The following is a 48,530-nucleotide window of genomic DNA, read 5'->3' on the forward strand; positions in this document are numbered from 1 at the left end:
AAAAATTTTTACAAGAAAAAGCCGGCATCCGACATCCTAAGATGTCTGGTGGGCTCGTAGATTTGAATAAGAGACAGGGCCTGATGGACGGTTTCGCCGGGCTCGCCCCTTACTGGTGGTGGCTGATCGCGGCTCTGGCGCTGGCCACCGCCGAAATCGTCGCGCCCGGCGTCTTCCTGATCTGGCTGGGCGCCGCCGCCGCCGTGGCGGGCATCCTCACCGCCCTGCTGGGGCTGCCGCTGCTCGGTCAGGTGATCGTGTTCGCGGTCGCGTCGGTCGCCGGCGTCTATGCCGCGCGCCGCTGGTTCCAGCGCAACCCCGGCATCTCGCCCGATCCGCTGCTGAACGATCGCGCCGGCCAATTGATCGGCATGCTGGTGACGGTAGTGGAGCCGATCGCGGCGGATCGCGGCCGGGTGCGCGTGGGCGACGGCGTGTGGAATGCGGCCGGCATCGATGCGGTGCCCGGCGAAACCGTCCGCGTGATCGGCGCGCACGGCACGACTTTGCTGGTGGAGCGCATCTAGGGTTTCGCGCGCCGCGCTCCTACCGCTGGCTGCATTTCAGATCGATCGTGCGCCGGTCGAGTTCGGTCAGCGGCGTTCCCAACCGGGCGGTTTCCGCATCCCAGCACCGTTGACGCGGCGTGCGATCGTCCTTCGGCCCGACCGGCAGGACATAGACCGGATAGGCCAGACCGGGCACGTTCACCGCCACCGGGGGCGTCGGGTTTCGGGGACGCGATGTATCGCCGTCCCGCGCCTCTGCGGCGGCCGGGGCCAGCGCCACCACCAGCGCGGCGACGGCGCCGAGGGCGACGCGCCTGCGCCACGGGATCGGGTGATGATCGCGACGCGGCGTGCGACCCTCCCGTCCCGTCGCCAGACGCCGCGCCCGCATCGTCAGAACCCCATCAGGCTCAGCACTTCCTTGCGGCTGCGCTCGTCTTCGCGGAACACGCCCATCATGCGGCTTGTCTTCATCGAGACGCCGGTGGTGCGGACGCCGCGCGCAGACATGCAGGCGTGGCTCGCCTCGATCACCACCGCCACGCCCTGCGGCTTCAGGTGGCGCCACACGCAATCGGCGACCTCGGCGGTCAGGCGCTCCTGCACCTGCAACCGGCGGGCGAAGCCGTGGAGCACGCGCGCCAGCTTGGAGATGCCGACGACGCGATCGGTCGGCAGATAGGCGATGTGCGCCTTGCCGATGATCGGTGCCATGTGGTGCTCGCAATGCGACTGGAACGGGATGTCCTTGAGCAGCACGATCTCGTCGTAGCCGCCCACCTCCTCGAAGGTGCGGCTGAGATAGTCGGCCGGATCGGACTCATACCCCTGGCAATATTCCTTCCACGCGCGCGCCACGCGCTTGGGTGTGTCGAGCAACCCTTCGCGATCGGGATCGTCGCCGGACCAGCGGATCAGCGTGCGGATCGCCTCGGCCACATCGTCCGGCACCGGCAATTTGGCCTGTTCCAGTCTGTCGACGCCATCCCCGGCGCCCCCGGTTTCACTCATCGCACGTCTCTCCTCTGGCACCCTGCATATCACCGCCGCCCGCCACTGCCACCCCTGCGCACGATCCGCCACCGGCGCGATATCGGGCGGGGCAGGCACTAATCGAGATCAGGCTCGTTCAACCGCCGAACATATCCATGCCGCCTGAGGTGGCCGACAGGAACCGTAACCGGCCCATCATGACGACCGACCTCCCCTCGCCGCCCGCAATGCCGCTTGCCGAAGCGGGCTGGGACGAAGCCGCGCGGATGGCAGCGCTGCACCGCTATGCCATCCTCGATACGCCGCCCGAGCCGGATTTCGACGACATCGCCCGCCTCCTCGCCGACAGTTTCGAGGCACCGATCGCGATCGTCAATCTCGTCGCCAGCGATCGCCAGTGGTTCAAGGCGGAAATCGGCCTCGGCCTGCGGGAAACCTCGCTCGATGTCTCGATCTGCGCCCATGCCCTGCTCCGCCAGGGGGTGATGGTAGTGCCGGATACCCGCGACGATCCACGCTTCGCCAGCAACCCGCTGGTCGCGGCAGAGGGTGGCCTGAGGTTCTACGCGGGCGCGGTCCTCTCCACCGTGGCGGGGCTGCCGATCGGCACCTTGTGCGTGCTCGATCGCAAACCCAGGCCCGAGGGGATCACCCCGCGCCAGCACTTTCTGCTGGAGGTGCTGGCACGGCAGGTGATGAGCCAGCTGGAACTGCGCCGCGCCATCACCCGTCGCGACATGCGGACCGAGGCGTTGCGCGCGGAGACGCGCGAACGGGAGCAGGCCGAGGCGGCGCTGAAGGAAAGCCAGCGACGCTATCAATCCCTGTTCGATTCGATCGATGCCGGCTTCTGCGTGATCCAGCTGGAATATGACGCCGACGGCACCGCGCATGATTATCGCTTTCTCGAAACAAACCCCGCATTCGCCGAGCAGACCGGCCTCCACGACGCCATCGGCCATCCCTTGCGCGAGCTTGCCCCGGACACCGCCCGCTACTGGATCGACGTCTTCGGGGGCGCCCCCAGCACCGGCCTGACGATCCGGCTGGAAGAACCCACGCCGACCGCCGATGGCAACTGGTACGAGATCCACGCCTTCCGCATCGGCGCGCCCGAGGACCGGCAGGTAGCGGTCCTCTCCAACCAGATCACCGCGCGACGCCGTTCCGAACTGGCGCTGCGCGAGTTGAACGCCACGCTGGATGCGCGCGTGACCGAGGCCATGGCCGCGCGCGAGGCGGCGCATGAGGCGTTGCGCCAGTCGCAGAAGCTGGAGGCGATCGGCCAGCTCACCGGCGGCGTCGCCCATGATTTCAACAATCTGCTTACCGTCATTCGCGGATCGGTCGACCTGCTGCGCCGCCCCGATCTCCCGCCGGACAAGCGCATGCGGTATATCGACGCGATCGGCGACACCGCCGACCGCGCGGCCAAGGTGACCGGCCAGCTGCTCGCCTTCGCCCGGCGGCAGGCGCTGACGCCCATATTGTTCGACGTGGGCCGCAGCCTGAGCGAAACCGCCGACATGCTCGGCACGCTTTCGGGCGCCTGCATCGAAACCGAGGCGCGCGTGCCCGACGAGGCCTTCCACATCCTGGCCGATCGCGCACAGTTCGACACCGCGATCATCAACATCGGCATCAACGCGCGCGATGCGATGAAGGGCGAGGGCCGGCTGGTCATCGTGGCGGAAGCCGTCACCGAAATCCCCGCGCGGCGCGCCCACGGGCCGGTGGCGGGCGATTTCATCGCCGTCAGCATCACCGACACCGGCCCGGGCATCGCCGAAGCGGATATCGACCGGATCTTCGAGCCGTTCTTCACTACCAAGGGTGTGGGCGAAGGCACCGGGCTGGGCCTGTCGCAGGTGATCGGTTTCGCCAAGCAGTCTGGCGGGGATGTGCGGGTGGAAAGCGTAGCCAGCCAAGGCACCACCTTCACCCTCTACCTGCCGCGCGCCGCGCGCCCCACCGACGGGGTCAGCGAGCCGGACGGGCTGGATACCACCCCCGTCGACGGCGATGGCGCCTGCGTGCTGGTGGTGGAGGACAACGAACAGGTCGGTGCGTTCGCCACGCAGGCCCTGCGCGAACTGGGCTATGACAGCGTGATGGCACCGGATGCCTCGCATGCGATGGCGGAGCTGGCCAAGGACAGCACCCGCTTCCACATCGTCTTCTCGGATGTGGTGATGCCGGGCATGAACGGGCTGGAACTCGGCACGGAAATCCGCCGCCGCTATCCCGATCTGCCGGTAATCCTCGCCAGCGGTTACAGCCACGTTCTTGCGCGGCACGGCCAGCAGGGGTTCGAGCTGCTGCACAAGCCCTATTCGGTCGACCAGCTTTCCCGCGTGCTGCACAAGGCGATCGGTGGCCGCGCACGGAAACCGATCGACATTCCCTGAGCGTCTGTCCGGCGCCCGGCCCTCCCCGGCAATCTTTTGAAATCTTCGGCTGTGGCGCAAGTCACAGCGGGCGTTCAGGCAGGACGGCATACACGCTCCATCGAAGGAGACGGTGATGCACCTGCCCAGCCCCGACAGCTTCTGTCGCCACGAGATCGTTCCGGCCACCCGCCACCTCACCACGCTGGAAGAGCGCGTGGTGATGCTGGCGCGGCGCGATGCGGATCGCGGGGCGTTCGAGCCGAGCCGGTCGGGTTTCGCGCGCCTCCTCACCCTGTTGACCGGCGTCGAGGGGCCGCAGCCGCTCGCCGACGACCGGCTCGAGACGCTCCGCCGCTTCGCCTGCTTCGAACGGCGGGGCGACCGGCGGGCGCAGGCGGCGGCGGCCGACCTGATCGGCTTCGGCTTTTCGCCCGAGGCACTGGCAGGCGCGGCGGTGATCGCGCGCGCCTGAGGGCGATACGGTTTCGTACGAGTAGCGTTGCGTACGCCGTCTGTTGAACGGCTATCGAAGGCGGCGGCGGGCACATGTATGCGCCCCCGCCGCCTTACCTGTTCCTGCTCGCGTCAGACGCCGCTGGATCGATCCGGCCTGATGCCTCGTACCGGGCGCGCGGCGACCGCTGCCGCCGTCGCCCAAGCTTCGGTCGGGGCATGCGAGCAGACCTCGTCTTAAGCGCTGGAAGTGGATCGCCACGTCGGAGAACCGGTGCCCCTATCTGCGCGGTCCGCTCCGGAGTGCGATCGCCCCTGTATCACTTGGTTCGGTCGCCTTGCGTCGCCCGATCCGGTCGGGCGGGGGGCTTCACAGCCCGTGCCTGGCGGAATGCCGCCTTCCCAGTCCCGCCAGCCCGCCACCATGGCAGGCCGTCACGACAGGACCGTTTCGCCTCGACCGGCTCGCAAGTCGAACGGTCGCCACCGTCGTCGCGCGGGATGCGGCGGACCGACACCCGTGCGGAACGCCAGCGTAGCGCGTCGGTAACAGCCCCGACGCGCGGGCAGCGGGTGCAGCGCGCGTGTCCGAGGCTTCGCACGAGCGCGGCCGAACAACCCGCGCGCCCGCGCGCTACTTCTTCGCCAGCGCCGCCTGTGCCGCCGCCAGCCGCGCGATCGGCACGCGATAGGGCGAGGCCGAGACGTAATCGAGGCCGATCGTCTCGCAGAAGGCGATCGAGGCGGTGTCGCCGCCATGTTCGCCGCAGATACCCAGCTTGATCCCCGGCCGCGTCTTGCGCCCGCGCTCGGCGGCGATCTCGATCAGTTCGCCCACACCCTCCACGTCGAGGCTGACGAACGGATCCTTCGCGTAGATCCCCTTCTCGACATAGGCCGAGAGGAAGCGCGCCGCATCGTCGCGGCTCACGCCCAGCGTCGTCTGGGTCAGGTCGTTGGTGCCGAAGGAGAAGAACTCGCCCACCTCGGCGATCTCGCCCGCCTTCAGCGCCGCGCGCGGCAGCTCGATCATCGTGCCGACGAGATACTCGATCCGCCGGCCCTTGTCGGCGAACACCGCCTCCGCCGCCTTGTCGATCACGATCTTCATCAGCTCCAGCTCGCGCCGGGTGCCGACCAGCGGAACCATCACCTCGGGGATCGGCGCCGCGCCCGATTTCTCGGCCACGTCCACCGCCGCCTCGAAGATGGCGCGCGCCTGCATCTCGTAGATCTCGGGATAGGTCACGCCCAGCCGGCAGCCGCGATGGCCCAGCATCGGGTTGAACTCGTGCAGCTCGGCCGCGCGCCGCTTCAGCACGTCGACCGACACGTCGGCGGCCTTCGCCACTTCGGCGAACTCGGCCTCCTCGTGCGGCAGGAACTCGTGCAGCGGCGGATCGAGCAGGCGGATGGTGACGGGCAGACCGGCCATGATCTCGAAGATCTGGGTAAAGTCGGCGCGCTGCTCGGGCAGCAGTTTCGCCAGCGCCACGCGGCGGCCCTTCTCGTCCTCCGCCAGGATCATCTGGCGCACGGCAGTGATCCGCGCGGCATCGAAGAACATGTGCTCGGTGCGGCACAGCCCCACGCCTTCCGCGCCGAAGCCGCGCGCCACCCGGCAATCCTCGGGCGTCTCCGCATTGGCGCGCACCTTCAGGCGGCGCACCTTGTCGGCCCACTCCATCAGCGTGCCGAAATCGCCCGCCAGCTCCGGCTCCACCGTCGCGACCGCGCCCAGCATCACCTCGCCGGTCGCCCCGTCGATGGTGATGATGTCGCCCTCGCGCACCTCGCGCCCGCCCACGCGGAAGCTGCGCGCCTTCGCGTCGATCGAAAGCGTGCCGACGCCCGACACGCACGGCCGCCCCATGCCGCGCGCCACCACGGCGGCGTGGCTGGTCATGCCGCCGCGCGCGGTGAGGATGCCCTTGGCCGCGTGCATCCCGTGAATGTCCTCGGGGCTCGTCTCGGTGCGCACGAGGATCACCGAATCACCCATCTCGGTCCGCTTCTCGGCGGTGTCGCTGTCGAACACGGCGATTCCGCTGGCGGCGCCGGGCGAGGCGGGCAGCCCCTTGGCGATCACGTCGCGCGGCGCCTTGGGGTCGAGCGTGGGGTGGAGCAACTGGTCGAGCGCCGACGGATCGACCCGCGCGACCGCCTCGGCCTCGGTAATCAGCCCCTCGGCCGCCATGTCCACCGCGATCTTCAGCGCGGCCTTGGCGGTGCGCTTGCCCGAGCGGGTCTGGAGCATCCAGAGCTTGCCCTGCTGCACGGTGAACTCGATATCCTGCATGTCGCGGTAATGCGTTTCCAGCAGGTCGAACACCTTGGCCAGCTCGCCGTACACTTCCGGCAGCGCCTCTTCCATCGACAGCGGCTTCGCGCTCGCCCCCTCGCGCGCGGCCTTCGTCAGATATTGCGGGGTGCGGATGCCGGCGACGACATCTTCCCCTTGAGCATTGATGAGGAACTCGCCGTAATAAGCGCGATCGCCCTTGGCCGGATCGCGGGTGAAGGCCACCCCCGTCGCCGAGGTATCGCCCATGTTGCCGAACACCATCGCCTGCACGTTGACGGCGGTGCCCCATGCGGCGGGGATGTCGTTCAGCCGGCGATACACCTTCGCCCGCTCCGACTGCCAGGAGCCGAACACCGCGCCGACAGCACCCCACAATTGCTCGTGCACGTCCTGCGGGAACGGCTTGTTCCACTGGTCCTCGACGATCGCCTTGTAGCGGGCGACGAGCGCGCGCAGATCGTCGGCGGAAAGATCGGTGTCGAGGGTGAAACCCTTGTCTTCCTTGGCGATCTCCAGCGCTTCCTCGAACTCGCCGTGGTCCAGCTCCAGCACCACGTCCGAATACATCTGGATGAAGCGGCGGTAGCTGTCCCACGCGAAGCGCGCGTCACCCGATTTCTCGGCCAGCCCCACGACCGTCTCGTCGTTGAGGCCGAGGTTGAGGACCGTGTCCATCATCCCCGGCATCGAGGCGCGCGCGCCCGAGCGGACCGACACCAGCAGCGGATCGGCCGCGACGCCGAACCGCTTGCCCGTCACGCCTTCGATATGGGCGATGCCGTTCGCGACTTCGGTCCGCAGGCTCTCGGGGAATTGCTCGCCCTCGTCGTAATAGACGGCGCACATGTCGGTGGAGATGGTGAAGCCCGGGGGCACCGGCAGGCCGATCGAGGCCATTTCGGCCAGGTTCGCGCCCTTGCCGCCGAGCAGGTTCTTGTCACCCTTGCCACCATCGGACACGCCGCCGCCGAAGCGATAGACGTACTGGGGCGCAGCGGCGGTATCGGGGTTTGCGCTGGCCATCATCTATCCTTCGATCCTGGAAAAGTCCGCGACATTGTGCATCGCAGCACGAATGCGATCAAGCAAGGCGAGCCGGCTGGCGCGCTTGTCCTGATCCGGGTCGTTTACGATTACGGCCGTAAAGAAAGCGTCGATCGGCCCGCGCAACGTGGCGAGCGCCGCCATCGCGCCCGCGAAGTTCTCACGCTCCACCGCCGCCGCCGCGTCCGGCCCGGCGCGATCGAGCGCGGCGATCAGCGCGGCTTCGGCCGGCTCGGGGGTGTAGGCGGGGGCATCGGCGGCCGCATCCAGCGCCGCGATCGTGGCGGCGACATCCGCATCCTCGACTTGGCTGAGCGGGTCTTCCTCACCGGTCTGCGCGATGCCCTGTTCGGCCGGGCCGGAAAGGATCGCGGGCGTGCCCGTCCACCCTTCCTTCCTCAGGATGTTGGCGGCGCGCTTGTACCCGGCAAGCAGGTTCGCCCCGTCCTCGGTCGCAACGAACGCTTGCAACGCATGAACACGGGCGAGCAGGCGGACGAGATCATCCTCGCCGCCGAGCGCGAACACCGCGTCGATCAGATCGTGACGGACGCCGGCCTCGCGCTGCTGGACCTTGAGGCGGTCGGCGAAGAAGTCGAGTGCCTTCGGAGGTGCTTCCCGAATGCGTTCGCCACCGGTCTGCAAAAACTCAAACACCCGATCGGTTTCGGGTTTCATAACGACCGTGAATTCACCCAAGGCCTCAGCCATTATCGACATTCGACGATTGAATTCTGCTTCAGGCAAATTCCGGTCAGGCTGCACCTCCAGAATTTTTTGCAAGTACAGTGCATAATTGGTGTCGTTTAAAGCCGTACGACTCATTACACTATCGATAACAAGCGCTGCTGCTCGCCTAATCAAGGAGGCAAGCCGTATCCGCAGTCCGTTTTGCTGAATCGATAGCAAGATACCGAGAGCAGCACGTCTCAGGGCGTAAGGATCGCGTGAGCCTGAAGGAAACTCTCGCGCGGTAAAAAACGCGGCAAGCGTATCCAGCTTGTCCGCCAAACTCACCGCCACCGTCACCGGCGCGGTCGGCACCTCGTCGCCCTGCCCCACGGGCGTGTAGTGATCGCGGATCGCGTCGGCCACCGCATCGGGCAGCCCCTCGGCGCGGGCGTAATAGCCGCCCATCACGCCCTGCAACTCGGGGAACTCGCCGACCATGCCGGTGACGAGATCTGCCTTGCACAGCCGCGCGGCATCTTCCGCCATCTGCGCGAGCGTGGCGCGGTCATCCCCTTCCCCGAGCGAAGTCGAGGGGCCGGCGGCGTCGGGCGAAGACGGGACGCGGGGCTTCTCGGCTGCGCTCGAAGGCGTGTCTCGACTGCGCTCGACATAAGGGGGCGTGGTCGCGCCGACGATCCCCTCCTCCACCAGCCAGCGCGCCAGCTTCGCCACGCGCGCCACCTTGTCGGCCACGGTGCCGAGCTTTTCGTGGAACACGATCCGATCCAGCTTGCCCGCCCATTCGGCGAGCGGCACCTTCAGATCCTGCTCCCAGAAGAACTTCGCGTCGGATAGTCGCGCCGCCAGCACCTTGCGGTTGCCCGCCACGATGCCCGCGCCGCCGTCGTTCGCCTCGATGTTGGCGGTGCAGATGAACGCGGGGGCCAGCGCGCCGCCCGCATCGGTCAGCGCGAAATATTTCTGGTTGGTCCGCATCGTCAGCTGGATCACCTCGCGCGGCACGGCGAGGAAGGCGGGGTCGAAGGTGCCCAGCAGCGGCACGGGCCATTCGGTCAGCCCGGCATTCTCCGCCACCAGCCCCTCGTCCGGCACCACCGTCAGCCCCGCCGCCGCAGCCGCCTTGGCAGCACCCCCGGCGATGATCGCACGCCGCTCGGCCGCGTCGAGGATCACGTGGGCGGCGCGCAGCTTGAAGGCATAGTCGTCGGCGTTGCCGATCGTGATCGGGCCGGGGTGGTGGAAACGGTGGCCGAGCGTGGCGGTGCCGCTGGAGATGCCGTCGATCTCGAACGGGACCAGATCGTCGCCCAGCAGCGCCACGATGCCCTGCAACGGCCGCACCCAGCGCAGGGACGCGGTGCTGGCCGAGGCCGTGCCCCAGCGCATCGACTTGGGCCACGGGAAGGCGCGCACGATGGCGGGCACGGCGGCGGCCAGCACCTCGGCGGTGGCGCGGCCGGGGCGGCTCGTCACCGCGAACAGGATCATGTTGCCCTTGGCATCGGGGCGCTCGACCAGCTGCTCGCGGGTCAGCCCGGTCTTGCCGAGGAAGCCGGCGAGCGCCTGCGCCGGCGCATCGGCGCGCGGCCCCTTAACCTCCTCGGAAACGGCCTCGGTCGCCAGCGGCAGCCCCCGCGCGATCAGCGCGAGGCGGCGCGGGGTGGCGTGGCTCTCGAGGCCGGTAGCGACGAGGCCGGCCTTCGCGATCTCGGCGGCGAAAAGACGGGCGAGGTCGGCGGCCGCCTTCTCCTGCATCCGCGCGGGGATTTCCTCGGAGAGCAGTTCGAGCAGGAAGTCGGCCATCGTCAGGCCTCCCAGCCGTTGTGCGTCATCCATGCGGCGCAGGCGCCCTTCGCCAGCTCGCGCACGCGACCGATATAGGCCTGCCGCTCCGCCACCGAGATCACGCCCCGCGCCTGCAACGTGTTGAAGACGTGGCTCGCCTTGATCGCCTGGTCGTAGGCCGGCAGCGGCAGCGGCTTTTCGCGATCGAGCAGGGCGCGGCACTCGTCGGCTGCCATGGCGAACTGTTTGAACAGCGTGTCGGTATTGGCGGCCTCGAAATTATACGCACTGAACTGGCGCTCGTTTTCGAGGAACACGTCGCCGTAGGTCACGCCCGCGTCGTTGAAGGCGAGGTCGTACACCCGGTCCACGCCCTGGATGTACATCGCCAGCCGCTCCAGCCCGTAGGTCAGTTCGCCCGCCACCGGCTTGCAGTCGAACCCGCCGACCTGCTGGAAATAGGTGAACTGCGTCACCTCCATGCCGTCGCACCACACCTCCCAGCCCAGGCCCCAGGCGCCCAGCGTCGGGCTTTCCCAGTCGTCCTCGACGAAGCGGATGTCGTGTTGCAGCGGATCGATGCCGATCGCCGCCAGCGAACCGAGGTAGAGGTTCTGGATATCGGTCGGGGCGGGCTTCAGGATCACCTGATACTGGTAATAATGGCCGAGCCGGTTGGGGTTCTCGCCATAGCGGCCGTCGGTGGGCCGGCGGCTGGGCTGGACGTAGGCGGCCTTCCACGGCTGCGGCCCCAGCGCGCGCAGGGTGGTGGCCGGGTGGAAGGTGCCGGCGCCCATCTCCATGTCGTAGGGCTGGAGGATCACGCAGCCTTGCGCGCTCCAGTAATCGTGCAGCGTGAGGATCAGCTTCTGGAAGCTGAGCGGCTTTTCGGCGCCCAAGACGATAGACCCTTCGCAAATGCAGCGGAACGCGCCCGCGTTAGGCGCAACCCCGCGATCCGGTCAAGCCGAACGCCCTTTCGCAGGGCGAGCCGAGCGGGTAGCAGCGGGGGATGCGCCGCTTCCCTCTGCTCACTGGCCCCCTGCTCGCCGCCCTGTTGCTCGCCGCCTGCGCGCCCGCCCCGGCCCCGCCGCCGCAAGCGGCCGCCGTGGCACGCCCGGCGGTGTGGAAGCTGGCGGATGCGGACACGACGATTTACCTGTTCGGCACCATCCATGTGCTGCCCACCGGCTATGCGTGGCAGAACGGCCCGGTGCGCGACGCGGTCGGGCAGGCGCAGGGGCTGGTGCTGGAAACGCTGGTCGGCCCCGATCCCGCCGCCGTCTCCCGCACGATGCTGGCGATGGGCCGCGCGCCCGGCTTGCCGCCGCTGCTGGACCGCGTGCCGGCGGACAAGCGCGCCGCCATCGCAGCGCTGATCGCGCGCAGCGGCCTGCCGCTTTCGCTGCTGGACGGAATGAAGACATGGGCGGCGGCGCTGCTGCTCGTCGGCACCACGCTCACCGACATGAAGCTGGTGGCGGGCGAAGGCGTGGAGCCGCAGCTCGAGGCGGCGTTCCGCGCCCGGTCATTGCCGGTGGAGGGGCTGGAGACGCCGGCCGAACAGCTCGGCTTCTTCGATACGCTGCCGGAAACCGCGCAGCGCGATTTCCTCGCCACGCTGGCGGACGACGGCGCGACCGCGCGCAAGGATTACGACGCGATGCTGGCGGCATGGAGCCGGGGCGACGCCAAGGCCATCGCCGCCACCTTCGACGAAGAGCTGAAGGAGAGCGCCGCGTTGCGCGAAACCCTGCTGGTGCGCCGCAACGCCCGCTGGGCGAAATGGCTGGAGGCGCGGCTGGCCCGCCCCGGCACTGTGCTGGTGGCGATGGGCGCCGGCCACCTGACGGGGCGGGATTCGGTGCAGGACGTACTGAAGAAGGACGGGTTGAAGGTGGTGCGGCTGCGCTGACGGGGGCGGATCAGCGCGCGGCGATCGCCGCAGGCGCCGGTTCACGCAGCAGCGGCACGAGCAGATCGTTCAGGTCGTCGAGCGTGAACGCGGCGGCCCTGGCGTATCGCAGGATGCCGTTGCGATCGATGATGTAGTTGGTCGGCACCGCGCCCAGGATGGCGTACGGCCCCTTCAGCCGGCGTACCATCGGGAAGCTCACGGCGGCGGCCAGCGGTTTCAGCCTGCTCACGGGGGCCGAATCCTCGGTCGTCACCGCGATCACGCTCAGGCCGGCATCCTTTTGCAGACGGTGGTAGCCGTCGAGCAACGGCAGCTCCACCTTGCACGGCCCGCACCACGTCGCCCAGAAATTGAGGAGCACGACCCGGCCGCGCAGGCTGGCAAGCGAAATGGTGGCACCGTCGAACGTCTGCACGCTGAAATCGGGCGCCGGCTCGCCGATGCGCGGCTTCGCGTTCAGGACGGTCGGCGTGGCGCAGGCGATCAGCATCGCTGCGATGGCGATCATGGCTGGCTTCATGGTCCGGTCCCCCCGGGACGAGGGGATGGCCACCACCGTCGCCCAGCGTCAACCTGCTTTGACTTTCTTTGACTTGGCTACCTCCTTCCGTTAAGGGCGCCGGCTCGCGCTCCGGTCATCCCTGGAGGCGGTGCGCGTGTTTCAACCAAGCGAACTGGAGACATGATATGAGCGACGTGCTCACCCTGTCGGCCGAGACGCGCGAACGGGCAGGCAAGGGAGCCTCCCGTGCCATGCGTCGTGAAGGCCGCGTCCCCGCCGTAATCTACGGCAACAAGCAGGAACCGCTCTCGATTCACCTCGAGGAAAAGGTGCTGATGAAGATGCTCCTGACCGGGCATTTCATGAACAGCGTCGTGATGATCGACGCAAACGGCCAATCCTTGCGGACCCTGCCCAAGGACGTCCAGTTCCACCCCGTCACCGATCGCCCGCTGCATGTGGATTTCCTGCGCATCGGCGAGCACAGCAAGGTGCACGTCAACGTGCCCGTGGTGTTCACCGACGAGGAGGCCTCGCCCGGAATCAAGCGCGGCGCGGTGCTCAACATCGTGCAGCATGAGCTGGAACTGATCGTCGACGCCGCCGAGATTCCCGAGCAGATCGAGATCTCGCTGGCCGGGCTGGATGTGGGCGCCACCGTCCACATCTCCGACGTCGCGCTGCCCAAGGGCGCCGAGGCCGCGATCACCGACCGCGATTTCACGATCGCCACGATCGTCGCACCGTCCGCGCTGCTGAGCGCTGCCGACGCGGCCGAAGATGCCGCGGCCGAAGCCGCCGCTTCCGAAAGCTGATGACCCTGCCCGCCGCCCCGGTTTCGGCCGGGGCGGCGGTGCGGCCAATGTACCATGCAGATCTGGGTCGGCCTCGGTAATCCCGGCGCGCAATATGCGCTCAACCGGCACAATGTCGGCTTCATGGCGGTGGACGCCATCGCCGAGATCCATGGCTTCGATCCGTGGAAGAAGGCGTTCCAGGGATGGAGCGCGATGGGCCGGATCGGCCCCCAGCGGATATTGCTGCTGAAACCCGCCACCTTCATGAACGAGAGCGGCCGCGCCGTCGGAGATGCGCTGCGTTTCTACAAAGGCGATGTCGGCGACGTCACGGCCTTCCACGACGAACTCGACCTGGCGCCGTTCAAGGTGAAGGTGAAGACGGGCGGCGGCACCGCCGGTCACAACGGCCTGCGTTCGACCGAGGCCCATGTCGGCAACGCCTACCGCCGCGTCCGGCTCGGCATCGGCCATCCCGGTCACAAGGACCGGGTGACCGGCCATGTGCTGGGCAACTATGCCAAATCCGAGATGGACCCGCTGGCCGACATGCTTGGCGGGGTCGCTGCCGAAGCGGAGCGGCTGGCGGCTGGCGACGACGCGCGCTTCATGAACGAGGTGGCATTGCGCCAGCAGCCATAAGGCTCAATCAGGTCACGGTCGGCTGTCTCGACTATGATGCGTCATGCGCCTTCTACACCGCGCTCGGCCTGCGGCGCATCGTCGACAGCCCGCCCCGCTATGCGCGTTTCGAGACGCCGACCGGCAAAACCTTCTCGATCCACACGGTCGAGCGGGTCGTGTCCTCGACCCTGATCTATTTCGAATGCGACGATCTCGACGATCGGGTGGCCGCACTGAAACAAGCCGGCATCACATTCACGCACGACGTCCGGAACGAACGTTGGCTATGGCGCGAGGCCCGGCTGGTCGACCCGCCGGGAACGAGATCTGCCTGTATCATGCAGGCGAAAACCGCCGCTTCCCCCTTTGGCGGGTGGAAAGCGGCGGCTCGACGATCTGACCTAGCTGAAGTTCTTCGGCAGCCCGAAATCGACCTGACCGCCCTGCGCCCCGGCGCCGCCCTGATGGCTCGCATCGCCGTCATCGGTGGCCAGCTGGCGGGCCTTGCGGCGGGCGGCCTCCTCGGGGGTGAGCGGCGTGGTGCGGCCCAGTTCTGCTTCCTGATCGGTATCGCCGCCGGGTTGGGTGGTCATGCTGGCTCTCCTTCGGGTGTGGGGATTGAACGAAGCCCCGTCCACCCCGTTCCCTGACCCGACCCGACCCGCTGGCGTCCCGTCGCTCCCCGGCCTATCGCGCGGACGCCCGCTTATGCCGTCGCCGAGGATGAAGATGCCCAGCCGCTCCCTGTTCGCCACACGCCTGTACGAGGACCGGATCGACGATCCCGCCTTCCTCGCCGAACTGGAGGAGGCCTGCCGCGACATCGCCGCCGAGGATCGCGCGGGGCGCGCATGGTCCAGGCAGCACGGCTATCGCGGCTACACCAGCTATGCCTCGCTGGCCGATCTGCCACAGCGCGATCCGCGCTTCGCCGAACTGGTCCGCCGGCTTGGCGCGCACGTCGCCCGCTTCGTGGTCGATTGCGCGTTCGATCTGGGCGGGCGCAAGCCGAAGCTGGACAGCCTGTGGGTGAACCTGCTGAAACCGGGTGGTGCCCATTCGGGGCATATCCACCCGCACAGCATCGTTTCCGGCACGTTTTACGTGGCGATCCCGCCGGGCGCGGGGGCGTTGCGGGTGGAGGACCCCCGCCTGCCGCTGATGATGGCCGCCCCCAAGCTGCGCGCCGATGCCCCGGCCGACCAGCAGCGCTTCGTCAGCGTCGCGCCGCAGCCGGGCACCGTGCTGCTGTGGGAAAGCTGGCTGCGCCACGAGGTGATCGCGGGCGCCGGCAGGGAGGAGCGGATCAGCGTGAGCTTCAACTACCGCTGAGTTACCTGCCGGTTGCCTTGCCGCCGGGTGCCTTGTCGCCGCCTGCCGGCTTCGCGCCCCCCTGCTTTGCGTCCCCCTGCTTTGCACCCTCCTGCTTTGACTTGTGCGCGGCGATCTGTTCGTCGATCTCGCGGATGCGCTGGCGCTGCGGCGTATCGTGCGGCAGCCCCTTCAGCCGCGCCTCGGCCCACAGCTTCGTCCGCTCCGATTGCAGCGCCTTGAGGTAAAGGTCGGCCATGTCGTCTCCCTGTCTGGCCGCCTGCCCTATCGCCTGACGTGGCCCTGCGCCACCGGCGCGTGCGGCTGGCATCGCGGCGGCTTTCGGCCTATCGGGGCCGATCTATCAGATCACGGGATTTACAAGCGATGGGTTTCCGCTGCGGTATCGTCGGGCTGCCGAACGTCGGCAAGTCGACCCTGTTCAACGCGCTGACCGAGACGGCGGCGGCACAGGCCGCCAACTATCCGTTCTGCACGATCGAGCCGAACGTCGGCCAGGTGGCGGTGCCCGATCCCCGGCTGGACGAGATCGCCAGGGTCGCCGGTTCCGCCAAGATCATCGAGACGCAGCTTGCCTTCGTCGACATCGCCGGGCTGGTGCGCGGCGCGTCGAAGGGCGAAGGGCTGGGCAACCAGTTCCTCGCCAACATCCGCGAGGTGGATGCGATCGTCCACGTGCTGCGCTGCTTCGAGGGCGGCGACGTGACGCATGTGGAGGGCAAGGTCGATCCGATCGCCGATGCCGAGACGGTGGAGACCGAACTGATGCTCTCCGACCTCGAATCGCTGGAAAAGCGCGTGCCCGCCTTCCAGAAGAAGGCGACGCAAGGCGACAAGGAGGCCAAGGCTGCCGCCTCCGTGCTCGGCAAGGCGCTCGACCTGCTGCGCGAGGGCAAGCCCGCCCGGCTGACCAAGCCCGCCGACGAGGACGAGCAGCGCATCTTCAGCCAGGCGCAGCTGCTCACCGCCAAGCCGGTGCTGTACGTGTGCAACGTGGACGAGGGATCGGCGGCCGGGGGCAATGCCCTGTCCGCCCGCGTGTTCGAGAAGGCGGCGTCGGAAGGCGCCAAGGCCGTCGTCGTCTCCGCCGCGATCGAGGCGGAGATCGTCACGCTCGACCCCGCCGACCGCGCGGAGTTCCTCTCCGATCTGGGGCTGGCCGAAACCGGCCTCGCCCGCGTGATCCGCGCCGGCTACGAACTGCTCGATCTCATCACCTTCTTCACCGCGGGCCCCAAGGAGACGCGGGCGTGGACGGTGGATCGCGGCAGCAAGGCACCGCAGGCGGCAGGCGTGATCCACACCGATTTCGAGCGCGGTTTCATCCGCGCCGAGACGATTGCCTACCCCGATTACGTCGCGTTCAAGGGCGAGGCCGGCGCGCGCGAGGCGGGCAAGCTGCGCTCGGAAGGCAAGGAGTATGTGACGCAGGACGGCGACATCATGCTGTTCCGCTTCAACGTCTGACGCCATGACGGTGTGGTTCGAAGATTTCACGGTGGGTGCCGTCGCCCGCTATGGCTGCTATGCCGTCACCCGCGAGGCCGTGCTGGCTTTCGCCACCGCCTACGATCCCCAGCCGTTCCACCTCAGCGACGAGGCCGCCGCCGCCAACCCGATCTTCGGGCGGCTGGCGGCGAGCGGCTGGCATACCGCGGCGATGACGATGCGGATGACCGTGGAACGCTGGGCCGCCATGGGTGGCGCGTCGCTCGGATCGCCCGGGATCGACGAGCTGCGTTTCCTCAAACCCGTTTATCCCGGCGACACGCTGACGGTGGAGGCCGAGGTGCTGGCCGCCCGCCCGCTCGCCAGCCGCCCCGATCGCGGGGTGGTAAAGACATCCACGCGCACGCTTAACCAGCACGGCGAGGCGGTGCTGTCGTTCACCGGCAACACCTTCTGGCCACGCCGCCCGTAAGACCGCCTTCCTCGAATGGAACCGCGCCTCGGCCACGAGGGTTGCGCGGACACCATTACGAAAGGCCATGACATGTCCGACACGCCCAACACCACCGGCCCGCTGACCGACGGCGAGGCCACCAGCCTGCTGTTCGCCTCCAATAAGGTCGACGGCACCAAGGTGAAGAGCCGTGACGGCGACACGCTCGGTTCGGTCTATTCGCTGATGATCAACAAGCGGTCCGGCAACACGACCTATGCCGTACTCAGCCTTGGCGGCTTCCTCGGCATGGGCAAGAGCTATTACCCGCTGCCGTTCCAGCTGCTCACCTACGATCACGTCGCCGACGGCTATATCGTGACGATCGATCGCCGTTTGCTGGAAGGCGGCCCGAGCTGGGCGAGCAATTCGCCGGAATTCAACCAGGCCTATGCCGACCGCGTCTCCAACTACTACGGCGTCACCCCGGTGGATCTGACGCTGAGCTGAGTTTTCCCGCCCCGCCGCCGGGCGGGGCGTCACCATGCTCATCGGCGGTTCAGCCGCGCCGGCGATAGAACCGTCTCGTCGCGGCACCAGCGGCGATGCGATGGAGATACGGCGATGAAGACCCACCTGCTCGCTCTTGCCCTGGCGACGCTGCCCGCCCTCGCCACGCCGGTGCTCGCGCAAAGCGCCAGCGACGAACAGCGGTGGGAGCAGGCGCAGGCTCGGTATCGGGCGGAGACGGACCGCTATTACACCGAGCGCGATCTCTACTACGACACCCGCGCGCGCCGCCCCGGCGACCGTTACGGTGCTGCCCCCTCGCCCGGCGGCTACGACGACCGCTTCGCCACCGATTACGACGCCGCCCGCGACTATCGGGACGATCCGCGCTATCGCGAACGCCAGCTTTCGACGGACGATCAGGTCTATCGCGGGTCGGACGGGCGCTATTACTGCAAGCGGAACGACGGCACGACCGGCCTCATCCTCGGCGCGGCGGGCGGCGGCATCCTCGGCAACGTGATCGACGGTGGCCGCCGTCGCACCGGCGGCACGCTGATCGGTGGCGCGCTCGGCGCCCTGCTCGGCCGCTCGGTGGACCAGAACGGCGGCGCGCAGTCGCAGGACGTGCGCTGCCGCTGAGGTGGCGTTCCCCGCCCGGCCGCGACCGGGCGGGCATTCTACCCCAGCCGGCCCTCGTGCAACCGCACCACGCGGTCCATCTTCGCCGCCAGCCGTTCGTTGTGCGTGGCGACCAGCGCGGCGCTGCCCTCGCCGCGTACCAGCCGGAGGAATTCGGCGAGCACCACGTCCGCCGTCGCCTCGTCGAGATTGCCGGTCGGTTCGTCCGCCAGCACCAGCTTCGGCGCGTTGGCGAGCGCGCGGGCGACCGCCACGCGCTGCTGCTCGCCACCAGAAAGCTGCGCCGGGCGGTGGGTGAGGCGGTGTCCCAGCCCCAGCGCGCCCAGCAACGAGGTTGCCCGCGCCTCCGCCGCCGGACGAGCGGTGCCGTGGATCAGCTGCGGCAGCACCACATTCTCCGCCGCCGAGAAATCCGGCAACAGGTGGTGGAACTGATAGACGAAGCCGAGCGCCTCCCGGCGCACGCGCGTTCGCCCGTCATTGTCGAGCTTCGCGGCTTCCTCGCCGGCGATGCGGATCGATCCCTCGAACCCGCCCTCCAGCAGCCCCACCGCCTGCAACATGGTGGACTTGCCCGAGCCGGAAGGACCAAGCAGCGCGACGATCTCGCCCGCGCCGACGTGCAGGTCCACGCCGCGCAGCACCTCGATCACCACCTCGCCCTGCCGGAAGCTGCGCTTCAGGCCGGTGACGGTCAGGGCGTCGCCGCCGGTCTCACTCATAACGCAGCACCTGCACCGGATCGGTATTCGCCGCCTTGAACGCGGGATAGAGCGTGAACAGGAAGGCCGAGCCGATCGCCAGCGCCACAATCGCCAGCACCTCGACCGGATCGGTCTTGCTCGGCAGCTCGGTGAGGAAGCGGATCGAGGGATCCCACAGGTTCTGCCCGGTCACGAACTGGATCGCGTTCACCACCGCCTGGCGGAAATAGAGGAAGATGAAGCCCAGGATCACGCCCGCACCTGTGCCCAGCGTGCCGATGGTGACGCCCACCGTCATGAACACGCGCACCATCGCCCCGCGCGAGGCGCCCATCGTCCGCAGGATCGCGATGTCGCGCGTCTTGGCGCGCACCAGCATGATGAGCGACGACAGGATGTTGAACACCGCCACAAGGATGATGAGCGACAGCACCACGAACATCGCCACCCGCTCCACCGCCAGCGCCTCGAACAGACTGGCGTTCATCGATCGCCAGTCGCTTACCACGCCCTGCCGGCCAACGCGGTCGGCCAGCGGCGCGAGAATGGTGGCCACCTTGTCGGCATCCACCGTCTCGATCTCCACCATGCCGACCGAATCGCCCAGCATCAGCAGCGTCTGCGCGTCGGCGATCGGCATGATGACGAAGGCCTTGTCGTAATCGTACACCCCCACCTCGAAGATGGCGGCCACCGTGTAGCTGACGATGCGCGGCACCGTGCCGAACGGCGTCGTCTGCCCCTGCGGGCTGATGAGGCTGATCTGCCCGCCCACGTTGGCGCCCAGCGCTTCGGCCAGCCGCGCGCCGATCGCCACGTTGCCGCTGCCCGGCGTCACCCGCATCATGCTGCCTGCGACGACCTTCTGCTGGATCACGGTGTTGGTGCGGATATCCTCGGGCAGCATCCCGCGCACCAGCACGCCTTCCACCCGCCCCTCGTAACTGGCCATCAGCGGCTGCTGGATCAGCGGGGTCGCCTGGGTGATGCCGGGGGTGGTGCGCGCCTGTTTCACGATATCCCGCCAGTCCGGCAGGCGACCGCCATAGCCCTGCACCACGGCGTGGCCGTTCAGCCCGATGATCTTGTCGAACAGTTCGGCGCGAAAGCCGTTCATCACGGACATGACGATGATGAGCGCGGCGACCCCCAGCATCACCGCGACGAGACTGATCGAGGCGACGACGAAGATGAACCCCTCGCCCTTGCCCGGCAACAGATAGCGCCGGGCGATCATCCGTTCGTAGCTGGTCAGGATCACGAGCCGCTGCTCATGCGGACAGCCTTGCCAGCGCCGCGTCCGGCGACAGCTCGGTCTTCTCGCCGGTCGCGCGGTTCTTCAACTCCACCACGCCGTTCGCCAGCCCCTTGGGGCCGATCACCAGCTGCCACGGCAGGCCGATCAGGTCCATCGTGGCGAACTTGGCGCCGCCGCGCTCGTCACGGTCGTCGTACAGCGTCTCGACGCCGGCCGCCGTCAGCTTCGCATAGAGGTCGTCGGCGGCGGCGGTGCAGGCGGCATCGTCGGCGCGCATGTTGATGAGGCCCACCTTGTACGGCGCCACCGCCTCGGGCCACACGATGCCCTTGTCGTCATGGCTCGCCTCGATGATCGCGCCGACCAGCCGCGACACGCCGATGCCGTAGCTGCCCATCTGCGGCACCACGTCGGTGCCGTCCGGCCCCTGCACCTTCATCCCCATGGCGGCGGAATATTTGGTGCCGAAGAAGAAGATGTGCCCCACCTCGATCCCGCGCGACTGTTTCAGGGCATCGCCCGCCGCCGCCTCGCGCGCCTCGTCGCGCTTCTCGTCGGTGGCGGCGTAATCGGCGGTGAGGCCGGAGACGAACGTCTGCAACGCCTCCGCGTCGTCGGCGTCCACGTCGAGCGCGCGGTCCGCTTCCCAGTTGGTGTGGTAGAACACGTCGCTCTCGCCGGTGGGGGCGAGCACGATGAACTCGTGCGAAAGGTCGCCGCCGATCGGGCCGGTATCCGCCTGCATCGGGATCGCGCGCAGCCCCAGCCGCGCATAGGTGCGCAGATACGCCACGAACATGCGGTTATAGCTGTGGCGCGCGCCCGCCTCGTCCAGATCGAACGAATAGGCGTCCTTCATCAGGAACTCGCGCCCGCGCATCACGCCGAAGCGCGGCCGCACCTCGTCGCGGAACTTCCACTGGATGTGATAGAGCGTGCGCGGCAGATCGCGGTAGCTGCGGGCGGCGTCGCGGAAGATGGCGGTAATCATCTCCTCGTTCGTCGGGCCGAACAGCATCTCGCGATCGTGGCGGTCGGTGATCCGCAGCATTTCCGGCCCGTAGGCGTCGTAGCGGCCGGACTGGCGCCACAGGTCGGCCGGTTGCAGTGTGGGCATCAGCAGCTCGATGGCGCCGGCCCGGTCCTGTTCCTCGCGCACGACCTGCTCGATCTTGCGCAGCACGCGATGGCCCAGCGGCAGCCAGGCGTAGATGCCGGCGGCGGTCTGGCGGACCAGCCCCGCGCGCAACATCAGCTTGTGACTGACGATCTGCGCGTCGGCGGGCGATTCCTTCATGACGGGCAGGAAGTGACGGGTAAGGCGCATGCTGCTCTCGATCCTGTATGGTCCCCCGCGCTCTAGAGCGTCCACGCCGCCGGGGAAAGCGCCCTGCGGTGGTGGCCGCCGTGGATCGTCCGCCCGCCGGTGCCGCCTGTTGCCGATTCACCACAGACCCCGTCATTCCGCACCAGCTGGCGACAACGACGATGACACAAAAGAGAAACGTCGCTACCCAAGGTTCCACGAACACAGGCGCAAGGCCATGGTTCGGGGAGGCCTCGGCGCCCCGTGGTTTCGTTCGGGGGGACGAACACCGCGTGCGGGCGCCGAGCCGACTACAAGGGGGTTGACGAGCTTTCGTCACGCGGGCGCCCGGATTGCCGAACGGCAGTCCGGGCGTTCGTCTTTCCGGACCCGATCCGCTTCTTCGGCGTTTCTCCATTCCCACTCAGGAGAAACGACATGGCCAGCCAGCCCCCCGTCCCCGAAACGCCGAACGAAGGCCCGGTCGATGCACCGATCCCCTCGCCGGCCGATCCCATTCCGGCCGCGCCGACCGATCCGGTCTGATCCGCACGCCCGATTTACGATCTGCTAACCGTGGCGGGGTATCATCCCCGCCATGGTCTTTCCGTTTCGCGCCAGTTCGATATTCCGCAACCGATGGATCGCGCTGCTCTGGGCGGTGGGGATCTGCTTCACCGCCTCTGAAATCGTCGACAGTCTTTCGAGCGTGACGAACAAGCCGAAATCCCCTCAAGCCGCTGCGGCATCCCCGGACAGCGGCGATCCGGTTGCGGCGGTGCTCGGTGCCCCCCCCCCCGGCGATGCCCCGGTTATCGAGGCGCAGGCGCGCTAGGCGGGCCGCCAGTCCGGATTACTGGACAGAGGCCCGCCGCGCCGTGAAGAAATCGAGCATTTCCACGCCGACCCACCCGTACACGTAGTTGAGATAATAGAGCCCGAACACCACGAGGGAGAGCCAGGTCGTCCAGATCGCGGTGCGCTTCAGGCTGAAGCGCGGTGGCGCGCCATATGCCTGCCCCGGCACCTGCACCTCCGCCTCGTTGCTCGACCGCAGGCGGAAGGGCAGCACGAAGAACAGGCACAGCGACCAGAACAGCGGATAAAGCGCGAGGATCGATGAAAACTTCATCGTCCGATCCCCGCAACCGGCGCAGCCCCCGCCCTCATCACACGCGGATGATCGACACGTCGACCACCGGCTTCTTGCCCGTCCACTGCGTCGCGCGACGGCGCACGGCCAGACGGATCGTTTCGCGCAGCCGGGCCTCGTCGCGCGCGCCCTCCGCCACCGCCTTGGCAGCGGCATCGCGCGATTCGGCGAGGAAATCGTCACGATCCTCCTCCACCGGGATGCCCTGGATCGTCACGGCCGGCTCCCCGCGCAGCTTGCCCGCCTTGTCCAGCGCCACGGTAACGGCGATCAGCCCGTTCAGCGACACCTTGCGCCGCTCGTTCATCGTCGTGCCGTCCGCCGGCAGGATCACGTCGCCGTCGAGGATCAGGCGGCCGACCCGCTCATGCCCCACCAGCGCCGGGCCGTTGGGGGCGAGGCGGATGACGGTGCCGTTCTGCTGGATCACCGCATTCTCGATCCCCTCCTCCATGCCGAAGCGGGCCTGCTCGGCCATGTGGCGCATCTCGCCGTGGACGGGCAGCAGGATCTCGGGGCGGATCCACTTGTACATCAGCGCCAGTTCCGGCCGCCCGGGATGGCCCGAGACGTGGACGTGCGCCTGCCGGTCGGTAATCATGTTGATGTTCTTGCCGGCCAGCACGTTCTGGATTCGGCCGATCGCCATCTCGTTGCCGGGGATCTGCTTGGACGAGAAGACGACCGTATCGCCCTCCGACAGCTTGATCTGGTGGCTGCCGAACGCCACACGGGCGAGCGCGGCGCGGCTCTCGCCCTGCCCGCCGGTGGCGATAATCATCACGTCGCGCGGCGGCAGGCGCATCGCCTCGTCGAAGCCGATCGTCTCGGGGAAGTTCTTGAGATAGCCGGTCGCCTTGGCCACCTTGATGATCTTGTCGAGCGAGCGCCCCGCCACGCACAACTGGCGGTTGGTATCGCGTGCCACCTCGCCCAGCGTCTGCACGCGCGCGGCGTTGCTGGCGAAGGTGGTGACGAGCACGCGACCCGTGGCGGCGCCGATCACCGCATCCAGCCCCTCGCGCACCGCCGCCTCGGAGCCGGAGGCCTTGTCGTTGAACACGTTGGTGGAATCGCACACCAGCGCAAGAATGCCCTTGTCGCCGATCGCCTCGAGCTCGGCGGCGGTGGAGAAGGCACCGAGTTGAGGATCCTCGTCGATCTTCCAGTCGCCGGTGTGCATGATCCGGCCGTACGGCGTCTCGATCAGCAGCGCGTTGCCCTCGGGGATCGAGTGCGCCAGCGGCACATAGGTGAAGCCGAACGGCCCGAGCTGGAAGCTGCCCTCGTTCTTGATGACGTGAAGCTTGACCTTGTTGCCCAGCCCCTCCTCTTCCAGCTTGCCGCGGATCAGCCCGGCGGTGAACGGCGTGGCATAGAGCGGCACGCCGAGATCGGCGGCGAGATAGGGGATCGCGCCGATATGGTCCTCGTGCCCGTGGGTCAGCACGATGCCGAGCAGATCCTTGCGGTTGCGCTCGATGAAGTCGAGATCGGGCAGGATCAGGTCGATGCCCGGATAGCTGGGATCGCCGAAGGTGAGGCCGAGATCGACCATCACCCATTTGCCCTGCGTGCCGTAGAGGTTCACGTTCATGCCGATCTCCCCCGATCCGCCGAGCGCGAGGAAGAGGAGTTCGTTGCCGGGTTTCGTCACTTGGATTCCGTTCGGATGAGGCGCTCGGGGATCACCCCGTCGTGCGCTGGTGCAGCAGGGCAAGGCCCTGGATGGTAAGGTCCGGCTCGATCGCGTCGAAGATATCGGTGCGCTTGTCGAACAGGGTGGCGAGGCCGCCGGTGGCGATGACTTTCACCGGGCGGCCGATTTCGGTTTTCAGGCGCGCGACGAGGCCTTCCATCATCGCGACATAGCCCCAGAAGATGCCGACGTGCATCTGATCCTCGGTGGTGCGGCCGATCACACTGGCATCGCGTGGCGGCTCGATGGCGAGGCGGGGCAGCTTGGCGGCGGCGGAGACGAGCGCGTCCAGCGAAAGGTTGATGCCCGGCGCGATGATGCCACCTTTGTATGCGCCGCCATAATCGACCACATCATAGGTGGTCGCGGTGCCGAAGTCGATCACGATCAGGTCGCCTGGATGGGTGCGGTGCGCGGCGATCACATTGAGTGCGCGATCGGCGCCCACGGTACTCGGCTCCACCACATCCAGTTCGATACCATAGACGGCCGGCGCCTGGCCGGCGACGAGCGCGGTAACACCGAAATACTTGCTCGCCAGCACCTGAAGATTGTGCAGCGCGCGGGGCACCACGGTGCCGATGATGACGCCGGTCACGGCTTCGCGGGTAAAGCCCTCAAGTTGCAACAGCTGCACCAGCCACACCGCATATTCGTCGGCCGTGCGGCGCGGGTCGGTGGCGATCCGCCAGCGTGCGCGGATCTCCAGCCCCTCACCCACGAGGGCGAAGACGATATTGGTGTTGCCGGCGTCGATCGCGAGCAGCATGGCGCGCCCTTCAGAGCAGGAAGACATCGCCGGCGTGCATGACATGGCGCGATCCATCCGCCAAGCGCAGCCGCAGCGCACCGTCTTGCTCGAGACCGTCGAACAGGCCCTCCAGCGCCTCGCCGCTCCCGCCGTGGGCCACCAGCGGCGTGCCAACGGGGAAGGCGCAGGCCAGCCAGCGCGCGCGAACCGGTGCCAGTCCCTCGCCCCGCCAGCGCCCGAGCCACGACGCAAACGCCTCGGCCAGATCACTCAGGAACATGGCCGGCTCGGGCGCGGCGATGCCGGCAGCGGGCAGGCTGGTGACGGGCCGCTCGGGAATGTCGGGATGACCGGCAAGGTTGACGCCGAAGCCGACCACGACCGCCTCACCCCGTTTCTCGAGCAGAATGCCGGAAAGTTTCGCCCCGTCCAGCAGCAGGTCGTTCGGCCACTTGATCCGGAGATTGCCGGTATGCGGGCCGAGATGGGCGGCCAGTACCTGATGGAGCGCCACGGCGGCGACCAGCGCAAGCGTGGCCGGCGGCGGATCGCCCCGCACGATGCGGACAGGCGTACTGGCGTGGAGATTGCCGGCGATGCTTCCCCAGGCCCGGCCGTGCCGCCCGCGCCCGCCCGTTTGCCGCACCGCCCGCAGCCACAGCCCCTCGGTGGCGCCCGCAGCGGCCAATGCCGCGACATCGTCGTTGGTCGAGCCCGTCTCGGCGATGGTCCGCAACTCGAGCGTCACCGCCCGCCTACACCGATCAGAACAGCGACCGCGCCGCCGCGAGGCTCGCCGCGCCCAGCGCCGGGATCGCGAGATAGCCCAGTGGCGAGACGAACAGCGCCGACACCGCGATCAGTGTGCCTTCGGTATAGCTGGTGACGGGCGCGTAAGCTGGTGCCGGCTCGTCGAAGTACATCGTCTTGACAATCTTGAGATAATAAAAGGCACCGATCACCGAGGTGGCAATACCGACCATCGCCAGCGGCCACAGGCCCACGCCGACGACCGCATCGAACACGAGGAACTTCGGCCAGAAACCGAACAGCGGCGGGATGCCGGCAAGGCTGAACATGAACATCGCAAACGCCGCTGCCAGCGCCGGCCGCGTCCGCGACAGGCCGGAAAGGCTTTCGATCGTCTCGATCGGCTCGCCTGCCGCATTTCGCATCTGCAACACGCACAGGAAGCTGCCGAGCGTCATGGCGACATAGACGGCCATATACGTCATCACCGCCGCCACGCCTTCGGCCGTCCCCGCCACGAGCCCAAACAGCGCAAAGCCGACGTTGTTGATCGAGGAATAGGCCAGTAGCCGCTTGATGTTGGTCTGCCCGATCGCCGCGACACCGCCAAGGATCGTGGAAGCGAGCGCCGAGAAAATCACGATCTGCTGCCACGCCGACGATGCCGGCCCCATCGCCTCGACCGCGACGCGCACCAGCAATGCCATCGCCGCGACCTTGGGGGCGGAGGCGAAGAAGGCCGTCACCGGCGTCGGCGCGCCTTCGTACACGTCCGGCGTCCACATATGGAACGGTACGGCGCTGATCTTGAAGGCGAGACCCGCCATCACGAATACCAGCCCGAACAGCTCGCCGGTGGACAGCCCGTCACCGAACGCCCGCGCCACGCCGCTGAACAGAGTGGTGCCGGTGAAGCCATAGACCAGCGAGATTCCATACAGCAGGATGCCGCTGGCAAGCGCGCCCAGCACGAAATACTTCAGGCCAGCCTCGGCCGACCGGCTGTCACGTCGCATGAAGCTGGCGAGCACATAGGCGGCGAGGCTCTGGAGTTCGAGGCCGACATACAGGGTAAGCATGTCGCCCGCCGATACCATCATGCCCATCCCGATCGACGAGAGCAGGATCAGGATCGGATATTCGGCACGCAGCGGCGCTGCCCGCTCGAAGAAGCGGGGCGCGACCACCACCGACACGGCGGCGGCGATATAGATCAGCAGCTTGGCGAAGGCGGAAAAGGCGTCGGCGTGGTACAACCCGTCGAACGCGAGTCCGCCGCCGTTGGCCGGGAACAATGCGGCCAGTGCAGCGACGCCGAGCAAAGCGGCAGAAGCCCAGGTGACCGCACGCGTCGCGCTATCACCGACGAACGCGGCGACCATCAGCAGCGCCAGCGAGCCGACCGACAGGATCAGTTCGGGCAACGTCAGCAGCAGAGAAGCGGTATTCGACATCAGTGTGCGACCCCATGCGCGGCAACGACCGGCGCGCCATGACCTTCACCGTGCGCAGGAGCGGCGGCCCGCCCGGCGGTCGGCCGTCCGTCGCCCCCCGGCCATGCGCGATCGACGCGTGCGAGCACGACGCCGACGTCCCGGCGCATTGGCTGGATGAAGCTTTCCGGATAAATCCCCATCCACATCACGACGAGTGCGATCGGCACCAGCAGCGCGATCTCGCGGCCGTTGATATCGGTCATCGCCGCGACGTCCGGCTTGTCGAGCACGCCGTAAACGACGCGGCGATAGAGATAGAGCATGTACGCCGCGCCGAGCACGATCCCGGTCGTCGCGACGAATGCTACCCAGCTGTTCGCCTGATAGGATCCCATCAGGCTAAGGAACTCGCCGACGAAGCCGCTCGTGCCGGGCAGGCCGACCGAGGCCATCGTGAACAGCAGGAAAAGGATGGCATAGCGCGGCATGTTCGTTGCCAGCCCGCCGTACCGCGCGATCTCGCGGGTATGCAGCCGGTCATAGATCACGCCGACGCAGAGGAACAGCGCGCCAGACACGAGGCCATGGCTCAGCATCACCAGCATCGCGCCCTCGATGCCCTGGCGGTTGAAGGTGAACAGCCCGATCGTCACGAACGCCATGTGCGCGACCGACGAATAGGCGATCAGCTTCTTCATGTCGGTCTGCACCAGCGCGACGAGCGAGGTGTAGACGATCGCCACCATCGACAGGCCCATCACTACCCAGAACAACTCGGCCGACGCCTGCGGGAACATGGGTAACAGGAAGCGGATGAACCCGTAGCCGCCCATCTTCAGCAGCACGCCTGCGAGAATCACCGACCCGGCGGTCGGCGCCTGGACGTGCGCGTCGGGTAGCCAGGTGTGCACGGGCCACATCGGCATCTTCACCGCAAACGAGGCGAAGAAGGCGAGCCACAGCCACGTCTGCGCCTGCACGGGGAAATCGTGCGCCATCAGCGTCGGGATGTCGGTGGTGCCCGCCTCGCGGACCATCCACAGCATCGCGATCAGCATCAGCACCGAGCCGAGCAGGGTATAGAGGAAAAACTTGTAGCTCGCGTAGATCCGCTCGGCCCCGCCCCAGATCCCGATGATGAGATACATCGGGATCAGGCCGGCCTCGAAGAAGATATAGAACAGGAACAGATCCTGCGCGCCGAACACGCCGATCATCAGCGTTTCCATCAGCAGGAACGCCGCCATATATTCGGGAACGCGCTTGCTGATCGCCTCCCAAGAGGCACCGATGCAGATCGGCATCAGGAACACCGAGAGCATGATGAGCAGCAGCGCGATGCCGTCGATCCCCATCGCCCAGGCGAAACGCCCGAACAGATCGACATGCTCGACGAACTGCCACTGCGCGCCGCCGGCGTCGTAGTTGAGCCACAGCACCACACCGAGCGCGAAGTCGATCAGCGTGGCGATCAGCGCGGACCAGCGCGCGTTGTTCGCCCGCGTCGCCTCGTCGCCGGGGGCGAACAGGCACCACAGGGCTGCGGCGGCGGGCACCGCGATCATGATCGTGAGGATGGGAAAACCGTTCATATCAGCGCGTCATCGCCCAGGTCGCGGCGGCGGCGAGGCCGAGCAGCATCACCAGCGCGTAGGTGTAGAGATAGCCCGACTGGAGCCGGCGGGCGGCGGCACCGCTCCCCACGACCAGCTTGGCGATGCCGTTCGGCCCGAAGCGGTCGATCGTCCCCTGATCGCCACGCCGCCAGAAGAAGCGGCCGATGGCAAAGGCGGGGATCACGAACAGCACATGGTACAGCTCGTCGAAATACCACTTGTTGAGCAGAAAGGCGTAGAGACCGCGGAACGTGCTCGTGAAGCGCGCCGGGATGCTCGTGTCGAGGATGTAGGCCCACAGTGCGAGCAGGAAGCCTGTCACCATCACGACCGTGGCCGACAGCTTCACCCACAGCGGAACGCCATGCATCGCATGCATCAGATGGGCGTCGAAAGCGACCGACCCCTTCCAGAATTCGACACCATGTTCCGCGTCGAGGAAAGGTGTGTGGAACAGGAAGCCGGAGAAAATTGCCCCGAACGCCAGCACACCGAGCGGAACCAGCATCGGGAACGGGCTTTCATGCGGGTGATAGCCAGCCGTGCCATGCTTCACGTCGTCAGCCCCGGCATCATGCGCGTGAGGCTCCGACCCGGCGCCCTCGTCGGGGGCGGCGTGATCGGCGTAATGGGCGTGCGCGGCGGCGTGATCGTCATGGCCGTGTCCATGCGCATCATGAACGGCATGCTGGATATGCTCGGAAGCAGCCCAGCGCGCCTTGCCGAAGAAGGTGAGGAACACCAGCCGCCACGAGTAGAAGCTCGTCAACAGCGCCGCGACCACCGCGACGAAGAACGCGATGCCCCCCGCCGTCGTGCCACGCGCATAGGTCGCCTCGATGATCGCGTCCTTGGAATAGAAACCCGCGAACCCGAACACGTCGACGATACCGACACCCGTGATCGCCAGCGTGCCCGCCATCATCGCCAGGAACGTAAGCGGGATGTGTTTCCGCAGCGCGCCATAGAACCGCATGTCCTGCTCATGGTGCATCGCATGGATGACCGAGCCCGCCCCGAGGAACAGCAGCGCCTTGAAGAAGGCGTGAGTGAACAGGTGGAACATCGCCGCCCCATAGGCACCGACACCGGCGGCGAAGAACATGTAGCCCAGCTGCGAGCAGGTGGAATAAGCGATCACTCGCTTGATGTCGGTCTGTACCGTGCCCACCGTCGCGGCGAACAGCGCGGTGGCGGCCCCGACGTAAGTGACGACGGTCAGCGCCGTCTGGCTCATCTCGAACATCGGCGACAGGCGGCACACCATGAACACGCCCGCCGTCACCATCGTGGCGGCATGGATCAGCGCGGAGACCGGCGTCGGGCCCTCCATCGCGTCCGGCAGCCAGGTGTGCAGGCCGAGCTGCGCGGACTTGCCCATCGCGCCGACGAACAGCAGCAGGCAGAGCAACGTCATCGTATCGACGCGCCCGCCGAGGAAGCCGATCGTCGAACCGGCCATGCCCGGTGCCGCCGCGAGGATCGCCGGGATCGAGACCGTGCCGAACACGAGGAACGTCCCGAAGATCCCAAGCGAGAAACCGAAATCACCCACGCGGTTGACCACGAAAGCCTTGATCGCCGCCGCATTGGCCGAGGGCTTGTGATACCAGAAACCGATCAGCAGATAGGAGGCGAGGCCGACCCCTTCCCAGCCGAAGAACATCTGGACGAGGTTGTCGCTCGTCACCAGCATCAGCATCGCGAAGGTGAACAGAGACAGGTAGCTGAAGAAGCGCGGCTGATCCGGATCCTCCGCCATATAGCCCCAGCTATAAAGGTGGACGAGCGCGGACACGCTCGTCACCACCACCAGCATCACTGCCGTCAGCGTATCGACGCGCAACGCCCAATCCACGCTCATGTCACCCGAGCGAATGAAGGTGAGCACTGGCTCGACGTGAGCGGTCATTCCGCCGCCGAGGAAGCCGAGGAAGATCGGCCACGACAGCGCGCAGGAGACGAACAGCAGCCCGGTCGTCAGCAGTTTGACGACGGTGTTGCCGAGTGCGCGATTACCCAGCCCGCCGACGATGGCGGCCAGCAACGGCAGGAAGACGATGAGCTTGATCACGGGAGCGTCAGCCCTTCATCCGGTTGATATCGTCCACCGCGATCGTGCCGCGGCCACGGAAATAGATGACGAGGATCGCCAGACCGATCGCCGCCTCGCCGGCGGCCACGGTCAGCACGAACATCGCGAAGACCTGGCCGACGAGATCGCCGAGATAGGCCGAGAAGGCGACGAAGTTGATGTTCACCGAGAGCAGGATCAACTCGATCGCCATCAGGATGATGATGACGTTCTTCCGGTTGAGGAAGATACCGAACACCCCCAGTGCGAACAGCACCGCCGAAACGAACAGGTAATGCTGCAGCCCGATCACAGATCCATCCCCTGCCCGACCGGCTGGTCGATCTTGCGGACCGCGTCCTGCGGCCGGCGCTTCACCTGCTGCGACACGTTCTGCGGACGGGTGCCGCTGCGCGTGCGATGGGTCAGCACGATCGCGCCGATCATCGCCACCAGCAGCACGAGGCCCGCGCCCTCGAAGATGAACAGATAGCGCGTGTAGATGAGCGTCCCGAGCGCCTCGATGTTCGGCACCCCTTCCGGCACCGGCGCCACCGAGGCGGACAGCGCAATGCCGCCTGCGCTCCACGCGGACACCGCGAAGATCATCTCGGCCGACAGCACCAGCACGAGCAGCACGCCGAACGGCAGATATTGGGCATAGCCGGCACGCAGCTCGGCGAAGTCGATGTCCAGCATCATCACCACGAACAGGAACAGCACCGCCACGGCGCCGACGTACACGATCACCAGCAGCATCGCGATGAACTCGGCGCCGACCAGCACCATCAGCCCCGCCGCGTTGAAGAAGGACAGGATGAGCCACAGCACGCTGTGCACCGGGTTCCGCGCGACGATGGTGAGCGCGGCGGACGCGATCACCAGCGTGGCGAACAGGTAGAAGGCGATCGTCTGGATCACGGTACTGGCAAGCCCCTTACGGAGAGTCGTTCGGCGAAGTCGGGCGCGGCTTAACGGTAGGGCGCGTCGGCGGCAAGGTTCGCCGCGAGCGCCCGCTCCCACCGATCCCCGTTCGCGAGCAGCTTGCCCTTGTCGTAGATCAGTTCCTCGCGGGTTTCGGTCGAATATTCGAAGTTCGGCCCTTCGACGATCGCATCGACCGGGCACGCCTCCTGGCAGAAACCGCAGAAGATGCACTTGGTCATGTCGATGTCGTAGCGCGTCGTACGGCGGCTGCCGTCGTCGCGCGGCTCGGCCTCGATCGTGATCGCCTGCGCCGGGCACACCGCCTCGCACAGCTTGCACGCGATGCAGCGTTCCTCGCCGTTCGGGTAGCGACGCAGGGCATGTTCGCCGCGAAACCGGGGGCTTAGCGGGTTCTTCTCATGCGGATAGTTGATCGTCGCCTTGGCCTTGAAGAAATATCGCAGGGTCAGCGCGTGCGCCTTCACGAATTCCCACAGGGTGAATGTTTTGACGAGATGAGCGAGGCCCATGGTCAGACTCCGTAGCGCGTGAGCATCAGGTAACCCGACACGAGGAAGATCCAGAAAAGCGAGATCGGCAGGAATATCTTCCAGCCCAGTCGCATCAGCTGATCGTAGCGATACCGTGGCACCGTCGCCTTGATCCACGACATCACGAAGAAGAAGAACAGGATCTTGCCGAAGAACCAGAAGATACCCGGCACCAGATAGAGCGGCGCCCAGTCCACCGGCGGTAGCCACCCGCCCCAGAACAGGATGGCGTTCAGCGCGCACATAAGCAGCACGTTGCCATATTCGCCGAGCCAGAACAGCGCGAACGACATGGACGAATATTCGGTCTGGTAGCCGGCGACGAGTTCGCTCTCCGCCTCGGTCAGGTCGAACGGGGTGCGCCCGGTTTCCGCCATCGACGAGATCAGGAACACCACCGCCATCGGGAACAGCAGCGGGTTGAACGCGAACCCGTTGATGAACCCAAAGATATGCGCCCGCTGCGCCTCGATGATACCGGACAGGTTGAACGTCCCCGCCCACAGCACCACCGTCACCAGCACGAAGCCGATCGACACCTCGTAGCTCACCATCTGCGCGGCGGCGCGAATGGCGGAGTAGAACGGATATTTCGAGTTCGACGCCCAGCCCGCCAGGATGATGCCGTACACGCCGAGCGAGGAGATCGCGAGAATGTAGAGCAGTCCGACATTGACGTTGGCGAGCACCATGCCCGGCCCGAACGGGATCACCGCCCACGCCAGCAGCGCGACCGTGAAGGTGATGATCGGCGCGATCAGGAACAGCCCCCGGTTCGCCGAGGACGGAATGATCGTTTCCTTGAGGAACACCTTCAGGCCGTCGGCGAAGCTTTGCAGCAGCCCGAACGGCCCGACCACGTTCGGTCCGCGCCGCAGCGCCATCGCCGCCCAGATCTTGCGATCGGCGTAGATGATCATCGCCACCGCCAGCATCAGCGGCAGCGCGATCAGCAGGATGCCGATGATCGTGGCGACGAACCAGCCGGCATCGTAACCGAGATAATTGGCGAAGAAAGCGGTCACTCGGCGGCCTCCGCATAATCGACGCCGTGGAGCAGTTCCGCCGAGCAGCGCTGCATCGTCTCGCTGGCGCGCGCGATCGGGTTGGTCAGGTAGAAGTCGGTGATCGGATAGACGATCGTGCCCGACACCGCCGGCCCGGCCGTGACGTCCGGCACATCACCCACGTCCGCCAGCCCTTCGGTCGCGAGATGCGGGTGTGCCGCGGCGATCGCCTGCTGCAACCCGGCCAGCGTATCGAACGGCAATGTCTTGCCAAGCGGATCGGACAATGCGCGCAGGATCGTCCAGTCCTCGCGCGCATCCCCCGGTGGGAAGACGGCGCGGTCGGCGCGCTGCACGCGGCCTTCCAGATTGACCCACGTTCCCGGCTTTTCGGCATAGGTCGCGCCGGGCAGGATCACGTCGGCCACGCGCACGCCGGCATCGCCATGCGTACCGATATAGACGGTGAAGGTGTCAGCGAACGCCGACAGGTCCGTTTCGTCCGCGCCGAGCAGGAACAAAGTCTTGAGCGACGATGCCTTCGCCCGGATCGCGTCGATGCCGCCATCGGCGGCAAAGCCGACGTCGAGCGCGCCGACCCGTGCCGCCGCCGTATGCAGCACGCCGAAATCAGCGCCCAGCCCGGCCGCCGCCGCACGTGCCGCCTCGTAGGCGCCCTCATGCGCCAGCGCGCCCATGCCCGCGATCACGATCGCATGCGGACCGTCGGTCAGCGTCTTGTTCGCCGCCTCGGGCAGATTGCCCAATACCGACAAGTCCTCGCCCAGCCACTCGACCGGATAGGTGAGATCGACCTCGGGGCCGATCGCGAGCACCTTGGCCCCCGCCTTCACCGCCTTGCGGATGCGGGTGTTGACCAGCGGCGCTTCCCAGCGCGGGTTGCTGCCGACGAGCAGGATGGCGCGTGCATCCTCCACCCCGGCGATGGTCGGCGTGAAACGATAGGCGGCTGGCGACGACACGTCGAAGCGTGCGCCATCCTGACGGCATTCGTGCAGGGTCGAGCCATAAGCGTCGAGCAACTGCTTCAGCGCGAAGATGCTTTCCACCTCTGCGAGATCACCGGCGATGGCCGCCACCTGATCGCCGGACGCGCCTTCCAGCGCGGTGGCGATCGCGGCGAACGCTTCGCCCCACGTCGCCTCGATCAGCCGACCGTTCCGGCGAACATAAGGCTTGTCCAGCCGCCGCCGCACCAGCCCGTCGACCGCGTGGCGGGTCTTGTCCGAGGCCCATTCCTCGTTCACCGCCTCGTTGATCCGTGGCAGGGCGCGCAGCACCTGCCGGCCGCGGCTGTCGAGCCGGATGTTGGTGCCGACCGCGTCCATCACGTCGATCGCCGGGGTCTTGTTCAGCTCCCACGGCCGCGCCTCGAACGCATAGGGCTTGGAGGTGAGCGCACCCACCGGGCACAGGGCGACGACGTTGCCCGACAGTTCGGAGGTGATCGCGCCCTCCAGATAGGAGGTGATCTGCATGTTCTCGCCGCGTCCGATCGCGCCGATCTCCTCGACGCCGGCGACTTCCTCGGCGAAGCGCACGCAGCGGGTGCACTGGATGCAGCGGGTCATCACCGTCTTGACGATGGGGCCCATATACTTCTCGGTCACGGCGCGCTTGTTCTCGTCGTAGCGGCTGTGGCCCTTGCCATAGGCGATCGACTGGTCTTGCAGGTCGCACTCGCCGCCCTGATCGCAGATCGGGCAATCGAGCGGGTGGTTGATGAGGAGGAACTCCATCACCCCCTCGCGCGCCTTCTTCACCATCGCGCTGTCGGTGCGGACTTCCTGCTTGTCGGCGGCGGGCAACGCACATGATGCCTGCGGCTTCGGCGGCCCCGGCTTCACCTCGACGAGGCACATGCGGCAGTTGCCGGCGATCGACAGCCGCTCATGATAGCAGAAACGCGGAATCTCGCGCCCCGCCGCCTCGCATGCCTGCAGAACGGTGGCGCCGGCGGGCACGGTGACTTCGACGCCATCGACGGTAAGAGTGGGCATCGCCCTATTTCCTCAATGTTCGGTATCGGCCAGACCGAGACGCTTCTCGATCCGGTCAACACGCATTTTGAGATCAGCCACGTCGCCCTGCATACCGCAGAGATACGTCCTTGTGCCGCGCATATGATCCTCTATCGAGGACGGCTGCGGCCCTTGAGAAACCTGCTCGCGCATGATCTGCCCGACATCGCCCTGAATATTCTTCAGAACTTCGAACATCGAGTCTTCCCGCCCCGTCATTCCGCCGCCACCGCGAGCGGCGTCCGATGCTCGTTGATGCGACGCTCGATCTCCGGGCGGAAATGGCGGATCAGCCCCTGGATCGGCCACGCGGCGGCATCGCCCAGCGCGCAGATCGTGTGGCCTTCCACCTGCCGGGTCACTTCCTCCAGCATGTCGATCTCGGAGATGTCGGCGTTGCCCTCGCGCAGCCGCTCCATCACCCGCCACATCCAGCCGGTGCCCTCGCGGCACGGGGTGCACTGGCCGCAGCTCTCATGCTTGTAGAAATAGCTGATCCTGCTGATCGCGCGCACGATGTCGGTGGACTTGTCCATCACGATCCCCGCCGCCGTGCCGAGGCCGGAGCCGAGCGCCTTCAACCCGTCGAAATCCATTGGCGCATCGATGATCTGCGCGGCCGGCACCAGCGGCACCGAGGAGCCGCCGGGTATCACCGCCAACAGATTGTCCCACCCGCCACGAATGCCGCCGCCATGCTTGTCGACGAGTTCGCGGAAGCTGATGCCCATCGCCTCCTCGACCACGCACGGCGTGTTCACATGGCCGGAAAGCTGAAACAGCTTCGTACCCACGTTGCCCGCGCGACCGATCCCGGCGAACCACGCCGGCCCGCGCCGCAGGATCGTCGGCACGACCGCGATCGACTCGACGTTGTTCACCGTCGTCGGGCAACCGTACAGGCCCACGCCGGCCGGAAACGGCGGCTTCAGGCGCGGCTGGCCCTTTTTGCCCTCGATGCTCTCGATCTGCGCGGTTTCCTCGCCGCAGATGTAGGCCCCCGCGCCGCGGTGGACGAACAGGTCGAAATCATAGCCCGACCCTGCGGCGTTCTTGCCGAGGAACCCACGATCATAGGCCTCCGCCACCGCCGCGAACAGCGTCTCGGCCTCGCGAATGAACTCGCCACGGATATAGATGTAGGCTGCCCGCGCGCGCATGGCGTAGCCGGCGATCAACGCGCCCTCGATCAGCTTGTGCGGATCGTGACGGATGATCTCGCGGTCCTTGCACGACCCCGGTTCGGACTCATCGGCGTTGATGACGAGGAAGCTGGGCCGGCCGTCCTTCGGCTCCTTGGGCATGAAGCTCCACTTCATGCCGGTCGGGAAACCGGCGCCGCCGCGCCCGCGCAGGCCCGATGCCTTGATGTCCTCGATCAGCTGGTCCTGCCCACGGGACATCAGCCCCTTGGTGTCGTCCCAGTCGCCGCGCCGGATCGCGGCGTCCACGTTCCATGGCTGGAAACCGTAGACGTTGGTGAAGATGCGGTCCTTGTCGTCGAGCATCAGCGACCCTTCCCGATCATCTTCTCGGCGAGGAAATAGGCCCCCACCGCCAGTGCGATACCGATCACCACCGCGACCAGCCGCAGCGCCAGGCCGAGCAGCGCGATCAACAGCCAGATCGCGAGGATGCCGACGAGGATCGCGATCAGCAGCGAGCCGAGCGCCCTCATGCCTGCGCCTCCGCCATATATTTCAGCGTCGTCGGACCGCCCTCGGGGCAGCTCGTCTGCCGGCCGTTCTGCGGGCCGGGCGTGGGTGTGCCACCCGAGGCCAGCGTTTCGAGGATCGCCGACATGCCGTCGAACGTCAGATCCTCATAATTGTCATCGTTGATCTGCACCATCGGCGCATTGGCGCAGGCACCCAGACACTCCACCTCGGTCAGCGTGAACAGGCCATCGGGCGTCGTGCGCCCCTTCGCCAGTCCGCGCTGCTTGCACGCGGCGAACACGTCGTCGGAGCCACGCAGCATGCACGGCGTCGTGCCGCACACCTGCACATGATAGCGGCCGACCGGCGCCATATTATACATAGTGTAGAAGCTGACGACCTCGTACGCGCGGATGTACGGCATGTTCACCGCCTTGGCGACATACTCGATCACCGGCACGGGCAGCCACCCTTGGGTCTGCGTTTCCGCCCCCACCTGCCGCTGTGCCAGATCGAGCAGCGGCATGATCGCCGAATGCTCGCGCCCCGGCGGATAGCGGCCGATCATGGATTTGGCGGTCGTCTCGTTCTCGGCAGTCCAGGCGAAACAGCCCCAGCGCGCGCGGACTTCGGCCTCGTCGGGAGTGGGCGCGGCGTCGCTCAACGGTCGCACTCCCCGAACACGACGTCGATCGCCGAGAGGACGGCGGTGGTGTCGGCCAGCATGTGACCCTTCATCATGAAATCCATCGCCTGCAAATGGCTGAACGCGGTCGGGCGGATCTTGCAGCGGTACGGCTTGTTCGATCCGTCGGCGACCAGATACACGCCGAACTCGCCCTTGGGGCTTTCGGTCGCGACGTACACTTCGCCCTCCGGCACATGGAAACCCTCGGTGTAGAGCTTGAAGTGATGGATCAACGCCTCCATCGAGCGCTTCATTTCGCCGCGCTTGGGCGGGACCACCTTGCGATCGTCGCTGGCGATCGGCCCTTCGGGCATTTCGGCAAGGCACTGCTTCATGATCCGCGCGGACTGGCGGACTTCCTCCACGCGCACCATGAAACGATCGTAGCAATCACCCTTGGTCCCGACCGGCACATCGAACTTCATCCGGTCGTACACGTCGTACGGCTGAGCCTTGCGTAAGTCCCACGGCACGCCCGCCGCGCGGATCATCGGCCCGGAGAAGCCCCACGCGATCGCGTCGTCACGGCTCACCGTGCCGATATCGACATTGCGCTGCTTGAAGATACGGTTGTCGGCCACGAGGCTGATCGCGTCCTCGAACAGGCGCGGCAGCCGGGTATCAAGCCAGTCGCCGATGTCGGCCAGCAACTTGAGCGGCACGTCCTGATGCACGCCACCGGGGCGGAAATAGGCCGCATGCATCCGCGCGCCGGAGGCCCGCTCGTAGAAGTTCATCGTGTCTTCGCGGATCTCGAACAGCCACAGGTTCGGCGTCATCGCGCCGACGTCCATCACGTGCGAACCGAGGTTCAGCATGTGATTCGAGATACGGGTCAGCTCGGCGAACAGCACGCGCAGATATTGCGCGCGCAACGGCACCTCCAGCCCGAGCAGCTTCTCGATGGCGAGCACATAGCTGTGCTCCATGCACATCGGCGAGCAGTAATCGAGCCGGTCGAAATAGGGCAGCGCCTGCAGATACGTCTTGTATTCGATCAGCTTCTCGGTGCCGCGATGGAGCAGGCCGACATGCGGATCGACCCGTTCGACGATCTCGCCGTCAAGTTCCATCACCATCCGCAGCACGCCATGCGCGGCCGGATGCTGCGGGCCGAAATTGATCGTGTAGTTCTGGATCTCGACATCGCCCGGCGTCGGGTCGGCAGGTGTCTCCGCCGCTTCCAGTTCCAACACGCGCAGATCCTGCGGGTCGTGAAGGTCGGTCATTTCTTTCCTCCGTCCTTCGCGATGTCATCCGCCTTCATCGGGGTCGGCGCGCCCTTCGCCTCGGGCTGCGCCTTCTCGTCACCCGGCAGGATGTAGTCGGCACCTTCCCAAGGGCTCATGAAATCGAACCGGCGGAAATCCTGTGCCAGCTGCACCGGCTCGTACACCACGCGCTTCTCCGCCTCGGAGTAGCGCAGCTCGACGAAGCCGGAGAGCGGGAAGTCCTTGCGCTGCGGATGGCCGCGAAAGCCATAGTCGGTCAGGATGCGGCGCAGGTCCGGGTTGCCGTCGAACAGCACGCCGTACATGTCGTACACCTCGCGCTCCAGCCAGCCGGCCACCGGCCAAAGCCCGGTGATCGACGGGATCGGATCGGCCTCGTTCGTGCCGACATGCACGCGAATGCGATGATTGCGCGTCAGGCTGAGCAGGCAATAGACCGCCTCGAACCGCAGCGGGCGATCGGGCCAGTCGACCCCGGCGATCTCCATCAACTGCTGGTAGCCGAGCCGGTCGCGCAGGATCGTCATTGCCGCGACCAGATGATCGCGGTGGACGTGCAGCGCCACCTCGCCCACTTCATCACGCGCGTGCAACAGCGCCTCGCCGAGCGCTGCCTGCGCCTCTGCGATCACGCCGTCGTTGGCGGCATATTTCGGGTGCGGGCTGCTCATCGCTCGATCGTTCCCGACCGGCGGATCTTCCGCTGCAGCTGCATGATCCCGTACAACAGCGCCTCGGCGGTTGGCGGGCAACCGGGGACGTAGATATCCACCGGCACGATCCGGTCGCAACCGCGCACGACGCTGTAGCTATAGTGATAATAGCCGCCGCCGTTGGCACACGACCCCATCGAGATCACGTAGCGCGGCTCGCTCATCTGATCGTACACGCGGCGCAACGCCGGGGCCATCTTGTTGCACAAGGTGCCCGCCACGATCATCACGTCCGACTGGCGCGGGGAGGCGCGCGGCGCGGCGCCGAAGCGCTCCATGTCGTAGCGCGGCATGTTGACGTGGATCATCTCGACCGCGCAGCAGGCGAGCCCGAACGTCATCCACCACAGCGAGCCGGTCCGCGCCCACTGGAACAGGTCTTCCGTCGAGGTGACGAGAAAACCCTTGTCCTGCACCTGTGCCGACAGGTCCTGGAAAAAGGACTGGTCGGGCGGGGTGTTTTCCGTCGGCGATCCGAACGCCGTCGGCTGGGCAGCCAGTTCTACTCCCATTCGAGCGCTCCCTTCTTCCACGCATAGACAAAGCCCAGCGTGAGTTCGGCGAGGAAGATCATCATCGCCAGCCAGCCGCCGAAACCGATCGCACCGAGCGATACCGCCCACGGATATAGGAACGCTGCTTCGAGATCGAAGATGATGAACAGGATCGCGACGAGATAAAAACGCACGTCGAACTGCGCGCGGCTGTCCTCGAAGGCGGGGAAGCCGCACTCATATTCGGCCAGCTTGTCCGCATACGGGTTCGATGAGCCGGTCGCCTTGGAGACCAGCATCGGCAGCAGGACGAACGCGGTGGACAGCGCCAGCGCGACACCGAGGAACAGCAGGATCGGCAGATATCCGGCGGCGACCGACGCCATGACGATACTCCTTGCAGGCGGACACGCTGACGACCGGCGCATCCGCTAAGGCCCTTTCAGGCCGCCCGGCTTCTACGTCTGCCGCACCTGCGAAGCAAGCCGCGAGGGCGTGAGAATGACTCGCAAAATACCCCGTTCGCCGTCACTTAACTCGTGCGGATGGCACCAGCGACCAGCTTGTGCAGCTTGGTCTGCAACCCCTCGTTGGACGCGAGAAATTCGTTGCGTTCGAACACCTTGTCGCCACCGCGGAAGTCGCTGACGAAGCCGCCCGCCTCGCGCACCAGCAGCACGCCGGCCGACACGTCCCACGGCTGGAGATCGCTCTCCCAGAAGCCGTCGTAGCGCCCCGCCGCCACCCAGGCGAGATCGAGTGCTGCCGCCCCCATCCGGCGGATCCCCGCCACCTCGGGCGCCACCGCCGCGAAGATCGCGGTCCACTGCTTGAAGTTGCCGTGGCCGAGGAACGGGATGCCGGTGGCGATCAGCGCATCCGCCAGATCGCGCCGCGCCGAGACGCGCAGGCGGCGGTCATGCAGCCAGGCACCCCGGCCCTTCTCCGCCCAGAAGCTCTCGTCCGTCACCGGCTGATAGATCAGCCCCTGCGTGATCTCGCTCTTGCCGCTCGGACGCGGTTCCTCGACCGCGATCGAGATCGCGAAGTGCGGGATGCCGTGGAGGAAGTTGCTCGTCCCGTCGAGTGGATCGACGACCCAGCGCGGCTTGGTCGGATCGCCTTCGATCACGCCGCCCTCTTCCATCAGGAAGCCCCAGTCGGGCCGTGCGCGCTTCAGTTCCTCGTACAGCGTCTGCTCGGCGGCGCGATCGGCCTGCGAGACGAAATCGGCCGGCCCCTTGCGGCTGACCTGCAATTCCTGCGTCTCGCCGAAATCGCGGCGCAGGCGCGGGGCCGCCTTGCGCGCGGCGCGCTCCATGACGGAAATGAGGCCTGAGGTGGCTGCCATGTCGAAAAAACTCCACGCCTCCGCTCGGCGGAGGGGACGGGGGTGGGTGCGCGCGATCAGCGCGCCGGAACAGGCTTGTCAGGCGTCGCGGGCAAAGCCCGCGTCGTCGGCCGGACTTCGCTCGCCGGCCGGGCCGGCGGATCGGGCGGACGGCGACGCTGACCGTCCCGTCCGCCCGGCCTCAGTCGGCGCGGCGGACATATTCCTGGGCATAGACGTCGACCACGATCCGCGTGCCGGCACCGATATGCGGCGGCACCATCACGCGCACGCCGTTTTCCAGCACCGCCGGCTTGTAGGAGGAAGACGCCGTCTGCCCCTTCACCACCGCGTCGGCCTCCACGATCAGCGCCTCGATCGTGTCGGGCAGCTGCACCGAGATCGGACGCTCGTCGTACAGTTCCATCACCACGTCCATGCCGTCCTGCAGGAAGGCGGCGGCATCACCGAGCACGCCGCGATCGAGGGTGATCTGGTCGTAATTGTCCTTGTCCATGAACGTCAGCGCGTCGCCATCGGCGAACAGGAACTGGAAGTCCTTGGTGTCGAGCCGAACCCGCTCGACGCTTTCGGCGGAACGGAAGCGCACGTTGTTCTTGCGGCCGTCGATCAGGTTCTTCATCTCGACCTGCATGTAGGCGCCACCCTTGCCGGGCTGGGTGTGCTGGATCTTCACCGCACGCCAGATGCCGCCTTCATACTCGATGATGTTGCCGGGACGAATGTCCACGCCGCTGATCTTCATGCCTGTCTCGCGAATTGGAAAAGAGCCGGCGTGCCCCTTAGCCCCCGGCCGCCCTGCCCGCAAGGAGCGGGTATGGATTGATCGCCCGCCCCTCGTGCCACGCCTCGTCCGGTGTCACCCGCTTGATCTCGAAATGCAGGTGCGGCGCGGTCGGATTGGCGTCGCCGGTGGACCCGACCGTGCCGATGCGCTGGCCGGCGCGCACCGCCACCCCCTCGCGCACGCCCGGCGCATAGGTATCGAGGTGTGCGTAATAATAGACGTTCCGCCGGTTAGGCGAGCGGATGTAGACGGTGTGGCCACCGAGGTCGCTTTCGAACAGCTTTTCCACCCGCCCGTCCGCCGCCGCCAGCACAGGAGTGCCGCGCGGCGCCATGATGTCGAGCGCGCCGTGGCCGCGCGAGCCGCCCTCCCCGCGCGGATCGCCGAACGTGTCGACCAGATCGGCCGGTCGCACGCCGGCGACCGGCACCGTCAGCCCGGAGGCCGCGAGGATGGCGGGGCCGGGCCGGTCTTCCTCCGCCGCCTCCGCAGGCGGAGCCGGCGCCGCCACGACCGGCTTCCCGTCGCCGGTACCGACCTCCCGCGCCTGTCGCGGCATGAGCAGGCCGATCACGAGCAGCGCCACCACCAGCACGATCGCACCGGCGAACCATTTGCCGAACCGCGTCATCGGCGCGCCTCCGTCATGCCATCCCTCACGGCTGGAACTTCGCCTCGGTGCCCGGCTTCACCATCAAGGAAAGGCGGGCGGCGTCCCAGTTGGTCAGGCGGATGCAGCCGTGGCTTTCGGCGCGGCCGATCGTCTCCGGGCTGGGGGTGCCGTGGATGCCGTAGTGCGGCTTGTTCAGATCGAGCCACACAACGCCCACCGGCCCGTTCGGTCCCGGCTTCAGCAGCTGCTTTTCGTCCTTGCTGTCCGCATCCCAGAACAGGGTCGGGTTGTAGTGGAACGGCGGATTGTACGCCGCCCCCTGGATCTTCCACGTGCCGATCGGCAGCGGATCATGCTTGCTGCCCATCGTCGCGGGGAACTGGGCGACCAGCTTCTCCTCGGCATCGTATACGCGCAGCACGCCATCGGACTTGTCGACGACGACATGCTTCGCAGTCGGCTGCCGCGCATCGACCGAAAGGCTCGCCAGCGTCTGCTTCCATTCGGGCTTCAGCGTCTCGGCATAGGCAGTGGAGGCGACGGTGATCCCCGGCACCCGCACCTTCGCGCCGGCTACCACCTTTGCATCCGGGCCGTTGAGCGCGATCAGCGTGGCGGGCGTGGTGTGGAACCGCTCGGCCAGCTTCTCCGTCGCGTTCTGATAGGCCATCGCCGGCAGCTTGGCCTGCTCGGCCGGATCCTTCGGCATCGCGCCGACGAACGGCCCGGCGACGTCGGCCTCGGTCAGCACGACCTCGAGCACGGGGCGAACCTCCCGATAGGGATTCAGCGCGGCAAGCGTCGCCTTGTCGATCTCGCCGGTCTTCGGCAGCTTGTTCGCGGTCTGGAAGCCGACCAGCGCGCCTTTCAGCGATGCGCCCTTCCTGCCGTCGATCACACCCGGCCCGAATCCGAGGTGATCGAGCAGAACCTGCACGTGCATGATCGTCAGATCGATTCCCGGCGTTGCCGACGCAGCGGCGACGGGCGGCGATTGGGCGAAAACGGGACCACCGATGAGGCAAGCCGTGGCCGTCGCGAGACAGGCCCTTGCAACCATTATCGTTTTCATCAGTGTTTTCCCCTATAAGGTTCCCTGTCACCAGCGAACGCTGGAACCCCCCTTTTCTTTCCGACAGGTGAGAATGACCGATACGACCTTGAGCCGTCGCGGGCTGTTTTTCGGCGCCCTGGCGCTGGGCGGCGCCGCCCTGATCGACACCCCCGCCCTTGCCGCGATTCCGGAGCGGCGTCTCGCCTTCCGTAACGTCCACACCAACGACCGGGTGGATGCGCGCTATTTCGCCAACGGCCGCTTCGACCCCCAGGGGCTGGCGGAACTCAACCACGGCCTGCGGGACTGGCGCACCGGCGACACGACCAACATGGACCCCAACCTGTTCAATCTGCTGGCTGAAATCCGGGACCGGCTGGGGGTGAGCCCGCGCCGCACGTTCGATCTGATCTCAGGCTATCGCTCGCCGCACACCAACGCCTCGCTGCGCGCACGTGGTGGCGAGCACACCGGCGTGGCGAGCAAGAGCCAGCACATGCTGGGCAAGGCGACCGACATCGCGCTCCCCGGCATCGGGCTGGACCGGCTGCGGCTGGCGGCGATGTCCGCGCAGATGGGCGGCGTCGGCTATTATCCGCGCGACGGCTTCGTCCACGTCGATACCGGACGCGTGCGTACCTGGTAGGTGCCGTTCCCGCCCACTGAGGGCGGGGCAGGGTCAGCCGGCCAGTACGGCCTCGAACGCGGCGACGCCGGCGGCCGCGCCGTCCGGGTGGTTCCACACCGCGCCGCACACCGCGATGAAATCCGCGCCCGCCGCCACCAGCGGGGCCGCATTGTCCGCGGTGATGCCGCCGATCGCCACGCCGGGAATACCGAACAGCGTGGACCACCAGCCGAGGATCGACGGCTCCGGCCGATGCTTCGCCTCCTTCGTGGTGCTGGGATAGAAAGCGCCGAACGCCACGTAATCCGCCCCCGCCTCACCGGCCTCCATCGCCAGATGGCGGCTGTCGTGGCAGGTCACGCCGATCTGCGCATCCTTGCCCAGCGCGTCGCGCGCGGCGCGCGGATCGCCGTCGTCCTGCCCCAGATGCACGCCGTCCGCGCCCAACCGCTTGGCCAGGCCGATGCTGTCGTTGACGATGAACGCCACGTCATGCTTGCGGCACACCACCTGCACCGGTCCGGCCAGCGCCGCCACCGCATGATCGTCAAGCCCCTTGAGGCGTAGCTGGAACGCCGCCACCGGCCCCGCCGCCAGCGCCGCGTCGAGCGTATCGGCGAAACCGTCGTCGATCGCGGGCGGCGAGATCAGGTAGAGCTGGCAGGCCGGACGGCGCGGATCACGCTCGAACCGGTCGGCGAAGCCGGGGTCCAGCCGCAGCGTCTCGTCATCGAAGGACAGGGAATCGGGGATTTCGGAAGTCGTCATCCCGCGTCCCTAGCCGAATTGCGGCGCCGGTGTAACGCCCCGCGCCGCCACGGACCGTGGCGGTATGAACGAAAACGGCAGCCCCGGTGGGGGCCGCCGTACAGGGTATCACCATGCTACCCCGGCCGGAAAGCCGGGGTTTGCAAGGCCTTACTCCTCGTTCTTGTAGATCCGCACGATCTTGTCGAGCAGCGCCAGCGCTTCGTCGCGCGGGCGCTGGAAGGTGTTGCGGCCGATGATCGAGCCGTTGCCGCCGCCGTCGCGGATGTCGCGCGCGTCCTGATAGACCGCGTCCGACCCCTTGGCCGCCCCGCCCGAGAACACAACGATGCGGCGTCCGGCGAAGCAGGCCTGCCGCACATGCGCCACGCGCTTGGCCTGGGTGGACCAGTCGCCGTCCTTGTAGGCGGCGACCGCATCCTTCTGCTCGATATGGTCGGTCGGCAGCTTCACCTTGATGATGTGCGCGCCCAGCAGCGCCGCCATGTGCGCGGCATAGGCGCCAACGTCGAGCGCCAGCTCGCCCTTCTTGGAAATCTCGCCACCGCGCGGGTAGCTCCAGATCACCGTCGCGATGCCGACCGCCTTGGCCTCGGCGGACATCTCGCGGATCTCCTCCATCTGCTCGAAGATATCGTCCGAGCCGGGATAGATGGTGAAGCCGATCGCCGAGCAGCCGAGCCGCAGCGCATCGTCCACCGTGCCGGTGACGGCCTGATCGACGCGGCTGGACCAGCTGTTCGACGAGTTCACCTTCAGGATCGTCGGGATCTGCCCGGCGAACGTATCCGCCCCGGCCTCGATCGGGCCGAGCGGTGCGGCATAGGCCGACAGCCCTGCGTCGATCGCGAGCTGATAGTGGTAGTGCGGATCATAGGCCGGCGGGTTGATCGCGAAGCTGCGCGCCGGGCCGTGCTCGAACCCCTGATCCACCGGCAGGATCACCAGCTTGCCCGTGCCGCCCAGCCGGCCCTGCATCAGGATGCGGGCAAGATTGGCCTTGGTGCCGGGATTGTCGCTCTCATAGTGAGACAGGATGCTCTTGACGGTGGGCGTCATCGGGGGTTCCTCGGCAAGCGGTTTGTTTCAATGGCGGCTGTTAGCGGGCGGGCAGGGATTTGCCAATCCGCCCCGCCGCATCGCAGCATCCCCGCCTGACACAGCCGGGACATGACAGGGACCAGGGCGGATCAGTCGCGCAGCAGTTCGTTGATCGCGGTCTTGGCGCGCGTCCTGGCATCCACCCGCTTCACGATCACCGCGCAATAGAGCGACGGCCCGGCCGAACCGTCCGGCAGCGGCTTGCCCGGCATCGCGCCCGGCACCACCACCGCATAGGCCGGCACCCGGCCGACGAAGACCTCGCCCGTCGCGCGATCGACGATCTTGGTGGAGGCGCCGAGATAGACGCCCATCGAGAGCACCGCGCCCTCCTCCACGATCACGCCCTCGGCCACTTCGGCGCGCGCGCCGATGAAGGCGCCGTCCTCGATCACCACCGGGTTCGCCTGCAACGGCTCCAGCACGCCGCCGATGCCCGCCCCGCCCGACAGGTGCACGTTGCGGCCGATCTGCGCGCAGCTGCCCACGGTCGCCCAGGTATCGACCATCGTGCCCTCGCCGATGTGCGCGCCGATGTTGACGAAGCTGGGCATCAGCACGACGCCCTTCGAGATATGCGCGCCGGCACGCACGACCGCGCCCGGCACCACGCGGAAACCGGCGGCGCGGAACTCCGGCTCGCCCCATCGGGCGAACTTGGAGGGCACCTTGTCCCACGCGGGCGCACCGGCCGCGCCGCCGTCCACCAGCGCGTTGTCGTTCAGGCGGAACGAGAGCAGCACGGCCTTCTTCAGCCACTGGTTGACGATCCACTGGCCGTCCACCTTCTCGGCCACCCGCCGCCCGCCGGCATCCAGCTCGGCCAGCACCTGCGTCACCGCCTCGCGCACCGCGCCGGTGGTGCCGAAGGAGATGCCCTCGCGGTCGTCCCACGCCTGCTCGATCACCGCCTGAAGGTCGCTCATGCCCTGCTCGCTCATCCGATGGTCCCCGTTATGCTTTCCAGCCATTCGCCCAGATCGGCGATTTCGTAGTCGACGTAATCGGGCGGGCCGTTCTCGCCGCCCTGATCTGATCCGTTGTTGACCCACACCGTGGTCATCCCCAGCGCCTTGGCCGGTTTCAGGTTGCGCGCCATATCTTCCACGAACAGCGCCCTGGTCGGCTCCACCCGCAGCGCCGCGCACATCGCGGCATAGGCCGGCGGGTTGGGCTTGGGATCGTACGCGCAGGCGTGGATGTCGTGGATCGCCTCGAAACTCTCCGACAGGCCGAGCCGCGCCAGCACCTTGCGCGCATAGGGCTCGTCGCCGTTGGTGAAGATCAGCTTGCGGCCCGGCAGCAGCGCCAGCGAGCGGATGACGCGGGCATCCTCGGCCAGCACGTCCATTTCGATATCGTGGACGAAGCCGAGGAACTCGTGCGGGTCGATCGCATGTGTCCGCATCAGGCCCGACAGGGTGGTGCCATGCTCGTGGAACAGCGCCTTCTGCAGCGCCCGCGCCTCCACCCGGTCCATCGCCATCAGCCGCGCGACATAGTCGGTCATGCGCTGGTCGATCAGGCCGAACAGGTCGCACGACGCCGGGTACAGCGTGTTGTCCAGATCGAAGATCCAGCTATCGATGTGGCTCAGGGCATCCAGCATTGCGAGCGCGCTCTAGCCGGGGCACAAGCATCCGGCAACCGGGGCTGGGGAGCCCCCGTTCGGGGGATACGCCATGACGACGCGCCGGAACCTGTCGCTGCTGCTGGCGACCCTGCCCGCCCTGGCGGCCTGCGGCGGCGGTGGCGGCGGAGTCGATTCGACCCCTGCCCCGCCCCCGGCG

General features: G+C 67.1%; 52 protein-coding genes and 1 pseudogene. 13 read left to right on the forward strand and 40 right to left on the reverse strand.

Features of this window, described 5'->3' with window-relative positions:
- Positions 1–83: 83 nt before the first annotated feature.
- On the forward strand, positions 84–527 hold the full coding sequence (locus tag FOY91_RS07655) for an NfeD family protein (RefSeq protein ID WP_145149744.1): 444 nt from the start codon (positions 84–86) through the stop codon (positions 525–527).
- A 19-nt stretch (positions 528–546) separates the two neighbouring features.
- Here the strand turns inward: FOY91_RS07655 and FOY91_RS07660 are convergent, their stop codons facing one another.
- Together FOY91_RS07660 and folE are read right to left on the reverse strand one after the other, a co-directional pair.
- Entirely contained in the window at positions 547–900 is a 354-nt protein-coding gene (locus FOY91_RS07660; protein WP_238995295.1) for a hypothetical protein, read from the reverse strand.
- A gap of 2 nt (positions 901–902) precedes the next feature.
- On the reverse strand, positions 903–1,520 hold the full coding sequence (gene folE, locus FOY91_RS07665) for a GTP cyclohydrolase I FolE (RefSeq protein ID WP_145149746.1): 618 nt from the start codon (positions 1,518–1,520) through the stop codon (positions 903–905).
- Between the two features lie 179 nt (positions 1,521–1,699).
- Between folE and FOY91_RS07670 the strand changes: the two genes are divergently transcribed.
- Positions 1,700–3,910, forward strand: coding sequence for a hybrid sensor histidine kinase/response regulator (locus FOY91_RS07670; RefSeq protein WP_238995296.1), 2,211 nt, complete (start codon positions 1,700–1,702; stop codon positions 3,908–3,910).
- 115 nt (positions 3,911–4,025) lie between these two features.
- Positions 4,026–4,364 (forward strand): hypothetical protein, encoded by a 339-nt coding sequence (locus FOY91_RS07675; RefSeq protein ID WP_145149748.1) that lies wholly within the window; start codon positions 4,026–4,028, stop codon positions 4,362–4,364.
- 615 nt (positions 4,365–4,979) lie between these two features.
- Here the strand turns inward: FOY91_RS07675 and ppdK are convergent.
- The 3 genes from ppdK to FOY91_RS07690 are packed head-to-tail and all read right to left on the reverse strand — an operon-like array spanning position 4,980 to position 11,077.
- Entirely contained in the window at positions 4,980–7,673 is a 2,694-nt protein-coding gene (gene ppdK, locus FOY91_RS07680; RefSeq protein WP_145149834.1) for a pyruvate, phosphate dikinase, read from the reverse strand.
- A 3-nt stretch (positions 7,674–7,676) separates the two neighbouring features.
- Entirely contained in the window at positions 7,677–10,190 is a 2,514-nt protein-coding gene (glyS, locus tag FOY91_RS07685; RefSeq protein WP_145149750.1) for a glycine--tRNA ligase subunit beta, read from the reverse strand.
- A 2-nt stretch (positions 10,191–10,192) separates the two neighbouring features.
- Positions 10,193–11,077 carry a glycine--tRNA ligase subunit alpha gene (locus FOY91_RS07690; RefSeq protein ID WP_145149752.1) on the reverse strand — a complete coding sequence of 295 codons (885 nt, stop codon included), beginning with the start codon at positions 11,075–11,077 and terminating at the stop codon, positions 10,193–10,195.
- Between the two features lie 107 nt (positions 11,078–11,184).
- On the opposite strand from FOY91_RS07690, the gene FOY91_RS07695 reads away from it, so the two are divergent.
- A complete protein-coding gene (locus FOY91_RS07695) occupies positions 11,185–12,087 on the forward strand; it encodes a TraB/GumN family protein (protein WP_145149754.1) in 903 nt (300 codons plus the stop codon).
- A gap of 10 nt (positions 12,088–12,097) precedes the next feature.
- On the opposite strand, the gene FOY91_RS07700 is transcribed toward FOY91_RS07695, so the two are convergent.
- On the reverse strand, positions 12,098–12,598 hold the full coding sequence (locus FOY91_RS07700) for a TlpA family protein disulfide reductase (RefSeq protein WP_238995297.1): 501 nt from the start codon (positions 12,596–12,598) through the stop codon (positions 12,098–12,100).
- Between the two features lie 179 nt (positions 12,599–12,777).
- Here FOY91_RS07700 and FOY91_RS07705 point away from each other — a divergent pair, with 179 nt between their 5' ends.
- The 3 genes and pseudogenes from FOY91_RS07705 to FOY91_RS22695 all read left to right on the forward strand — a co-directional run.
- Complete coding sequence (locus tag FOY91_RS07705) at positions 12,778–13,407, forward strand: 50S ribosomal protein L25/general stress protein Ctc (protein ID WP_145149759.1); 630 nt, start codon at positions 12,778–12,780, stop codon at positions 13,405–13,407.
- Between the two features lie 54 nt (positions 13,408–13,461).
- Positions 13,462–14,031, forward strand: coding sequence for an aminoacyl-tRNA hydrolase (pth, locus tag FOY91_RS07710; protein ID WP_145149761.1), 570 nt, complete (start codon positions 13,462–13,464; stop codon positions 14,029–14,031).
- Positions 14,028–14,273, forward strand: a pseudogene (locus FOY91_RS22695) (VOC family protein); the annotation flags it as partial. The gene pth and the pseudogene FOY91_RS22695, both read left to right, overlap by 4 nt.
- A 141-nt stretch (positions 14,274–14,414) precedes the next feature.
- Here the strand turns inward: FOY91_RS22695 and FOY91_RS07720 are convergent.
- Positions 14,415–14,606 carry a hypothetical protein gene (locus tag FOY91_RS07720; RefSeq protein ID WP_145149763.1) on the reverse strand — a complete coding sequence of 64 codons (192 nt, stop codon included), beginning with the start codon at positions 14,604–14,606 and terminating at the stop codon, positions 14,415–14,417.
- A 136-nt stretch (positions 14,607–14,742) separates the two neighbouring features.
- Here FOY91_RS07720 and FOY91_RS07725 point away from each other — a divergent pair, with 136 nt between their 5' ends.
- Positions 14,743–15,345 (forward strand): TIGR02466 family protein, encoded by a 603-nt coding sequence (locus FOY91_RS07725; protein ID WP_145149765.1) that lies wholly within the window; start codon positions 14,743–14,745, stop codon positions 15,343–15,345.
- Position 15,346: 1 nt separating this feature from the next.
- On the opposite strand, the gene FOY91_RS07730 is transcribed toward FOY91_RS07725, so the two are convergent.
- The gene (locus FOY91_RS07730; protein ID WP_145149767.1) at positions 15,347–15,583 is read right to left on the reverse strand and encodes a hypothetical protein; all 237 of its coding nucleotides are present in this window, start codon (positions 15,581–15,583) and stop codon (positions 15,347–15,349) included.
- 128 nt (positions 15,584–15,711) lie between these two features.
- Between FOY91_RS07730 and ychF the strand changes: the two genes are divergently transcribed.
- From ychF to FOY91_RS07750, 4 genes are all read left to right on the forward strand, one after another.
- Positions 15,712–16,812: a redox-regulated ATPase YchF gene (ychF, locus tag FOY91_RS07735; RefSeq protein ID WP_145149769.1), complete on the forward strand. Its 1,101-nt coding sequence runs from the start codon at positions 15,712–15,714 to the stop codon at positions 16,810–16,812.
- Positions 16,813–16,816: 4 nt separating this feature from the next.
- Entirely contained in the window at positions 16,817–17,266 is a 450-nt protein-coding gene (locus tag FOY91_RS07740) for a MaoC family dehydratase (RefSeq protein WP_145149771.1), read from the forward strand.
- 72 nt (positions 17,267–17,338) lie between these two features.
- Positions 17,339–17,737, forward strand: coding sequence for a PRC-barrel domain-containing protein (locus FOY91_RS07745; protein WP_145149773.1), 399 nt, complete (start codon positions 17,339–17,341; stop codon positions 17,735–17,737).
- A 114-nt stretch (positions 17,738–17,851) separates the two neighbouring features.
- Positions 17,852–18,379, forward strand: coding sequence for a glycine zipper 2TM domain-containing protein (locus FOY91_RS07750; protein ID WP_145149775.1), 528 nt, complete (start codon positions 17,852–17,854; stop codon positions 18,377–18,379).
- A gap of 38 nt (positions 18,380–18,417) precedes the next feature.
- Here the strand turns inward: FOY91_RS07750 and FOY91_RS07755 are convergent, their stop codons facing one another.
- From FOY91_RS07755 to FOY91_RS07880, 28 genes are all read right to left on the reverse strand, one after another.
- A complete protein-coding gene (locus tag FOY91_RS07755; RefSeq protein WP_145149777.1) occupies positions 18,418–19,101 on the reverse strand; it encodes an ABC transporter ATP-binding protein in 684 nt (227 codons plus the stop codon).
- Positions 19,094–20,344: a lipoprotein-releasing ABC transporter permease subunit gene (locus FOY91_RS07760; protein WP_145149779.1), complete on the reverse strand. Its 1,251-nt coding sequence runs from the start codon at positions 20,342–20,344 to the stop codon at positions 19,094–19,096. Before FOY91_RS07760 ends, FOY91_RS07755 begins: the two co-directional genes overlap by 8 nt.
- Before the next feature lie 10 nt (positions 20,345–20,354).
- Positions 20,355–21,668 (reverse strand): proline--tRNA ligase, encoded by a 1,314-nt coding sequence (gene proS / locus FOY91_RS07765; protein ID WP_145149781.1) that lies wholly within the window; start codon positions 21,666–21,668, stop codon positions 20,355–20,357.
- A 549-nt stretch (positions 21,669–22,217) separates the two neighbouring features.
- Positions 22,218–22,367, reverse strand: a complete 150-nt coding sequence (locus tag FOY91_RS21625; protein WP_162527173.1) for a hypothetical protein — start codon at positions 22,365–22,367, stop codon at positions 22,218–22,220.
- 133 nt (positions 22,368–22,500) lie between these two features.
- Positions 22,501–22,779, reverse strand: a complete 279-nt coding sequence (locus tag FOY91_RS07770) for a DUF1467 family protein (RefSeq protein ID WP_145149783.1) — start codon at positions 22,777–22,779, stop codon at positions 22,501–22,503.
- A 37-nt stretch (positions 22,780–22,816) separates the two neighbouring features.
- Complete coding sequence (locus tag FOY91_RS07775; RefSeq protein ID WP_145149836.1) at positions 22,817–24,397, reverse strand: ribonuclease J; 1,581 nt, start codon at positions 24,395–24,397, stop codon at positions 22,817–22,819.
- A gap of 91 nt (positions 24,398–24,488) precedes the next feature.
- Positions 24,489–25,268 (reverse strand): type III pantothenate kinase, encoded by a 780-nt coding sequence (locus tag FOY91_RS07780; protein WP_145149785.1) that lies wholly within the window; start codon positions 25,266–25,268, stop codon positions 24,489–24,491.
- 10 nt (positions 25,269–25,278) lie between these two features.
- Complete coding sequence (locus FOY91_RS07785) at positions 25,279–25,998, reverse strand: biotin--[acetyl-CoA-carboxylase] ligase (protein WP_238995298.1); 720 nt, start codon at positions 25,996–25,998, stop codon at positions 25,279–25,281.
- 16 nt (positions 25,999–26,014) lie between these two features.
- Entirely contained in the window at positions 26,015–27,454 is a 1,440-nt protein-coding gene (nuoN, locus tag FOY91_RS07790; RefSeq protein ID WP_145149787.1) for an NADH-quinone oxidoreductase subunit NuoN, read from the reverse strand.
- Positions 27,454–29,028, reverse strand: a complete 1,575-nt coding sequence (locus FOY91_RS07795) for an NADH-quinone oxidoreductase subunit M (RefSeq protein WP_145149789.1) — start codon at positions 29,026–29,028, stop codon at positions 27,454–27,456. The genes nuoN and FOY91_RS07795 overlap by 1 nt, the downstream gene beginning before the upstream one ends.
- 1 nt (position 29,029) lies before the next feature.
- A complete protein-coding gene (gene nuoL, locus FOY91_RS07800) occupies positions 29,030–31,126 on the reverse strand; it encodes an NADH-quinone oxidoreductase subunit L (protein ID WP_145149791.1) in 2,097 nt (698 codons plus the stop codon).
- Between the two features lie 7 nt (positions 31,127–31,133).
- On the reverse strand, positions 31,134–31,439 hold the full coding sequence (gene nuoK, locus FOY91_RS07805) for an NADH-quinone oxidoreductase subunit NuoK (RefSeq protein ID WP_145149793.1): 306 nt from the start codon (positions 31,437–31,439) through the stop codon (positions 31,134–31,136).
- Entirely contained in the window at positions 31,436–32,047 is a 612-nt protein-coding gene (locus FOY91_RS07810; RefSeq protein ID WP_145149795.1) for an NADH-quinone oxidoreductase subunit J, read from the reverse strand. The genes nuoK and FOY91_RS07810 overlap by 4 nt, the downstream gene beginning before the upstream one ends.
- Before the next feature lie 50 nt (positions 32,048–32,097).
- Positions 32,098–32,583, reverse strand: coding sequence for an NADH-quinone oxidoreductase subunit NuoI (gene nuoI / locus FOY91_RS07815; RefSeq protein ID WP_145149797.1), 486 nt, complete (start codon positions 32,581–32,583; stop codon positions 32,098–32,100).
- A 2-nt stretch (positions 32,584–32,585) separates the two neighbouring features.
- Positions 32,586–33,629, reverse strand: coding sequence for an NADH-quinone oxidoreductase subunit NuoH (gene nuoH / locus FOY91_RS07820; protein ID WP_145149799.1), 1,044 nt, complete (start codon positions 33,627–33,629; stop codon positions 32,586–32,588).
- Positions 33,626–35,632: an NADH-quinone oxidoreductase subunit NuoG gene (nuoG, locus tag FOY91_RS07825; protein WP_145149801.1), complete on the reverse strand. Its 2,007-nt coding sequence runs from the start codon at positions 35,630–35,632 to the stop codon at positions 33,626–33,628. Before nuoG ends, nuoH begins: the two co-directional genes overlap by 4 nt.
- 12 nt (positions 35,633–35,644) lie before the next feature.
- Positions 35,645–35,851: a hypothetical protein gene (locus tag FOY91_RS07830; RefSeq protein WP_145149803.1), complete on the reverse strand. Its 207-nt coding sequence runs from the start codon at positions 35,849–35,851 to the stop codon at positions 35,645–35,647.
- Positions 35,852–35,868: 17 nt separating this feature from the next.
- Positions 35,869–37,161 carry an NADH-quinone oxidoreductase subunit NuoF gene (gene nuoF, locus FOY91_RS07835; RefSeq protein WP_145149805.1) on the reverse strand — a complete coding sequence of 431 codons (1,293 nt, stop codon included), beginning with the start codon at positions 37,159–37,161 and terminating at the stop codon, positions 35,869–35,871.
- Positions 37,161–37,331, reverse strand: coding sequence for a hypothetical protein (locus tag FOY91_RS21980; RefSeq protein WP_203234521.1), 171 nt, complete (start codon positions 37,329–37,331; stop codon positions 37,161–37,163). The genes nuoF and FOY91_RS21980 overlap by 1 nt, the downstream gene beginning before the upstream one ends.
- A complete protein-coding gene (locus FOY91_RS07840) occupies positions 37,328–37,975 on the reverse strand; it encodes a complex I 24 kDa subunit family protein (RefSeq protein ID WP_145149807.1) in 648 nt (215 codons plus the stop codon). The genes FOY91_RS21980 and FOY91_RS07840 overlap by 4 nt, the downstream gene beginning before the upstream one ends.
- Positions 37,972–39,228, reverse strand: coding sequence for an NADH-quinone oxidoreductase subunit D (locus tag FOY91_RS07845; protein ID WP_238995299.1), 1,257 nt, complete (start codon positions 39,226–39,228; stop codon positions 37,972–37,974). The genes FOY91_RS07840 and FOY91_RS07845 overlap by 4 nt, the downstream gene beginning before the upstream one ends.
- Entirely contained in the window at positions 39,225–39,902 is a 678-nt protein-coding gene (locus FOY91_RS07850) for an NADH-quinone oxidoreductase subunit C (RefSeq protein WP_145149809.1), read from the reverse strand. The genes FOY91_RS07845 and FOY91_RS07850 overlap by 4 nt, the downstream gene beginning before the upstream one ends.
- Complete coding sequence (locus FOY91_RS07855; RefSeq protein WP_145149811.1) at positions 39,899–40,456, reverse strand: NuoB/complex I 20 kDa subunit family protein; 558 nt, start codon at positions 40,454–40,456, stop codon at positions 39,899–39,901. The genes FOY91_RS07850 and FOY91_RS07855 overlap by 4 nt, the downstream gene beginning before the upstream one ends.
- Positions 40,447–40,824 carry an NADH-quinone oxidoreductase subunit A gene (gene ndhC, locus FOY91_RS07860; protein ID WP_145149812.1) on the reverse strand — a complete coding sequence of 126 codons (378 nt, stop codon included), beginning with the start codon at positions 40,822–40,824 and terminating at the stop codon, positions 40,447–40,449. The genes FOY91_RS07855 and ndhC overlap by 10 nt, the downstream gene beginning before the upstream one ends.
- Before the next feature lie 146 nt (positions 40,825–40,970).
- Positions 40,971–41,789 carry an inositol monophosphatase family protein gene (locus tag FOY91_RS07865; RefSeq protein ID WP_145149814.1) on the reverse strand — a complete coding sequence of 273 codons (819 nt, stop codon included), beginning with the start codon at positions 41,787–41,789 and terminating at the stop codon, positions 40,971–40,973.
- Between the two features lie 181 nt (positions 41,790–41,970).
- Positions 41,971–42,534, reverse strand: coding sequence for an elongation factor P (efp, locus tag FOY91_RS07870; RefSeq protein ID WP_145149816.1), 564 nt, complete (start codon positions 42,532–42,534; stop codon positions 41,971–41,973).
- A gap of 37 nt (positions 42,535–42,571) precedes the next feature.
- Positions 42,572–43,207, reverse strand: a complete 636-nt coding sequence (locus FOY91_RS07875) for a M23 family metallopeptidase (protein ID WP_145149818.1) — start codon at positions 43,205–43,207, stop codon at positions 42,572–42,574.
- A 25-nt stretch (positions 43,208–43,232) separates the two neighbouring features.
- The gene (locus FOY91_RS07880) at positions 43,233–44,132 is read right to left on the reverse strand and encodes a L,D-transpeptidase family protein (RefSeq protein WP_238995300.1); all 900 of its coding nucleotides are present in this window, start codon (positions 44,130–44,132) and stop codon (positions 43,233–43,235) included.
- Between the two features lie 202 nt (positions 44,133–44,334).
- On the opposite strand from FOY91_RS07880, the gene FOY91_RS07885 reads away from it, so the two are divergent.
- On the forward strand, positions 44,335–44,889 hold the full coding sequence (locus FOY91_RS07885; protein WP_145149822.1) for a peptidoglycan L,D-endopeptidase MepK: 555 nt from the start codon (positions 44,335–44,337) through the stop codon (positions 44,887–44,889).
- A gap of 33 nt (positions 44,890–44,922) precedes the next feature.
- On the opposite strand, the gene thiE is transcribed toward FOY91_RS07885, so the two are convergent.
- The 4 genes from thiE to FOY91_RS07905 all read right to left on the reverse strand — a co-directional run bounded on the left by thiE (position 44,923) and on the right by FOY91_RS07905 (position 48,349).
- Positions 44,923–45,639, reverse strand: coding sequence for a thiamine phosphate synthase (gene thiE, locus FOY91_RS07890; RefSeq protein ID WP_145149824.1), 717 nt, complete (start codon positions 45,637–45,639; stop codon positions 44,923–44,925).
- A gap of 150 nt (positions 45,640–45,789) precedes the next feature.
- Entirely contained in the window at positions 45,790–46,698 is a 909-nt protein-coding gene (locus tag FOY91_RS07895; protein WP_145149826.1) for a class I fructose-bisphosphate aldolase, read from the reverse strand.
- A 131-nt stretch (positions 46,699–46,829) separates the two neighbouring features.
- Positions 46,830–47,666, reverse strand: a complete 837-nt coding sequence (gene dapD, locus FOY91_RS07900) for a 2,3,4,5-tetrahydropyridine-2,6-dicarboxylate N-succinyltransferase (RefSeq protein ID WP_145149843.1) — start codon at positions 47,664–47,666, stop codon at positions 46,830–46,832.
- A gap of 11 nt (positions 47,667–47,677) precedes the next feature.
- Positions 47,678–48,349: a pyrimidine 5'-nucleotidase gene (locus FOY91_RS07905; RefSeq protein ID WP_145149828.1), complete on the reverse strand. Its 672-nt coding sequence runs from the start codon at positions 48,347–48,349 to the stop codon at positions 47,678–47,680.
- Positions 48,350–48,530: the final 181 nt, after the last annotated feature.

This window comes from Alterirhizorhabdus solaris (assembly GCF_007785815.1).
Taxonomy (GTDB): Bacteria; Pseudomonadota; Alphaproteobacteria; order Sphingomonadales; family Sphingomonadaceae; genus Alterirhizorhabdus; species Alterirhizorhabdus solaris.

Bases quoted from the DNA above. Each gene is read 5' to 3' on its own strand.
- nuoG (WP_145149801.1), bottom strand. From the start codon at position 35,632: ATGCCCACTCTTACCGTCGATGGCGTCGAAGTCACCGTGCCCGCCGGC.
- glyS (WP_145149750.1), bottom strand. From the start codon at position 10,190: ATGGCCGACTTCCTGCTCGAACTGCTCTCCGAGGAAATCCCCGCGCGG.
- dapD (WP_145149843.1), bottom strand. From the start codon at position 47,666: ATGAGCGACCTTCAGGCGGTGATCGAGCAGGCGTGGGACGACCGCGAG.
- FOY91_RS07850 (WP_145149809.1), bottom strand. From the start codon at position 39,902: ATGAGCAGCCCGCACCCGAAATATGCCGCCAACGACGGCGTGATCGCA.
- FOY91_RS07720 (WP_145149763.1), bottom strand. From the start codon at position 14,606: ATGACCACCCAACCCGGCGGCGATACCGATCAGGAAGCAGAACTGGGC.
- FOY91_RS07895 (WP_145149826.1), bottom strand. From the start codon at position 46,698: ATGACGCCCACCGTCAAGAGCATCCTGTCTCACTATGAGAGCGACAAT.
- folE (WP_145149746.1), bottom strand. From the start codon at position 1,520: ATGAGTGAAACCGGGGGCGCCGGGGATGGCGTCGACAGACTGGAACAG.
- FOY91_RS07695 (WP_145149754.1), top strand. From the start codon at position 11,185: ATGCGCCGCTTCCCTCTGCTCACTGGCCCCCTGCTCGCCGCCCTGTTG.
- FOY91_RS07660 (WP_238995295.1), bottom strand. From the start codon at position 900: ATGCGGGCGCGGCGTCTGGCGACGGGACGGGAGGGTCGCACGCCGCGT.
- FOY91_RS07845 (WP_238995299.1), bottom strand. From the start codon at position 39,228: ATGACCGACCTTCACGACCCGCAGGATCTGCGCGTGTTGGAACTGGAA.
- FOY91_RS07865 (WP_145149814.1), bottom strand. From the start codon at position 41,789: ATGGCAGCCACCTCAGGCCTCATTTCCGTCATGGAGCGCGCCGCGCGC.
- FOY91_RS21980 (WP_203234521.1), bottom strand. From the start codon at position 37,331: ATGAGGGCGCTCGGCTCGCTGCTGATCGCGATCCTCGTCGGCATCCTC.
- FOY91_RS07885 (WP_145149822.1), top strand. From the start codon at position 44,335: ATGACCGATACGACCTTGAGCCGTCGCGGGCTGTTTTTCGGCGCCCTG.
- efp (WP_145149816.1), bottom strand. From the start codon at position 42,534: ATGAAGATCAGCGGCGTGGACATTCGTCCCGGCAACATCATCGAGTAT.
- FOY91_RS07905 (WP_145149828.1), bottom strand. From the start codon at position 48,349: ATGCTGGATGCCCTGAGCCACATCGATAGCTGGATCTTCGATCTGGAC.
- pth (WP_145149761.1), top strand. From the start codon at position 13,462: ATGCAGATCTGGGTCGGCCTCGGTAATCCCGGCGCGCAATATGCGCTC.
- nuoF (WP_145149805.1), bottom strand. From the start codon at position 37,161: ATGCTCGACGACAAGGACCGCATCTTCACCAACGTCTACGGTTTCCAG.
- nuoI (WP_145149797.1), bottom strand. From the start codon at position 32,583: ATGGGCCTCGCTCATCTCGTCAAAACATTCACCCTGTGGGAATTCGTG.
- FOY91_RS07770 (WP_145149783.1), bottom strand. From the start codon at position 22,779: ATGAAGTTTTCATCGATCCTCGCGCTTTATCCGCTGTTCTGGTCGCTG.
- proS (WP_145149781.1), bottom strand. From the start codon at position 21,668: ATGCGCCTTACCCGTCACTTCCTGCCCGTCATGAAGGAATCGCCCGCC.
- FOY91_RS07675 (WP_145149748.1), top strand. From the start codon at position 4,026: ATGCACCTGCCCAGCCCCGACAGCTTCTGTCGCCACGAGATCGTTCCG.
- FOY91_RS07745 (WP_145149773.1), top strand. From the start codon at position 17,339: ATGTCCGACACGCCCAACACCACCGGCCCGCTGACCGACGGCGAGGCC.
- ndhC (WP_145149812.1), bottom strand. From the start codon at position 40,824: ATGGCGTCGGTCGCCGCCGGATATCTGCCGATCCTGCTGTTCCTCGGT.
- FOY91_RS07655 (WP_145149744.1), top strand. From the start codon at position 84: ATGGACGGTTTCGCCGGGCTCGCCCCTTACTGGTGGTGGCTGATCGCG.
- ppdK (WP_145149834.1), bottom strand. From the start codon at position 7,673: ATGGCCAGCGCAAACCCCGATACCGCCGCTGCGCCCCAGTACGTCTAT.
- FOY91_RS07725 (WP_145149765.1), top strand. From the start codon at position 14,743: ATGCCCAGCCGCTCCCTGTTCGCCACACGCCTGTACGAGGACCGGATC.
- FOY91_RS07740 (WP_145149771.1), top strand. From the start codon at position 16,817: ATGACGGTGTGGTTCGAAGATTTCACGGTGGGTGCCGTCGCCCGCTAT.
- FOY91_RS07830 (WP_145149803.1), bottom strand. From the start codon at position 35,851: ATGTTCGAAGTTCTGAAGAATATTCAGGGCGATGTCGGGCAGATCATG.
- FOY91_RS07880 (WP_238995300.1), bottom strand. From the start codon at position 44,132: ATGCACGTGCAGGTTCTGCTCGATCACCTCGGATTCGGGCCGGGTGTG.
- FOY91_RS07750 (WP_145149775.1), top strand. From the start codon at position 17,852: ATGAAGACCCACCTGCTCGCTCTTGCCCTGGCGACGCTGCCCGCCCTC.
- FOY91_RS07705 (WP_145149759.1), top strand. From the start codon at position 12,778: ATGAGCGACGTGCTCACCCTGTCGGCCGAGACGCGCGAACGGGCAGGC.
- FOY91_RS07775 (WP_145149836.1), bottom strand. From the start codon at position 24,397: ATGAACGTGAACCTCTACGGCACGCAGGGCAAATGGGTGATGGTCGAT.
- thiE (WP_145149824.1), bottom strand. From the start codon at position 45,639: ATGACGACTTCCGAAATCCCCGATTCCCTGTCCTTCGATGACGAGACG.
- FOY91_RS07670 (WP_238995296.1), top strand. From the start codon at position 1,700: ATGACGACCGACCTCCCCTCGCCGCCCGCAATGCCGCTTGCCGAAGCG.
- nuoN (WP_145149787.1), bottom strand. From the start codon at position 27,454: ATGTCGAATACCGCTTCTCTGCTGCTGACGTTGCCCGAACTGATCCTG.
- FOY91_RS07700 (WP_238995297.1), bottom strand. From the start codon at position 12,598: ATGATCGCCATCGCAGCGATGCTGATCGCCTGCGCCACGCCGACCGTC.
- FOY91_RS07795 (WP_145149789.1), bottom strand. From the start codon at position 29,028: ATGAACGGTTTTCCCATCCTCACGATCATGATCGCGGTGCCCGCCGCC.
- FOY91_RS07730 (WP_145149767.1), bottom strand. From the start codon at position 15,583: ATGGCCGACCTTTACCTCAAGGCGCTGCAATCGGAGCGGACGAAGCTG.
- FOY91_RS07755 (WP_145149777.1), bottom strand. From the start codon at position 19,101: ATGAGTGAGACCGGCGGCGACGCCCTGACCGTCACCGGCCTGAAGCGC.
- ychF (WP_145149769.1), top strand. From the start codon at position 15,712: ATGGGTTTCCGCTGCGGTATCGTCGGGCTGCCGAACGTCGGCAAGTCG.
- FOY91_RS07875 (WP_145149818.1), bottom strand. From the start codon at position 43,207: ATGACGCGGTTCGGCAAATGGTTCGCCGGTGCGATCGTGCTGGTGGTG.
- FOY91_RS07855 (WP_145149811.1), bottom strand. From the start codon at position 40,456: ATGGGAGTAGAACTGGCTGCCCAGCCGACGGCGTTCGGATCGCCGACG.
- FOY91_RS07780 (WP_145149785.1), bottom strand. From the start codon at position 25,268: ATGCTGCTCGCGATCGACGCCGGCAACACCAATATCGTCTTCGCCCTC.